At 62.9% G+C, this 57671-nt stretch carries 41 protein-coding genes, 1 tRNA gene and 1 rRNA gene; 19 read left to right on the top strand and 24 right to left on the bottom strand.

Going from position 1 to position 57671, the window contains the following annotated elements; all coding sequences use genetic code 11:
* Positions 1–18 precede the first annotated feature (18 nt).
* From DQG19_RS16370 to DQG19_RS16360, 3 genes are all read right to left on the bottom strand, one after another.
* Positions 19–1260, bottom strand: coding sequence for a hypothetical protein (locus DQG19_RS16370; RefSeq protein WP_116127371.1), 1242 nt, complete (start codon positions 1258–1260; stop codon positions 19–21).
* A gap of 22 nt (positions 1261–1282) precedes the next feature.
* Positions 1283–2335 carry a sugar phosphate isomerase/epimerase family protein gene (locus tag DQG19_RS16365; protein ID WP_116127370.1) on the bottom strand — a complete coding sequence of 351 codons (1053 nt, stop codon included), beginning with the start codon at positions 2333–2335 and terminating at the stop codon, positions 1283–1285.
* A gap of 143 nt (positions 2336–2478) precedes the next feature.
* Positions 2479–7341, bottom strand: coding sequence for a PKD domain-containing protein (locus DQG19_RS16360; protein WP_198661777.1), 4863 nt, complete (start codon positions 7339–7341; stop codon positions 2479–2481).
* 320 nt (positions 7342–7661) lie between these two features.
* Between DQG19_RS16360 and DQG19_RS16355 the strand changes: the two genes are divergently transcribed.
* Both DQG19_RS16355 and DQG19_RS16350 read left to right on the top strand, forming a co-directional pair.
* Positions 7662–8177 (top strand): DinB family protein, encoded by a 516-nt coding sequence (locus DQG19_RS16355; RefSeq protein WP_116127368.1) that lies wholly within the window; start codon positions 7662–7664, stop codon positions 8175–8177.
* 81 nt (positions 8178–8258) lie between these two features.
* Entirely contained in the window at positions 8259–9773 is a 1515-nt protein-coding gene (locus DQG19_RS16350) for a hypothetical protein (protein ID WP_157974562.1), read from the top strand.
* On the opposite strand, the gene DQG19_RS16345 is transcribed toward DQG19_RS16350, so the two are convergent.
* A complete protein-coding gene (locus DQG19_RS16345; RefSeq protein WP_116127366.1) occupies positions 9767–11107 on the bottom strand; it encodes a TlpA disulfide reductase family protein in 1341 nt (446 codons plus the stop codon). The two genes, DQG19_RS16350 and DQG19_RS16345, sit on opposite strands and share 7 nt — an antisense overlap.
* Positions 11108–11219: 112 nt before the next feature.
* On the opposite strand from DQG19_RS16345, the gene DQG19_RS16340 reads away from it, so the two are divergent.
* Positions 11220–11294, top strand: a tRNA-Arg gene (locus DQG19_RS16340).
* A gap of 53 nt (positions 11295–11347) precedes the next feature.
* Here the strand turns inward: DQG19_RS16340 and DQG19_RS16335 are convergent.
* From DQG19_RS16335 to DQG19_RS16315, 5 genes are all read right to left on the bottom strand, one after another.
* Positions 11348–11800, bottom strand: a complete 453-nt coding sequence (locus DQG19_RS16335; RefSeq protein ID WP_116127365.1) for a GNAT family N-acetyltransferase — start codon at positions 11798–11800, stop codon at positions 11348–11350.
* 233 nt (positions 11801–12033) lie between these two features.
* Positions 12034–13053 carry an inorganic phosphate transporter gene (locus DQG19_RS16330; RefSeq protein ID WP_116127364.1) on the bottom strand — a complete coding sequence of 340 codons (1020 nt, stop codon included), beginning with the start codon at positions 13051–13053 and terminating at the stop codon, positions 12034–12036.
* A 41-nt stretch (positions 13054–13094) separates the two neighbouring features.
* Positions 13095–15644, bottom strand: a complete 2550-nt coding sequence (locus tag DQG19_RS16325; RefSeq protein WP_198661776.1) for a TonB-dependent receptor — start codon at positions 15642–15644, stop codon at positions 13095–13097.
* A gap of 99 nt (positions 15645–15743) precedes the next feature.
* Positions 15744–16175, bottom strand: coding sequence for an RrF2 family transcriptional regulator (locus DQG19_RS16320; protein WP_116127363.1), 432 nt, complete (start codon positions 16173–16175; stop codon positions 15744–15746).
* Between the two features lie 78 nt (positions 16176–16253).
* On the bottom strand, positions 16254–16949 hold the full coding sequence (locus tag DQG19_RS16315) for a hypothetical protein (RefSeq protein WP_116127362.1): 696 nt from the start codon (positions 16947–16949) through the stop codon (positions 16254–16256).
* Positions 16950–17129: 180 nt separating this feature from the next.
* Between DQG19_RS16315 and DQG19_RS16310 the strand changes: the two genes are divergently transcribed.
* The 4 genes from DQG19_RS16310 (at position 17130) to DQG19_RS16295 (ending at position 24778) form a co-directional block, all read left to right on the top strand.
* Positions 17130–18269 carry a hypothetical protein gene (locus tag DQG19_RS16310; protein ID WP_116127361.1) on the top strand — a complete coding sequence of 380 codons (1140 nt, stop codon included), beginning with the start codon at positions 17130–17132 and terminating at the stop codon, positions 18267–18269.
* 42 nt (positions 18270–18311) lie between these two features.
* Positions 18312–19931 carry a GMC oxidoreductase gene (locus DQG19_RS16305; protein WP_116127360.1) on the top strand — a complete coding sequence of 540 codons (1620 nt, stop codon included), beginning with the start codon at positions 18312–18314 and terminating at the stop codon, positions 19929–19931.
* A 66-nt stretch (positions 19932–19997) separates the two neighbouring features.
* Positions 19998–23135: a tetratricopeptide repeat protein gene (locus DQG19_RS16300; protein ID WP_116127359.1), complete on the top strand. Its 3138-nt coding sequence runs from the start codon at positions 19998–20000 to the stop codon at positions 23133–23135.
* An 8-nt stretch (positions 23136–23143) separates the two neighbouring features.
* Positions 23144–24778, top strand: coding sequence for a TonB-dependent receptor (locus tag DQG19_RS16295; protein WP_116127358.1), 1635 nt, complete (start codon positions 23144–23146; stop codon positions 24776–24778).
* A gap of 82 nt (positions 24779–24860) precedes the next feature.
* Here the strand turns inward: DQG19_RS16295 and DQG19_RS16290 are convergent, their stop codons facing one another.
* The 5 genes from DQG19_RS16290 to DQG19_RS16270 form a co-directional block, all read right to left on the bottom strand.
* Entirely contained in the window at positions 24861–25439 is a 579-nt protein-coding gene (locus DQG19_RS16290; RefSeq protein WP_116127357.1) for a GNAT family N-acetyltransferase, read from the bottom strand.
* A gap of 34 nt (positions 25440–25473) precedes the next feature.
* Complete coding sequence (locus tag DQG19_RS16285; protein ID WP_116127356.1) at positions 25474–26025, bottom strand: nitroreductase; 552 nt, start codon at positions 26023–26025, stop codon at positions 25474–25476.
* Between the two features lie 103 nt (positions 26026–26128).
* The gene (locus tag DQG19_RS16280; RefSeq protein ID WP_116127355.1) at positions 26129–27625 is read right to left on the bottom strand and encodes a RagB/SusD family nutrient uptake outer membrane protein; all 1497 of its coding nucleotides are present in this window, start codon (positions 27623–27625) and stop codon (positions 26129–26131) included.
* A 12-nt stretch (positions 27626–27637) separates the two neighbouring features.
* The gene (locus DQG19_RS16275) at positions 27638–30802 is read right to left on the bottom strand and encodes a SusC/RagA family TonB-linked outer membrane protein (RefSeq protein WP_157974561.1); all 3165 of its coding nucleotides are present in this window, start codon (positions 30800–30802) and stop codon (positions 27638–27640) included.
* Between the two features lie 225 nt (positions 30803–31027).
* Positions 31028–32419 (bottom strand): NupC/NupG family nucleoside CNT transporter, encoded by a 1392-nt coding sequence (locus DQG19_RS16270; protein ID WP_116127353.1) that lies wholly within the window; start codon positions 32417–32419, stop codon positions 31028–31030.
* 59 nt (positions 32420–32478) lie between these two features.
* Between DQG19_RS16270 and DQG19_RS16265 the strand changes: the two genes are divergently transcribed.
* The gene (locus DQG19_RS16265; protein ID WP_116127352.1) at positions 32479–33099 is read left to right on the top strand and encodes a uridine kinase; all 621 of its coding nucleotides are present in this window, start codon (positions 32479–32481) and stop codon (positions 33097–33099) included.
* Positions 33100–33114: 15 nt separating this feature from the next.
* Here the strand turns inward: DQG19_RS16265 and DQG19_RS16260 are convergent, their stop codons facing one another.
* Positions 33115–33504 (bottom strand): VOC family protein, encoded by a 390-nt coding sequence (locus DQG19_RS16260; protein WP_116127351.1) that lies wholly within the window; start codon positions 33502–33504, stop codon positions 33115–33117.
* Positions 33505–33797: 293 nt separating this feature from the next.
* Between DQG19_RS16260 and rpmI the strand changes: the two genes are divergently transcribed.
* The 4 genes from rpmI (at position 33798) to DQG19_RS16240 (ending at position 36831) form a co-directional block, all read left to right on the top strand.
* Complete coding sequence (rpmI, locus tag DQG19_RS16255; RefSeq protein ID WP_116127350.1) at positions 33798–33992, top strand: 50S ribosomal protein L35; 195 nt, start codon at positions 33798–33800, stop codon at positions 33990–33992.
* Between the two features lie 69 nt (positions 33993–34061).
* Complete coding sequence (gene rplT / locus DQG19_RS16250; RefSeq protein ID WP_116127349.1) at positions 34062–34409, top strand: 50S ribosomal protein L20; 348 nt, start codon at positions 34062–34064, stop codon at positions 34407–34409.
* A 100-nt stretch (positions 34410–34509) separates the two neighbouring features.
* Positions 34510–35715, top strand: coding sequence for a serine hydrolase domain-containing protein (locus DQG19_RS16245; RefSeq protein ID WP_116127348.1), 1206 nt, complete (start codon positions 34510–34512; stop codon positions 35713–35715).
* Between the two features lie 132 nt (positions 35716–35847).
* Positions 35848–36831, top strand: a complete 984-nt coding sequence (locus DQG19_RS16240; RefSeq protein ID WP_157974560.1) for a hypothetical protein — start codon at positions 35848–35850, stop codon at positions 36829–36831.
* Between the two features lie 178 nt (positions 36832–37009).
* Here the strand turns inward: DQG19_RS16240 and DQG19_RS16235 are convergent, their stop codons facing one another.
* Together DQG19_RS16235 and DQG19_RS16230 are read right to left on the bottom strand one after the other, a co-directional pair.
* On the bottom strand, positions 37010–40105 hold the full coding sequence (locus DQG19_RS16235; RefSeq protein WP_116127346.1) for a WD40/YVTN/BNR-like repeat-containing protein: 3096 nt from the start codon (positions 40103–40105) through the stop codon (positions 37010–37012).
* 50 nt (positions 40106–40155) lie between these two features.
* Entirely contained in the window at positions 40156–41118 is a 963-nt protein-coding gene (locus tag DQG19_RS16230) for a plasmid pRiA4b ORF-3 family protein (protein ID WP_116127345.1), read from the bottom strand.
* 35 nt (positions 41119–41153) lie between these two features.
* Between DQG19_RS16230 and fdhD the strand changes: the two genes are divergently transcribed.
* The 3 genes from fdhD to DQG19_RS16215 are packed head-to-tail and all read left to right on the top strand — an operon-like array spanning position 41154 to position 44992.
* The gene (fdhD, locus tag DQG19_RS16225; protein ID WP_116127344.1) at positions 41154–41996 is read left to right on the top strand and encodes a formate dehydrogenase accessory sulfurtransferase FdhD; all 843 of its coding nucleotides are present in this window, start codon (positions 41154–41156) and stop codon (positions 41994–41996) included.
* The gene (locus DQG19_RS16220) at positions 41993–42670 is read left to right on the top strand and encodes a hypothetical protein (protein ID WP_116127343.1); all 678 of its coding nucleotides are present in this window, start codon (positions 41993–41995) and stop codon (positions 42668–42670) included. The genes fdhD and DQG19_RS16220 overlap by 4 nt, the downstream gene beginning before the upstream one ends.
* Positions 42671–42715: 45 nt before the next feature.
* The gene (locus DQG19_RS16215) at positions 42716–44992 is read left to right on the top strand and encodes an FdhF/YdeP family oxidoreductase (protein ID WP_116127342.1); all 2277 of its coding nucleotides are present in this window, start codon (positions 42716–42718) and stop codon (positions 44990–44992) included.
* Positions 44993–45024: 32 nt separating this feature from the next.
* Here the strand turns inward: DQG19_RS16215 and DQG19_RS16210 are convergent, their stop codons facing one another.
* Entirely contained in the window at positions 45025–46341 is a 1317-nt protein-coding gene (locus tag DQG19_RS16210) for a DEAD/DEAH box helicase (RefSeq protein ID WP_116127341.1), read from the bottom strand.
* Positions 46342–46362: 21 nt separating this feature from the next.
* Positions 46363–47265, bottom strand: a complete 903-nt coding sequence (locus tag DQG19_RS16205; protein WP_116127340.1) for a helix-turn-helix domain-containing protein — start codon at positions 47263–47265, stop codon at positions 46363–46365.
* A 302-nt stretch (positions 47266–47567) separates the two neighbouring features.
* Here DQG19_RS16205 and DQG19_RS16200 point away from each other — a divergent pair, with 302 nt between their 5' ends.
* The 3 genes from DQG19_RS16200 (at position 47568) to DQG19_RS16190 (ending at position 51827) form a co-directional block, all read left to right on the top strand.
* Complete coding sequence (locus DQG19_RS16200) at positions 47568–48161, top strand: hypothetical protein (RefSeq protein ID WP_116127339.1); 594 nt, start codon at positions 47568–47570, stop codon at positions 48159–48161.
* Between the two features lie 119 nt (positions 48162–48280).
* Positions 48281–49378 (top strand): DUF4249 domain-containing protein, encoded by a 1098-nt coding sequence (locus DQG19_RS16195; RefSeq protein ID WP_116127338.1) that lies wholly within the window; start codon positions 48281–48283, stop codon positions 49376–49378.
* A gap of 28 nt (positions 49379–49406) precedes the next feature.
* Entirely contained in the window at positions 49407–51827 is a 2421-nt protein-coding gene (locus DQG19_RS16190; RefSeq protein WP_116127337.1) for a TonB-dependent receptor, read from the top strand.
* Here the strand turns inward: DQG19_RS16190 and DQG19_RS16185 are convergent.
* The gene (locus DQG19_RS16185; RefSeq protein WP_116127336.1) at positions 51824–52960 is read right to left on the bottom strand and encodes an aminotransferase class V-fold PLP-dependent enzyme; all 1137 of its coding nucleotides are present in this window, start codon (positions 52958–52960) and stop codon (positions 51824–51826) included. The genes DQG19_RS16190 and DQG19_RS16185 overlap by 4 nt on opposite strands.
* Positions 52961–53076: 116 nt before the next feature.
* Here DQG19_RS16185 and DQG19_RS16180 point away from each other — a divergent pair, with 116 nt between their 5' ends.
* Positions 53077–54348 (top strand): cation:proton antiporter, encoded by a 1272-nt coding sequence (locus DQG19_RS16180; RefSeq protein WP_116127335.1) that lies wholly within the window; start codon positions 53077–53079, stop codon positions 54346–54348.
* On the opposite strand, the gene DQG19_RS16175 is transcribed toward DQG19_RS16180, so the two are convergent.
* The 4 genes from DQG19_RS16175 to rrf all read right to left on the bottom strand — a co-directional run bounded on the left by DQG19_RS16175 (position 54345) and on the right by rrf (position 57497).
* Positions 54345–54899, bottom strand: a complete 555-nt coding sequence (locus DQG19_RS16175; protein WP_116127334.1) for a hypothetical protein — start codon at positions 54897–54899, stop codon at positions 54345–54347. The two genes, DQG19_RS16180 and DQG19_RS16175, sit on opposite strands and share 4 nt — an antisense overlap.
* A 4-nt stretch (positions 54900–54903) precedes the next feature.
* On the bottom strand, positions 54904–55680 hold the full coding sequence (locus DQG19_RS16170) for an SDR family oxidoreductase (protein ID WP_116127333.1): 777 nt from the start codon (positions 55678–55680) through the stop codon (positions 54904–54906).
* A gap of 17 nt (positions 55681–55697) precedes the next feature.
* On the bottom strand, positions 55698–57200 hold the full coding sequence (locus DQG19_RS16165; protein ID WP_116127332.1) for a S8 family peptidase: 1503 nt from the start codon (positions 57198–57200) through the stop codon (positions 55698–55700).
* 184 nt (positions 57201–57384) lie between these two features.
* A 5S ribosomal RNA gene (gene rrf, locus DQG19_RS16160) occupies positions 57385–57497 on the bottom strand.
* Positions 57498–57671 lie beyond the last annotated feature (174 nt).

Here is a 57671-nt window from a genome sequence, read left to right as displayed (position 1 = left end):
TGCGGCCTCCGGCCGCGACTACGAAGCCGACAAAACCCGTACGGAACTCCCCCTATCCGACACCTCGGTATAGGCTACCCAAAGCGTGCCCCCGTGAAGCGCCAGCCGCGGAAAGCCTACCCGCCGCGAGGCCGCCAGCCGGGCCAGCTCCCGTTGTCCCACGGTCCCCGCGGGGGTGATGGTGTATAGCGTCACCGCAGCGGTATCGGCCGAGGAGGTGGAAGCCATACCCAGCAGGTAGGCGGTGCCGTCCGCCGCCAGCTTGAGGTCGACGCGACCCAGCGGGTCGCGGTCGTCTATAATAATTGGGGCCGCAAAAGAAGCGGAATCGGCGGCGTAGCGGGCGAACTGGATGCGCGGTACGCCCCCGGCGGCGGTGTACCAGGCGAGGGCTACCGCGCCGGCGGCGTTGGCGGCCAGGGCCGGACCATTAACGGGGCAGCCGGTGATTTCCCACCCGTCCGGGTGAACGACCCCGGGGGTCTGCCAGGCGTCGGCTCCCGCCGGCAGGATCGCGTAGGCGATGTCCCGGATTTCCTCCGTAGAACGATCGCGGTAGGCGACCATGGTGAGATCCGCGGTGGCCACCGTGGTGGTATTGCAGCAGTCGCATACGCGGTGGTCCAGTTCCGTGCGCTCGTGTACGCCGCCGTCGGGCGACACCCGCGCGGTACGCAAGGTCATGGCCCCGCTACCCCCGTGATGGGCGTGATCGACCGCGGAGCCCCCGGTATTCCGCCCGTCCAGCCAGGACACCCGCAGGCTCCCGTCGGCGAGGGGGGCGGCGGACAGGAACCCATGTTCCGACGATACCCCGTCGGAGTGCAGCACCTGCGGGCGCGCCCCGTTGGCAGAGAAGTTGATGTCGTAGTCGTAGGTGCCCGCGCCGGAATAGGCCAGAAAGTGGTAGAACAAGCCTTCACCAAGGGGCCGCACCGACGGGAAGTCGGCCCAGTTGACAAACCAGTCGTCGCCCCCGATGACCAGGCTGTCCGGCCCCCAGCTGCCGTCCCGGTACTCCCGCACGTAGAGCCGGTCACCGGCCACCGTATCGGAGATGACGTAGGAAAGCAGCAGCCGGCCCTGCCCCACCCCGAAGCGCGGGAGGCGGCTGCCGGCGGGAAGCGTATCCCCGACGGGCGCCGCAATCCGCGGCGACTCCGGTGGTGGCGTACTTCCCTCCCCGGCGCAGCCGGTCAGTAGCAGGAAAAGCAGCAGTACCGGAGCGGCGCTACCGGCAAGTCTTCGACCGTTGATCATCGTATTTCGGCTTTCGTGCTTCCTAAAGTCCCAAGATCGACCGGTTGCCGGCCTCGTCGGTACCTGCGTCGGCGAAGTCGTCGAAGGCCTTGTCGGTCACCTGGATGATGTGCTCGGCGATGAAGGGCGCCCCTTCCGCGGCACCCTGCGCGCTGCTTTTGATGGCGCACTCCCATTCCAGCACGGCCCAGCTGTCGTAGCCGTACTTGCTCAGCTTGGAGAAGATGCCCTTGAAGTCCACCTGCCCGTCGCCCAGGCTGCGGAAGCGTCCGGCGCGGTCGGCCCAGCCCTGGTAGCCGCCGTAGACCCCCTGCTTGCCGGTGGGGTTGAACTCGGCGTCCTTCACGTGGAAGGCACAGATGCGCTCGTGGTAATGGTCGATGAAGCTCAGATAGTCGAGCTGCTGCAGCACGAAGTGGCTGGGGTCGTAGTTGATCTGCGCCCGCTCGTGGCCGTCGAGGGCCTCCACGAACATTTCAAAGCTGATGCCGTCGTGCAGGTCCTCGCCCGGGTGCAGCTCGTAGCCCACGTCGACCCCCACCTCGTCGAAGGCGTTGAGGATGGGGCGCCAGCGATCGGCCAGTTCCTTGAAGGCCATGTCGACCAGGCCGGCGGGGCGCTGCGGCCAGGGGTACACGAAGGGCCAGAGCAGGGCCCCGGAGAAGGTGGGGTGCGCCTTCAGCCCCATGTTGGCGCTGGCCTTGGCGTTGAGGAGCAACTGATTGGTGCCCCACTCCATCTTGGCCTTGCGGTTGTTGTTGGCCTCCTTGGGGGCGAAGGCATTGTACATGGTGTCGTAGGCGGGGTGGACGGCCACCATCTGTCCCTGCAGGTGACTGGCCAGCTCGGTGATCTCGAGGCCGTGCTCGCCTACGCGCCCCTTAATCTCGTCGCAGTAGTCCTTGCTGTCGGCGGCCCGCTCCAGGTCGATCAGGCGGCTCTCCCAGGTCGGGATCTGCACGCCCTTGTACCCCAGCCCGGCCATGTAGCGGCAGATGTCGTCCAGGTTATTGAAGGGGGGCTCGTCGCCCATGAATTGCGCGAGAAAAATGGCGGGGCCTTTGATGGTAGTCATAGTTGGTTGCGATTTGCGGGTGGTAGTTGCGGGGGCGCGGGTGCGGAGTTCGCTCCGGAGTCGCCACGCCCGGCCGGTTTCCGGTGGCGGCTAACTTACTAAGATTTGGGGGGATGCCCGGCCGGGTTGCCGGTTGGCCCTGCCTAGCGAAGTAACAGGAGCTCCCCCGACTGCTGGCCGGTTCGGCCGCTGACGTCGCGGTAGGTCAGGGCATATACGTACACCGCTGAGGTGAGCGGTGCCCCGCGGTGACGGCCGTCCCAGTTCAATTCGCTGCCGGCAATGCCAAAGCCATCGGTCTGCCGGTGGACGCGGACGCCCCACCGGTTGTATACGTCGAAGCGCAACACCTCGGCCACCCCCACCCGCGGAAAGACGGCCAGCCGGTCGTTGTTGCCATCGCCGTTGGGGGAAAAGGCGGTGGGTACGTAGACCAGGCTGGCCGGTCGCTGTACGCCCACCCGTACGCTGTCGCGTACGCTGCACAGGCTGTCGTAGGCCGTCACGGTGAATTCCGTATCGTCCAGGGGGCGCGCCCACGGTTCGGCCAGGGTATCTCCGGAGAGGTACTCGGGCCAGGTCCAGGTGAAGCGCAGCCCGGCGGTGTTGGTCTGGGTGAAGAGCCGTACGGAATCTCCGTACTCGACGATCGTGTCCGCGATGGTTTCCAGGGTCAGCGGAATGACGGAATCGAGCCGGTAGGTCAGGGTCGTGTCGCAACCGTCGGGGCTCACCACCTCGATCTCGTAGTCGCCCGGGCGGTCCAGTTCGAAGCGGTTGCGTCCGTCCAGGAAAATGCCGTCGCCGAACAGGGCAATGTTGTCGTCGGCATTGTCGGTCAGTACCTCCAATGCGGCATATTCGTCGGGGAAGCAACGCGTGTCGCTCACCTCCAGGCGCGCCACGGGAAATTCGGCCAGCTTAACCGTGGTGGAAGCGGTATCGAAACATACCCCGTCGAAGCCCACCCGCAGCCGGGCGGTAAAGCTCCCCCCACTGCCGTAGGTGTAGACGGGGTCGCGCTCCGTCAGGGGTCCGCCGCCGTCACCGGGCCACAATTGGTAGCTGCTGACCGGCCCCCCGGGATCACCGAAGGCAAACCGCACCGAAGTCGGACCACACTGGTCACGGGGGTAATCCGCCAGCAGTTCGGCCCGTGGGGTAGGTCGCACAAAGACCGCCAGCGTAGCCGTATCGGTGCATCCCCGGTCCGTCGCGCCGATCAGGGTCACGTACTGCGTTCCACTGGCCGGAAAGACGTACTCGGGGCTACAGTCGTCGGTGATTTCCCCGTCGCCGAAGTCCCAGCGACACGTTTCGCTCCCCGCACTGCCAAAGGCCACCGGCTGTCCGGCGCAGAGTGAGTCCACCGCCGAGATGGTCACGGCGGGTCGGGTAGCTACCTCGACGATCGCGTTGCCCACCGTGGTACAGCCCTCCAGGTCGGTGACCCGGTAACCGATAGACAGGGTCGTATCCGCCAGTGGGTAGCGGTGGCTGCCCACGTTGGTTTCCGTAACGGTACCGTCACCAAAATCCAGGCGGTACCCCACCCCACTTCCGGTGAGCCGGTAATCAAATACCTCGTCCGGACAAACGATCGCCGGCACCTCCAGCGCGGCCTCCGGCAGCGGGCGTACCCGTACCCGCCATTCGCTGCTGTCGTAGCCGCAGCCGAAGGCATACACCGTAAAGGGGTACGACCCCGGCTCCGCAAACGTCCGCCGCAGGGTATCGCCGGCGAAGCGGTTGCCGTCGGCGAATTCATAGGTCACGAGGGCAGAGGGCGTCGAGATATTTACGGCCTCGAACGCTTCGCCGACACAAACCACCGTATCCCGGTACGCGATCCGGGCCTTTACGTCCGTGGGGTTGACCGTGACTACGGTCGAGGTGGTGTCGATCCCGCACCGGTTGGCCACGCGCAGGGAGTAGGTTATTTGCCGGGGAAGTGTACCCGTGAGCGGTTGCAGCACCGGAGGGTCGAAGGTGGTGAAGCGGTCCCCGTCGGAACTCGTCCAGAGCAGCTCGTCCAGCGTACCGGTAGAAACGTTGGCCAGCCGGAGTTCCGCTCCACTGCAGGGCTGGGCGTACACCACGCCGATGGCCGCGCGCGGGGCCGCCCTGACCTCGAGCAGTAGGGTGTCGGTCGCCGTCCCGCAGTAGCCCTCGGTATGCAGGGTGATGCGGTACAGCGTATCCTCCACGGGAGCGGGCAACGACAGGTCGCGCAGGGTGGCTCCCCGGTAGGTGGCGTTGCCAACCTCCCAACGGTAGGAAAGGGGTTGCTGAAGGTTGCTGCCGGGATCGGCGGCGGAAAGGGTCACCACTTCCCCGGGGCAGAGGGATCGGGTCGAGGCCTGGATACGGGCGGGAAGCGGGGCCTCGAATACGCTCACCTCGCGGCTGCGGACGGGGGAAGCGCAGAGGTCCGCTCCGGTCTCCGGGTGGGTCCGGTAACCGAGCAGGTTGACGGTGTACCGGCCGGCGGACGCAAAAGCGTGGCAGAGCGTATCGCCGCTGCCCTCCACGCCGCCCGTACCGTACCAATGGTAGCGGTCGGCGTCCCCCGCGCTGAGCGTAAGCGTGGCGCAGTCGCCGCCCGCGCAGGCCAGGGAATCGCCCGCCAGCTCGACCCGGGGCCGCGGCAGAATGTTGACGGTCGCCTCGGCGGCGTTGCAACCCTCCGGCAGCGACGCTACCCGGTACGTCATGGTGTAGGTATCGGGTGCGGCGCCCGCCACCCGGGCTACCCCTTCGACCACCTCCAGCGGGCCGCTCCAACTGCCGCCGGTGGCGGGGGTAGCGGCGGGCAGCTTAATGGTGGCCGCGGTGTCACAGAGGAACAGGCGGTCCGTGGCGAGGCGAACTCCATTGCCCGGGGCCACCGTCACCCGGCGGGTATCGGTCGTCTGGCAAATGCCGTTGCCGACGGTCAGGGTATAGGTGTAGGTATCCGGTGCCAGGGTGCTCAGGTCGACGGTACCGTCGGGGGAGGCACCGGGACCGGTCCAGCTACCGCCCCCCGTCCCCAGTTGGAAAGGTCCGGTTCCACTACACAGCACGGTGTCCGGTCCCGCTTCCGCGACCGCCACGCTCACGATAGCTACCAGCAAAAAATCTTCCGCGTAGCAGCTACCCGGCAACCGGGGGTCCGCGTAGCGCACCGTCACGGTATCCAGATCGCCTACGGCAAGCAAGCCGGGGTTGTAGCTGCCGGTGGGATTAGTGACCCCGCGGCCCGCGTAGGTGATCACGGCGTCCGCCGGAGTGGCGGTCTGCCCGGGCAGGAAATCGGCGAGCCGTACCGACTGGTCGGCATTGCAGAGTTCGATGGCCGGACCGGCCTCTCCCGTGGGTTCGGCGACGACGGCTACCGAAAACGCCCCGGTCTCCCGGCACTGGGTCTCGGGGTTCTGGTAGGTGTAGGTCAGCGTGTAGGACCCCGGTGGCTGCCCCGCGGGGTCGAAAACGTAGCTACCGGGCACGACGCCCGTTCCCGTCAGGTTTCCCCCGGCCGGAGAAACGTTCAGGGTGACCCGCTCGCCCCCCTCACAGACCAGGACGTCCTCGCCGGGAAGCTCGATAACCTGTGCGTTGATCGACAGGTTGACGGTCAGCGTCCGCTCGCAGGCACCGCTGCCGGTGACGTAGTCGAACCGGTAGGCACCGGGGCCGGCGGCGCGGTCGAAGTACGCCCGGCCGTTCTCCAGTACGAGCCCCCGGGCGGGTACCCAGGTACCGCCGGACGCGCTCACTTCCAGCTCCACGCGCGAGGTGTCAGGGCAGTAGTCCGCACCATTATCGGGCGAAAGCAGCCTGGCCTCTACGGGGACGTCGACGAAGAAGGTATCCCGTTCCACGAGATTGCCACACAGGGTTTTCTTTTCCGCGCGGATGATATAGGGCTCGGCCCGGCCCGACAGGTTGACCGGGAAGGAAGCCACGGCCTGGCCGTCGATGTAGTAGGTGGCGTCCGGATCGACGGAGGGCCGGGGGGTATACGTGAGGCTCGGACAGGCGTCGGGTTCCGGTTCGAGCCGCAGGTCGGAGCTCTCGATCACCTCGACGACGAAACTCTCCTGGTCGAACTCGCCGCAATTCCGGTTTTCGGCGAGCAGGGTGAACGTATAGGTACCGGGGACGGTAAAGCGTGCCCGGGCGATGCTCTTGCCGGGATCATCGAAGGTGATGCCGGTGGCGGGAAACACCGACCAGCTGGTGTGGGTGGTGGATTTGGTGCCGGTAGCGTTGAGGCGGATGCGCGCACTGCCGTAGAGGCACACGCGGTAGGGTTCGGTGTACCCCTCCACCAGGTTGGAATCGGGTACCGCCACCGCCACGGGCGAGTCGACGACCCGGATCTTCTGGTTCGTGGTGACCGACCCGCAGTCGTTAGTCGCCTTAAGACGAAAGTTAAACTCACCGAGTTGGGTAAAGGTGTAACGAACGTCCGAGCCGCTGACCACCGTTCCGTCGGGCAAGGTCCACTCGTACACCATCGAGGGATCGTTGCCCGGGCAGGTGCCGCTGCGAAGGATGGCCTCCTGGCCGATGCAGTAGGTGGTTTCGGCCCCGTCGATCTCCGGGTCCGGCCGCTTGCGGAAAATGATGTCCCGGTTGATGTTTTCGGGCTCGGGGCTGTCGGTGTACAGGGCGCGCAACTTGATGTTGTAGCAAAGGCCCGGATCGAAGCAGGTGACGGGCAGGTCGCACATGCGCAGCAGCGAGCTGGTCGGGTAGCGGTGTTGCTGGACGAGCTTGCCGGGGTCGGTGATGTTGACGATATCGCCGGAGTTGCCGTCCCACGATAGTTGGATCGACTCAAACTGGCGGTCCGGGTTGGGTTTGATCTCGATCCGGACGAGGCTGTCCTCGGCACAGAGGAAGAAATCGCCCTCCACGAAGTCGAAGGAGATATTGTTCTGCCCGGGAAGCAGGGTGGCAACCAAAACAAGCAGTGCGGTGGCCAGCAGGCGGGCGGGGCAACGGAGAGAACGCGTCATGGTAGCGTTCATGGGCGGGGGCGGATAAATGTTACCCCCGTCGGGGGGCAATTTTTGGCGATTCGGCGCGATGGCCGCCGGGATACGCCGACGGCGGAGATGCGAATAAGCGGAAGACATGACGGGTGTTGTTCGGGGTGGGTGTGGGGCGGAAATACCGGGCGGTACGGGGAAACAGCGGGCCTGCGGTAAGCTAATTTACTTCAAGCCCCGCTGAACTGCACCGCCGGTTCCGTGATTTCTCCGCACCCGCGCGCCGCCGCCCCGGCTACCGCACGCGGGTCCCGAACGCTATATTGCCCCGGCAAACGTACCCCGCCATGACCGCCGCCGACCTTACTCCCGACGAATACGCTACCTTCTACCACGGCTACGTATCCCTGGTACCGCCGGCCATCACCCTGCGCTCCGCCCTGGACGACAGCGCCGCCGGCCTGAGCGAGTACCTCAACGAACTGGCCGACGGCCGCGAGGAATACGCCTACGCCCCCGGCAAGTGGACGATCAAGCAGGCCGTGCAGCACCTTATCGACACCGAGCGCATCATGGCTGCGCGGGCCCTGCGGCTGGGACGCCACGACGCCACCCCGCTGCCCGGATTCGACCAGGACAGCTACGCCGCAGTGGCGGACCTGCGTCACCGCGAGTTTCCGCGCATGGTGGCCGAGCTGGAAACGATCCGCAAAACCACCGTCTCACTCTTCAACGGATTCACCGACGAGGATCTGCGCTTCCGCGGTACGGTGAGCGGCGGGCCGATGAGCTGCCGGGCCCTGGGGTTCATCATCTGCGGCCACGGCTACCATCACCTCAACGTCTTCCGCGAGCGATACTGAACCGCTCCGTACATACGCGCGGCCCGGCCGTCGCGTTAGTAGCTTGCGGAAGCCCGCGTTTTCTGATACCTGAAATTACCCATGTTGTCCGTCCCGGTCCGTACTCTCCTGCCGCTGCTGGTGCTCCTGCTCACCGGTTACTCCCTTGCCGCCGAAGACCTTGCCGGCCGGCTACGCCTGCTGTACCCCGGCGACACGCCGGCGGTCGTGCAAGACCGGGAGACGGTAGAACGGGGGCTGGAGAACGTATTCCGCCAGCTGCGCTACACGGACCGGGCCGCCCGGAAATCGCGCCGCCGGCAGCTTCACCTTATCGTCGACCGCCTCGACCGGCAACTGCTGCGGCAGTACGACCCCGCGGCCAATCTGGCCGATGCCTTCCGGACCGGTACCTACAACGACGCGACTGCGGCCGTCCTCCTGGCCCTGAGCCTGGAGGCCTTCGGCATCCCCTACACGGGCCACGTGGACCACTGGGAGGCCTATCTGGTGGCCGATCCCGACGGCCGCCGCCGGCTGCTGCGGCACCCCGCCGCCCGCCCCCACGATCCGGCCGACGAGCGCCGCTTCCGCCGGGAGTACCTGGCGGTGGTCCGGCAAACGACCGCCGACGACCTGACCGACCTGACCGAATCGCAGGCCGACAGTGTATTCTACCAGTACTACTACCGCCCCGGCCGCCGGCTGAGTTTCGTGCAGCTGAGTGCCTACCAGGAGCTCCGGTCGGCCCAGTCCGCCTACGCCAGCGGCCGGTACGCAGCGGCCAACGAGCACCTGCGGGAAGCCGCGCTGCGGGAAAATCGCCGCGCCTTCGGCGTACTGGAGGCGGCCGGCCGGCTGCAGGCTACCTCACTCGACGAGCCCGACGCGGAGGAATACATCACGTCCCTCTTCATGCTCTGGCGGGAGGACCCCACCAACGGCTACCTGCCCGCCGCCCTCCTGCGCCATTTCGACCGGCGTCAGCAACGGATACTGGCCGCCGACCGGCCCGATGCCGCGCGTACCTTCCTGGAAACCTACGCCGCGCGCGGTCCCGCCGGGGCCGACGGCTGGCGCCGGGAACTCCATCTGCTGCAGAGCCTGCGCCTGCTGGATTACTATCAATCGCGCGGACAGCTCGTGGCCGCCCTGCACCTGGCCGAAGCACTCTACACGCAGGACCCGGAGGACCGTCGGTTCCGTGCCTACCTGGCGGAGCTCACCCTCGTCAGCCTGCGGCGGCAGTACACTGACCCGGACGAGCTCGTTCGCCAAGTCGAGGTGGCCGCCGTCCGCTACCCCTTCCTGCGAGAGCACGACCGCTACGCCGACGTGGTACTGCGGCAGCGCGCGCTGCGTATCCGGGATCTCTTCGCCGCGGGGCGGGAGCCGGATGCCATAAGGGAAGTGGAGGCCTTCCGCCGGTTGCTCACCGACGTCCCCCACGGCAACGACCGGCCCCTGTGGACCCTCACCGCCTTCGTGGCCGCCAGCAACTACTACTTCGCCGCGGGCGAGTATGCCCCGGCGCGCGCCTACGTAGCGGAGGCCCTGAGTTACGACCCCGAAAACGATTTCCTGCTGCACCAGCAGGAACTGCTCGGTCGCTACTGAATCAACTCCTGTACGGTATTGTCGAAGCTTTCGGTGAATTCCGCGTACTTGGAGGTGGCGGGCCCGTTGAAGCCGGTGTGAATACGCACCACGCGGTTGTCGCGGTTTACGAAGAGCATGGTGGGGTAGCTGATCACGCGGTTGAGCATGGGCAGGGCCCGGCCGGCCTCGCGCTTGTCGTTGCTGCCGGCCAGGAGGACCGGCCACTCGATGTCCATCGTTTCGGCGTAGCGGCGCACGGCGGCGCGACTCCGCTCGTCGTCGGCGCCGTATTGCTCGAAGGCCAGGGCCACTACCTGCAGGTCACCCGTGTCGTGGGTATCCAGGTAGTCCTGCAGGAAATTGGTTTCGTCGCGGCAGTTGGGGCACCAGGTGCCGAAGAGCTGCACGATCTTGGGGCCGTCGATATCGTCGAGGCTCAGGGTATCGCCGGTCGCGTCGGGGAAGGAGAACGCGAGGGGTACGTCCTCGCGGAGCCGGGTAAGTTCGTCGGGACTGGTCAGCTCGGCGGCATCGTCGCGGGTGGCGGTCCAGTCGGTGATATAGTGGCGACCGCTGCGGAAGGTGCCGGTGAGGCTGCCGTCGTCGCGGACAAGGGCCTCGAACAGGAAGGCGTGGCTGCCGTCGAAGACGCTCAGGTAGGCCTTATTTCCCTGCACGGTGCCTTCCAGGTAGCGGTAGTCGCCCGTCTCGGTGCGGAAGGTACCGGTCAGGGTGTTGCCCGATTGTTGGAACTCCGCCACGCCCGGATAGGGGTCCTCGGTAGCGTCGCCGGCAAAGGTGACCGCCCAGCTGCCGGTCAGGTCCGTGGCGGGTTTCTTGTTCAGGGCAGTAAAGCGGTGGTCCTTACCGAAGTAGGCCTTGAAGGGGATCCGGTAGTTGTCGCGGTAGTGAACCACCCATACCCCCTCGATCACGTTCTCCTCGTGGTAGGCGCTGATGTGGGAATCGTAGACCGGGAAATCGATGCGCAGCGTATCGCGGCCCACAGAGCGGTCGCGCCCCGCCCGGATATCCGAGGCGGGCACCAGGATATCCTCCTCGCCGTTGTGGATCACCAGGTGAAAGGTGGTATCATCCTCGTAGACCACGTCGAAGTTGAACGGCAGCTGCCCACCGGTGACTTCGTCGAACTCGAGGTCCACCTTTTCGGCCAGCGGTTCGCCCTTGGGGTTGGGAATGATCGGGTTGTATTCCAGCTCCAGTACGCCGCGCCAGGGACCGGGGGGCAGGTAGGCGTAGCGGTTCTGCACGAAGACGCAGGAGGTGGCCGCCAGCAGCAGGAGTGAAAGGGCGACGAGCGCGGGGGCGGTGCGGTGCGGGTGAGCAGACATAGGCAGGTTCGGAAGTTTAGGCGGGATATGCGCCTATGAATACGCTTTTCGTGCGCGGTAGTTGGTCAAGTGAACGTAAGGGCTTACTTTTGCGTCCGCTTCGCGCGCATCCGGTCTCGTAGTACAACGGATAGTATACAGGTTTCCGAAGCCTGCGATGATGGTTCGATTCCATCCGAGACCACCACCCTGCTAAAAGCCCCGTCCGCTCCGTGCCGTCGGGGCTTTTGCGTTCTCCCTCTAGCCGGTGACCCGCTGCGCCCGGAAGCCCCCCAGGTCGTCGATTTCATCCGTCAGCAAAAAGCCGATCCGCCGGTACCAGGGGATGGGCGACAGGTAGTACTCTCCGTTGGATTTAAGGTGGTCATCGTCCATGATCACCCAACCGTTAAGGGGGGTGTCCCGCGTGAGCATCCGCTCCATCAGGACTTTACCGTAGCCCTGCGACTTGAAGTCCGCCCCCACGACGAGAACGAACCACCGCTCGCCACCGCGCAGGTAAGACATGGACCACGCCACGAGGTGGCCATCGATGTGGGCGAACACGAAGTAGGGATCAACCTGGTTAGCGAGGTAACGATCAAACTCGTCCGGGCCGTCGAAAGCCATGAGCAGGGGGAACTCACGGTTCCAGATCCGCATCCCCTCCTGCCGGAATTCCGGCGGAAACTCGTATCCATCCTGCAACTGCATCTGCATAAACTTGTGTCGGGCCAACCCCCACCGCGGGGGCGCTGCGCGTAAAACTTGCAACAGTCGCATTATACAAATTATTATGTATAAAGATTACTAATGTGTTGTTGTGACATCTATCCCGCCCCGCTAGGAGGGGTAAGCGTGTACAGTTACGGTAATGATGGTCGAATGGTCCCTGTAAGCTTATGCGGAAAGCACGCGTCGCCACCGCGCGGCCGGGTTACGGCCCCTCACCCCGCGACGCGCAGAATCAGGTAGGAGAGTAGAAAGGCCGCCGCGGGCGCTACGGCCCACACCGAGAAGAACTTGCGCACGGTGGGATTGGTGAAGGTGGCGCGGTAGCCCTTCTTGCTAACACTTAGGGCAATGAAGGCCGCCCCGTTGAGCTGTACGAGCGAAGTGGGTATCCCCTTGGTCACCGAGGCCAGCAACAGCAGGCTGGCCACCAACAGGCCGATTACCGACGCGTACAGCGGAGTGACGGCTACGATGTCCCTGCCGGTAGTGGCCGTAACCTTGTGCCCCAGTAGCGAACTGCCGATCGCAAAACAGGGGGCCACGATAAGCACCGAAAGGATCAGGATGGGCAGAAAGTTGGTGAGCGACACCTCCCCCATCTCGTTGGCGGTCAGCGAGGCGATGGGTGCCGCCGCGTTGGCGACGTTATTCGCACCGATCGAAAAAGCCACGTACAGGGCCGATCCGATCAGTAGGGTCCGCACGCCCGCGTGCTGCTGCAAGTACGCGGTATCGGTGGGTAGCAGGCGGTCGCGCAGGGGCGGCAGGATCCACTTGGCCAGCGCCAGCATGATCACGAAAGAGATGACCGGCAGGACGAACCACGTGGGCAGGATCTCATAAAACAGGGTGTGGGTATTGAGGCCGTTTACCGCCAGGGCCGCCCCGGCGATCGACATGACCGTGGACTGGCTGGTCGACTGGGGGACGCCCAGCAGGTTGGCCAGCAACAGCGTGGCCCCCACCGAGAACAGGATTACCGATGTCGTGAACGGCGTGAAGAATTCCTGCTCCAGCAACCCCTCACCCAGGGTAAGCGACACCTGCCGCCCCGCCAGCAGCGCTCCGGCCAGGACCGTAATACCAAACAGCCCGGGAATTATACTTTGTCGGATCGCCTTTGCCCCGTAGGCCGCCGCGAAGGCGGGCGCCGTACCGCTGCCGCCCATGTTTACGGCCACGAACATGGCCAGGAGGAAAGGGATGGTGAGGACGTGAAAGGATTCGGACATAAGTGGGGGTTCGTATAAATGATCGGGTAGCGGGCCGCTCCCTAAAATGAGCCATAGCGCAGCGTGATCCCGAAGGTGGCGGGGTCACCCAATACGGCGGCGTAGTAGCCGGCGTTGCCGGCGGCGGGCAGCAACTGTTCGTAGTAGTTGGTGTCCGTTAGGTTTCGCGCCCAGGCAAACAGGGTGATGCCATCCACCATCCGGAAGCCGAGGCGCGCGTTGACTAAGACGTACCCTTCCACGTTGAGGTAACGCGATGCCGAGGGGTTGGAGGAAAATTCGGAGCGCGCGTACGCATCCAGGCCGGCGAAGTACTGCCCGGTCTGCCCGATGAGGTGGCCCGGCAGGTAGTACTCTCCCCCACCCGACCCCGTCCACCGCGATATACCAGGCAGCCGCTCTCCGCTGATGTCCTTGAATTCGGCGCCGCCCACTTCCTCCGGCGGTACCGGCGCGTCGGGAAAGCTGACGTACACCCCGTCGGTGTAACTGACCGATGCCGTCAGGCGGTAACGGTCGGCCCGCCGGTAGCCCGACTCCACCTCCACGCCCCGCACGCGCACCCGCTCCGCGTTGGCCAGGTACCCGCGCACTACACCCAGCTGGGAGGAGCTCACGTTCGTCTGGTAATCGTCGATGCGGGTCACGTAGGCCGTCACGTTCAGCGTGGCGCGCGGCAGGGGCTCGGATTTGATGCCCGCCTCGAAGTGATTCACCCGCTCGGGGGCCACCACGGCGAGTTCCGACCGCGGCCGGCCCTCCACGACGGGTATACCGCCGAGGTTTAGGCCCACCGGCTTGAAGCCCAGGGAATAGATGCCGTAGGTCCGCATCCGCTCGTTCCAGCGATACTGCAGGCTGAGTTGTCCCGAAACGTTCCAGTCGTCGGTGTTGACCGCGAAGGCCAGCGGCCGGAATACCTGCCCCTGCAACGCCAGCAGGGCGGGGTCCTCCGTTGACAGGCCACCACGGACGGTCTGGGCGAAGTCGATCCGTTTTTGGTCGTAATTAAGGCGCAGGCCGGGAAGCAGGCTCAGGCGGTCTGTTACCTGCCAGGTGAGCTGGGAAAAGAGGGCTCCGCTCAAATTGCGGTAGTGGGGGCGCGTCTCCTGTGTTAGCCCGTCAAGCAGGCCCGGCGTCTGCCAGAGGGGGTTGTTGTCGCGCTGCACAAAGCGCCACTGGTCCGCCCCGGCCTCCAGGACGTGTGCGCCCTTCGGGTCTAGCCGCTGGTAGAAGACGAATGCCCCAATAAGACCCTCCACCCGCTCGGTGAGCGGGCCGGCGTAGTGTACCTCCTGTGACCACTGCTGGTGGACGGAGGGCGCCTGCGAGCGGGCGATGGCCGACAGCCCCGTAAAATCCCGGTCGTTCGAGGGGTTCCAGTGCCAGGTACGCCAGGCCGAGGTTGCGGTTAGTACCCCGTTCCCCCGGTCCAGTTCGGCGGTCAGGCTCACGCCTCCCATGTCCTGGTCCGAACGCCACGGGGTATCGTGATCGATCACGCGGTCGAAGGGGTCCAGACTGGGCGGGGCGTAGCCCAGGTCGGCGGCGATGGCCGCGAACTGCCGGTCGGCGGGTTGCCGAGTGGGAAAGGTGCCGGCAAACACCTGGGCGTAGCCGTCGGGGCGCTGCCGCGAGACGTCTGCGTACAGCCGCAGCCGCAGGCCCTCCCGGGGGGTGTAGAGCAGCTGCGCCCGTGCACCCTGGTTGCTGAGGGTGTTGGTGTACGCGTGCGTCCGTGCGTTGTAGAGGGTGCCCTCCCGGTGCGTTCCCGTGAACGAGAGCCGGGCCGCCAACCGGTCGGGGACCAGGGGGCCGGAGACGGAGCCCTTGGTCTGGATGAAACCCAGGTTGCCGAAGCTCTGCTCGAAGATCGCCGTCGTCGTGAAGGAGGGGGCCCGGCTGGTGACGTTGAAGGTACCCGCGGTGGTATTCTTGCCAAAGAGCGTTCCCTGGGGGCCCCGGAGCACCTCGATTTGCTGCACGTCGATGAAGTCCAGTGTAGCCGCGGCTGGCCGGGCGTAGTAGACGCCGTCGACGTAGAAGCCGACACCGGGGTCGATACCGTCGTTGGTCAGCCCGTAGGTGGACCCCAGCCCCCGGATGTTCAGGGTGGTATTGCGGGGGTTGGAAGAGTACAACTGGACGGAAGGGACCAGCTCCTTCACCCTGTTTACGTTGAAGGATACCGAATTGTCGAGCTCGGCGGCCCCCAGTACTGCTACCGGCAGCGGAATGTCCTGCGCCTCTTCGTTTCGCCGGCGGGCGGAAACCACGACCTGGTCCAGGGCGGCGGGCGCGGGTGCCAGGGAAATCTCCAGCGGCTGCCCCGTGGGTACGGCCACTTCCAGGTTGGCGTACCCGATGTAGGTCACCACGACCGACGCCGGGAAGGTACCGGCCACTTCCAGCACGAAGGAGCCATCGACATCGGTAGTTGTACCGGCCAGCGATCCAAGACCCAGCACGGTGGCGCCGATGAGCGGTTCACCGGTGCCGGCATCCACGATGCGGCCGGTCACCGTTACCTGTCCGATAAGCCCACCGACGATCAAAAAGGCAAGAAGGGAGAAAAGTAGCCGGTTACCCATAGCGAGAAATTTATTGCCTACAAGTCCTACCTTTTTTATAGGATTAAGGCAAAGGTATATCTCCTACTAATCCTACCAAATAGGTAGGAAAAATAATTCTTACGTATTCGCTTGTCGTTCGCGCTCGATCAGGTTGGCGAGCGTGGCGTCCTTGAGTCGGGCCACGGTGGCATTACGGATCTCCAAGGCCACCTGCCGGATGCCGCAGGTGGTTTCGTCTACGCACTCCTCGCAGGGCTGGTAGTAATCGTGGGTGACGCAGGGCAGTAGCGCGATGGCCCCGTCGAATAGCCTGACCACCTGGGCGAGGTCAATATCCGCGGGGGTGCCGTTGAGGGAGTAGCCGCCGTACTTGCCCTTTTTGCTTTTGACGATCCGGGCGTTCCGCAGCTCGGTCAGGATCGCCTCCAGGAACTTGAGCGGTATGTGTCGCTCCTCGGCGATCCGGCTGACCGGAATGGGCTGTTCGGCCTCGTGTTTGGCGATGTAAAGCAGCGCGTTTATCGCGTACTTGGACTTCTTAGATAGCAAGGCAGTGGCATTTTCCGACCCCGCGCGCGGCCGGGCATGCGGTAAACGCCCCGCCCCCCGCAGCGGTTGGGCACCCTCTTATTCCAGAAAGGCCTGCAGGCTGTCCGCCAGCCCCTTCAGGCAGGAATCGATCACCGCGGCCCGTTGCAGGCGTGCGGCGTACTGCTTGGGCGTACCGTCCACCACGGGGAGGAAGTCCCCCATCTGGTGGCGGCCCTCCCGCACAAAATACTGTAGATCGTAGCCGAAGCCGGGGTGGTAAGTCGCGACGTACTGCTCGGTGAGTACCGGGTCGGACAGGATCAGCTCCAGGCCGCCCCCCCCTACGCGCACCTCCAGTACGCAGCCGACGGATACCGGGTCGCCGCTGCTCCACAGTCCGGCAAGCAGCCGGCGGTGCTGGCCCGTAAATTGGTAGGGCGTGACCAGGTAGCGTACGAAACTGCTGTCAGAGGTCCAGGCGTATTGCTCCCCACCACCAAAACCGCCCAGCGCCAGCCACCGCTCTACAGGACGGCGAATAGCCTCGAAGTTCCCGTTGAAGGTCAGTAACCGGGTCAGCCGGTACCGGCCGAGGCTATCGACCGGCATAGTTGGGTAGCCCCCCGCCTGCTTGACCGCGGCGCGCAGGTCTGCGGAGCGCCGGGCGTAATCGTCGGGGGTGAGCGCGCCCGCCGCTACGCGGCGGCGAAGTTCGGTGTCTTCGGCCTCCAGATGCTGGGCCGTAAGCGGGCTCAGAAATAGCAGGCAAAACAGGCAAGCGGCACTACGCATCGTACGTGGGTTTGCGATAAGGTAGGCTGCCTCACCCTCCGCCATGCGTTCCACGGGCGGAAATAGGGTAACCTTAACCATCGTTAATGAAGGCTTATCCCGAAAGCAGCGTCGGCCGGTTACCTTTGCCGCCAGCCCCATTTTCTCCCCCGCATGTCGTTCACCGGAATATTACCGCCTTTGCTGTTCAGCCTGGCCTTCGTCCTGCCGGCCTGGTACCTGTACCGCAACGGGCGCCCCCTGCTTGCCCTTGCACCCGCGTTTACCGCCCTTATCCTGACGGCCGCCACGCTGGCGATCTTCTGGCAGGACCGGCAAGATATCCAGGCGCAATACGACCTGGGCACCCTGATGACCGAGCTGCAGCGCAGCGACCTGTACGGCAACAGCGACCTACGGGAACCCGAGGAAACCCTCTTTCTCTTTTCCACGGCCAGCCAGGCTCTCGCGCGTGGCCTGGAGTACGACACCCTGCGCCGCGATACCCTCCGCGGCGTGATGAAGCGGATGGCCGACTGGACGATCCGCTACCGCAACCTGCCGCAGTGGGCCCCCGGCAGCGACTGGGACCGGGAGGTGTACTTCCTGGCCCACGCGGGTATCGTACTGGGGCACTACCAGCTGGCCACCAACGACGAAACGTACGCTCCCTACTTTCAGCGCATCGGGCGCTACCTCGGCACCCGGCTGATGAAGGGGCACTACAAGCACCTGATCAGCCACGCCGACGAAAGCCTGCTGCGCCCCGCAGACAATGCCGCGGCCATCTACGCCCTCACGCTGTTCGACGCCTACTACGGAGAGACCTACGCCCGGGATACGCGGGCGGAGTGGACGGCCTACATCGACAAGGAGCTCCACTACGCCGAAAGCCGCCTGCCCTGCGCGGCCTTCACGACCACTAACCGCTGCAGCATCGAGCCGAGCGCGGCGGCTACCGGGCTGTACATCTGCTACCGCGCCGCCTCCGCGGTGCACGCTTCGGCCGACGATATTCCCTACCGGGAATGGCTGCACTACTTCAAGCGCTTCAGTGGCAATCCGTTCAGCCTGTCGGTCCGGCCGAATATGCGCGACGGAGAGGTCGCCCGGCTCTGCAATGCGGGGCTTTCGCCCCTCGAATGCGACCAGTACGAGGACGCTATCGGGCTGTGGGCGGCGGCCGAGTACGCGGGAGGCTATACCTACTTCCGCCTGTTCGCCGGCTACGTGTTCGACCGCTGGTTCGGCACGCCGCCGGCCTACGCGGTCATGCGGCCCGCCCGCCGCGTCCGCGCGCTCACCGAAGTGGCGCTGCGGACGATTGGCGAAGCGCATTGAACCAATCCCGGCGGGGTCCATTACCTAGGGAAACCAAGCATAATGCCCCAAGATTTTGACGTCATCATCATCGGCTCCGGAGCCGGCGGGGGGACGGTAGCTTACACACTGGCCGACACCGGTAAGAAAATTCTTATCCTGGAGCAGGGCAGCTTCCTGCCCCGGGAAACCCGCAACTGGGAACCCTCCTTCATCTTCGGCGAGGACGGCTACAAAGCGGATACGACCTGGGAAGGCCCGGACGGAGAGACCATAAAACCCATCGTCTACTATAACGTAGGCGGCAACACCAAGATGTACGGCGCCCTGCTGCACCGACAGCGGCCCGAGGACTTCGAGGAGCAGCAGCACAAGGGCGGCGTGAGCCCGGCCTGGCCCGTGGGCTACGACGAATTCGAGCCGTACTACATGATGGCCGAGCACGTGATGAAGATCCACGGCACCCGCGGTGAGGACCCTACGGCGGGCTGGTCGAGCGGCCCCTTCCCCTTCAAAGCCTTCCCGCACGAGCGGCGCATCCAGGAGGTAGCCGACCGGCTTACCGAAATGGGCCTACACCCCCACCACTCCAACCTCGCCCTAAACCGCGACATCGACGAGCCATGGCGGCGCCCCTGTATCGCCTGCAACACCTGCGATCCCTTCCCCTGCATGGTCCACGCCAAATCCGACGCGGAAACCGCGCTGGTACGCCCCGCCCTCAAGCACCCCAACGTGACGCTTTGGACGGGCGCGCGGGTGGAGAAACTCATCGAGGAGAACGGCAAGATTGTCCGCATCGAGGGTACCCGCGACGGGGAACCAATGTCGCTGAGCAGCGACCTGGTGGTGGTGAGCTGCGGTGCCATACAGACGGCCGCGCTGCTGCTGCGCTCGCGGGTGGCTAACTCTTCCGACCAAGTGGGGCGCAACTTTACGAAGCACAACCAGAGTGGAATTTCCGCCATGGATTACAGCAACCCCAACGACACTATCTTCCAGAAGACCCTGGGCGTGCACGACTTTTACCACGGCAGCCCGGAGCACCCCTACCCCCTCGGCACCATCCAGCTGACCGGCAAGGCCCACTGGACGCGCATCATGGGCGACTACGCCTTCATGGACATCAAGGAGGAGCGGGCGCGGGAGGTACAGAAGTACGCCGTCGACTTCTGGTTCACCAGCGAGGACCTGCCCGACGCCAACAACCGGATCGAGTGGACCGACAAGGGCATCAAGTTCAACTACCGGCCCAATAACCGGGAGAGCCACTTCGAGTTCCTGGATCACTTCCAGGAGAAATACCTCCGCCCGCAGGGCTTCACGGATTTCATGCGGTCGACCAAGGAGCTGGAATTTACCTGGCACCAGGCCGGCACGGCCCAGTTCGGTACCGACCCGAAAAAGAGCGTGCTGGACACCAACTGCAAAGCCTGGGACCTGGATAACCTGTACGTAGTCGACGCCAGCTTCCAGCCCAGCCAGGGCGCCACCAACCCCACGCTGACCATCGTGGCCAACGCCATCCGCGTAGCGGAGCACCTGCGCAAGGACTGGTTTGCCAGCGACGGCGTCAGCCTGGAGGACTATCCGCTCAGCGACGGCTACATGGCCGACAGCGCAGCCGCGAACATCGAGGTGCCCGTTTTCCGTTCGGGCGACGACGACTCCTGGGGCGCGTAATTCTTACCCTCCCGCCTTCGTTATACTTGGGCAAGCCTATCTTGCCCCCTAATTGACGTAGCCACTATGAACCAAGCAAGAATCTATCTCCTGACCACCCTGTTGTGCCTCCTTACGGCCGCGGTGGGGGCTCAGGCTACGACCGTATATACCGAGGCCTGGCGCACCTTCAAGCAGGCAGAGGACCACCGGCAGAAGAACCTCCTCGATAAGGCCCAGCGTGAGTACGAGGAGGTGGCGACCATGCTGCTGCCCGTTCATCAGCCCGAAGCCGAACTCCTCCGCGTCCAGGCCGAACTAAACGTGGCCAAGCTGGCCGTTCGCCTCGGCAAGAGCGACGGTGAGAAGCTGATCCTGGACTTCGTGCGCCGGTACCGTCCCGACCCCATCGCCAACCAGGCACTGCTGGAAATCGCTACCTACTATTTCGACGAGAACCAGCTCGACAAGGCCATCGAATACTACCAGATGGTGCCCCGCGACCTGCTCAGCGCGGCCGAGCAGTCGGAGGTGAACTTCCGGCTGGGCTATGCCTACTTCGTGCAGAAAGACTTTGCCGAGGCCAAGCGCTACTTTCAGTTCAGCCGCAACGTCCAGGGGGAATACTACTACCCCACCAATTATTACCTGGGCATCATCCAGTTCTTTGAAGGCAACTACGACGTGGCCGTCGAGCAGTTCCGTATCGCGGAAAAGTCGCCGGAATACGCCAGCTACATTCCCTACTACCTAGCCCAGATCTACTTCGCCCAGCGCCGCTACGACGAGCTGATCGCCTACGCCCAGCCGCTGGTGGAGTCGGGCGGAGCCGGCCTGCGCAACCGCAAGGAGATGGAGCAGCTCCTCGGGCAGGCCTACTTCGAACGGGGCGAATACGCCCTGGCCCGCCCCCTGCTGGAAAGCTACGCCAAGGGTAACCGACGGCTGCGGGAAGAGGAACTTTTCCAGCTCGCCTTCGCTCAGTACCAGACGCAGGACTACGTCGAGGCCAGCAAGACCTTCCGCGAGGTGTCCGGACAGGACACCGAGGTCGGCCAGAGCGCTAACTTTTACCTGGGCGACATTGCCCTGCGGCAGGGCGACGGTGTCGGTGCCCGCACGGCCTTCGCCGCCGCCGGACGACAGTCGTTTGACCCCCAGCTGCAGCAGGAAGCCCTGTACAACTACGCCAAATTGAGCTACGAGCTCGGGTACCCCGCCGACGCCATTACGGCCATCGAGCAGATCCCCACCGAGTCGCCCTTCTACACCCAGAGCCAGACGCTCCTGGGCGACGTATTTACCACTACCCAGGATTACCAGCGGGCCCTCACCATCCTGGAGGGAATGCCGAGCCGGTCTCCGCAGCTCGACGAAGCCTACCAGCGCGTCGCCTTCCTGCGCGGCCTGGAACTGCTCGGACAGGGAGAGCTGATCCAGTCGAAGGAACTGCTGGAAAAGAGCCTGCAGCGTCCCGTCAACGCCAGCTACCGGGCCCAGGCCCTGTACTGGCTGGCGGACCTGGCCAACCGCCAGGGCGATTACACCAGCTCGGTCACCCTGACGAACCAGTTCCTGACGCTGGCCAAGACCGTCCAGAACCTGCCCCCCCAGTCGTCGGTGTACACCGGCAACTACCTGCAGGGCTACAACTACCTCAAGCAGGACAACTACGCCTCGGCCCTCAACTACTTTACCGCCGCGGTGGAGGGCATCGAACGCAACCTGCCCTACATCACCGACAGCGACGTACGCGAACGCGTTCTCGGCGATGCCGTTCTCCGGGCCGGTGATGCCTACTTCTCCCGCAACCAGTACGACCTGGCCGCGCGCTTCTACGACGACGCCATCCAGCGCCGCACCGTAGGCTTCGTATACGCCCTCTACCAGAAAGCCCTCATCGAGGGGCTGCGGGGCCGTAGCGCCGACAAGGTGCTCGCCCTGGAGCAACTGGTGCAGAATTACCCCAACAGCCAGTACGCCGATGACGCCCTTTACCAGCTGGCGCTCACCTACCAGGAGCTGAACCGGCCCCAGCAGGCCCTTGATCCCCTGCGCACGATTATTCAGCAGTACAAGGTCAATAGCCCGCTCGTCAACCAATCGCTGCTGCAACTAGGCTTGATCAGCTACAACCTCGGTAACAGCGAGGCCGCGGTCAACTACTACAAACAGGTCTTTACGTCCAACCCCACCCCCGGGGAAGCGACGCGGGCCCGCGAGGCGCTGCGGGAGATCTACGTGGACGATATGGGAAGGGCCGATCTCTTCTTCCAGTTCTTCGAAACCCTCCCCGGACAGGAGATCGCCACCGATGCGCGCGACAGCATCACCTTCCGCGCGGCGGTGAGCCAGTACGAGAACGGGAACTACGAACGCGCCGTGAGTGCGCTCACGGATTACCTGCGGCAGTACCCCCAGAGCCCTAATACCCTTCCGGGGGTCTTCTACCGGGGCGACAGCTACGTGGCCCTCCGCCGCTACAACGACGCCCTGCCCGACTACGAGGCGGTCATCAACGCCGGGCCGAGCCGCTTCTACCTGCAAGCCCTGAAGAAGGCCAGCCTCATCGCCTACAACAGCGTACAGGACTTCCAGCGTTCCTACCGCCTCTACACCCTGCTGGAAACCGCCGCGGACAACGAGACTACCCGCTACGACGCCCAGGTCGGGGCCCTGCAGTCGGCCTACCGCCTCAATGACGTGCGGGCCACCGAAGAGTACGCGGCCAAGGTCGCCAACAACGCCAACGCCACCGCCGCCCAGCAGACGATCGCCAATTTCTACCTCGGCAAGATCGCCTACGACCGTAAGGACTTCGTCCGTGCCCTGCCCTACTTCGAGCAGGTGATCTCCCGCAGCGACGACGAACGAACGGCCGAGGCACGCTACCTCCGCGCCAACGCCATTTACCAGCAGGGCAACCTCGACCGCGCCCAGCAGCTCGCCCTGGAGGCCAACCGCGAGAGCTCCGGCTACCCATACTGGGTCGCCAAGACGGTGATCCTCCTCTCCGACGTGCTGCGGGACAAACGCGATTTCTACAACGCCCGCGCGGCCCTCGAAGCCCTCCTGGAGAATTACACCGAAGACGCCACCCTGGTGGCGGAAGCGCGGCAAAAACTCGCGCAGGTGGAAGCCGATATCCAGGCCAGCAGCCGTCTTAACACCCAGCCTACCGATCCTTCCCGTCTCGAACTCGACAACGGCGGCAACCAAAAGTAATCCTGCACATGCTACGCTACATCCTCCTCGGCATCTGCCTGCTCGCCGGACTGAGCACTTACGCCCAAAACGACCTTGAAGACAACAGCGTGACCGTGGTCACCAACTTCGAGGCCAGCCTGACCGACGCCGAGCGCGTACGGGTCAATCCCGTACCCCCGCCCGCCGACACCAGCAGCCGGCGACAGACCTACACGATTGTCCCCCGCCCGCTCGCGATCGACTACCCCGCACCCACCATTCGTCCGCGCGCCCTGCAGCGCGCCGAGCTGCCCCCCATCAACAATGCCTGGGTCAAACTCGGACTGGGCGTCCCCAATGCCCTCTACGCCGACGCCAGCTACGACCTGACCGGCCAGGACAACCTCGATCTGGGCTTCTACGGGAACCACTACAGCTTCAATAACAACAACCAGGTAGAGAACCAGCGTGCGAGCGATACCCGTCTCGGTGCCGCCGGAGACTACCTGTTCGACCAGGGCTTCGCCGTCGGAGGGAACATCGAGTACGACACCCGCAGCCGCTACTACTACGGCTATAACTTCTCGGACGTCGAGAGCGATTCCGCCCTCACCTTCACCAACGACGAGGTGCGGCAGCGCTTCAATACCTTCAGCCTCAGTACCGAGCTCTATAATGGTACCCGTACCCAGGGCAACATCGATTACCGCGCCGGCCTCTCCCTGTACCTGATGAGCGCCGACCCTTCGGTGCGGGAGTCCAACCTTGATGTCGACCTTTCCGGTACCAAGTGGATCGACGACAGCAACCCGTTGGACGTGGACTTCAAGGCCAGCTTCACCTCCTTCAAGGACACGGCCTCTCAAAGCCTCAACGTAGTTAGCCTCAGCCCTAGCTATACCCTGCTGGTGGCCGACCGTGTAAAGCTCAAGGCGGGTGCCCGGTTGGTGGCCCAACGCAACGACTTCGACGTCTTCCCTAACTTCACCGCCTCGGCGGTCGTGATCGACGGGCTACTGAGTGCCTTCGCCGGCGTGGAGGGTAACGTGCAGAAGAATACCCTGCGTACCCTTTCCGACTACAACCCCTGGATCAATACCCGCATGCGGATCCGTAACTCCGAAGCCACACGCTTCTACGGCGGGGTCGAGGGTACCTTCCGTTCCATCGCCTACCGCGCCGAAGCCGGCTACAAATACCTGGACAACCTGGCGCTGTTCCTCACGGAGCGCGACCTCCGCGGCGTACCCAAGTTCCGGGTGCTGTACGACGACGGTAGCCAGATCTACTTCCAGGGTACCGCTACCCTTCCGCTCGTGGAGGGGCTGGACCTCAACGCCAGCTTCACCCAACGCTTCTACAGTATGGAAGACGAGGAGAAGCCCTGGCACCTGCCCAGCCTCAGCCTCAACGCCGCGGGCATCTATACCCTCCGCAACCTGCCCCTCCAACTGCGCGCAGACCTTTTCGTAGAGAACGGTCTCCCCTACCGCACGCCGGAAGGGCAAGTCGACCACCTCAACGCCCTGCTGGACCTGAGCCTGAACGCGGAGTACACCATCACCGACACCTTCGGTGCCTGGGTGCGCGTCAACAACCTGCTCAACAACAAGCGGGAACGCTTCTACCAGTACCCTACGATCGGGACGAACTTCATGGTCGGGGGATCGGCGAGGTTTTAGCGGGTAGCGGGTAGCTAGTAGTATGTAGCTCGTAGCGTATAGTCAGTGTGTAGTGCACTACAAGCTATCCGCTACATGCTACCTACTCCCCATACGTCTCCCGGGAGAAGCCGAACCGCATCAGGTCCACCAGCGCGCCCCCCGGCAGACGGTATTCCCCCCGCAGGTCCCCTTCGCGGCTAAAGCCCACGCGGCGGGCGAGGCGCTGACTGGCGTAGTTATCGGCCAGGGTCTTGATGATGAGTTTGTCCAGTTCGAGCTGAAGGAAGCAGAAGCGCACCGTACGGGCGAGCACCTCCGTCATGATGCCCTGCCGGATCAGCTCCCGGTCGATGAAGTAGGCCAGTTCCCCGGCGGGCACCCCCCAGTCGATGTTGAAGACCTGAATGAAGCCCACGAGCTCGGTGGTCTCATTGTGCCAGATGCCCATGGCGTACCGTTTCTGGAGCAGCCATTCGGCGATACACTCGCGCACGAAGATCTCGCTGTCCTTACGCGACTGTCCCGGCTCCGCCATCAGGTACGGAAAGTGGTCGAGCAGGTAGTCGCGGTTGTTATCCAGGAGCTTATATACGGCCTTCCCGTCGTGCTCCCGGAAGCGGCGCACCACGCAGCGCTGGGTGATGAGGGCGGTATCGATGTCGAAGAGCTCGTGGCGCATAAAATTTTAAATTTAAAATCCTGAATTTAAAATTTTACTCCACCCAGGTCACCTTCTCCTGCCAGTCGCCGCGGGGCCGCATTAGTTCGGGCATGTCGGGATGTCCAAGGTAGAACATGCCGAGGCAGCGCTCGTTCTCCGCGCTGCCCGGCCAGGCCCCGTAGTCTCCGCAGACGAAGCCGGGGCTCGACCAGTAGCCGCCAAGTCCGTGGGTAGCTAAGCTAAGCCACAGGTTTTCGACGGCCGCGCCCACCGCGGCAATCTCTTCCCACTCCGGTACGGATTCCCGCGGGTCGCGGTGCAGGAAGATCAGCAGCACCGCGGCCGACTGCTCGATCTTGGTACCGAATTTTTTTGCGATGGCCGCCGCGTCGTCCCGGTCGCGTCCGTACACGTCGAGCAGTTCCTCCCGCAGCTGGTCGCGACCCGCCCCCCGGTACACCCGGAAGCGCCAAGGTTCGGTCTTGCGGTGGCTGGGGGCGGCGTTGGCCGCTTCGATGAGCTGGCCGAGCGTAGCGCGGTCAATGTCCGTACCGGTGAAGAACTGGGGAAAGACGGATTTGCGATTAGCGATTTCCGGAAGCATAGGGGTATTTTTTGCGCGGACGCGGGTGCAAGGATACAAAAGCAGACGCGGGCGACGGGCAAAATGCCCGCCGCCCGCGCCGTCGTCTTTTCCGGATATCGAATTAGTACTGTACCTGGGAAATATTGGGGTTGGCGTTGATTTCGTCCTGGGGGATGAGCCAGACCCAGCGCGGATCGTCGGCAGGTACGAACATTAGGCCGTTGAGCAGGGCCGAGTTGTGGTTCGTTTCGATGCCGTTCTGGCTGGTACGGTCAAGTTCCATATTCAGTCGCTTGAGGTCGAGGAAGCGGAAGCCTTCGCCCCACAGCTCCCACCGCCGCTGCAGCAGGATCTCGTCGATCAGGTCCTCTCCCTCGTTCTCGGAAAGTTCGTAGGCCGGGTCACGGGCAATGGCCAGCGGGTAGAGTGCCTCGGCACCCCCCTCACCCAGGCGGGCCAGTGCTTCGGCCTCAATCAGGTACATTTCGGCGGCCCGCATGTAGGGCACGTCGCCGCGGCTGTCGCCCGTACTGATCGACAGGAACTTCTGGCTGGTGTAGGGGTAACGACGGTGGGCCGAGCTGATCTCGTAGCCTGCGGGCAGGTTGTTGTGCTCACCCGATTCGCTGAATACGGCGGCGCGCACGTCGGTCTGCGGGATTGTCTCGTAGAGCACGCTGAAGATCGACTTCGGATTGCCCCGGATATTAGACGAGCTGAAGTTGCGCGACATCCAGGCACCGAAATTGGTGAAGGCGGAGCCCTGCTCCTCGTTGTAGTAACCACCCCACAACCATTCGTCGTTGTTGTAGTCGTTAAAGCCGGAGGTGTAAGCTACGCTGTCCATCAGGGGGTACCCGTCACGGGCCAGGACCGCGTACTCGGCGGCAGTTTCCCAGTTGCCCTGCGTCAGGTTGACGCGGGCCTTTAGTCCTTCGGCAACCGACTGGTTGATGTGGGACTTGGTGGGGCGATTAAAGCCATCCAGCAGTGTGATCGCCTGGTCCAGGTCGCTGTTGATCTGGGTGTAAACTTCCTCAACCGTAGAGGGAGCGATACCCTCGGTGGTCGGTTCCAGGATCAGGGGGATGCCCTGCTGGCCGTTACCGCCGTTCCAGTCGTAGCGGGCGGCGTGGCGCTGTACGAGGAAGTAGTGGGCAAAGGCCCGGTAGGCGTAGGCTTCTCCCAGGGCTGCATCGCGGTCGGCGGCGGGGCCAGCCGCCTCCTCGGCACCGTTGATGACGATGTTGGCGTTGTTGATGACCTGGTACATCACCCGCCAGCCGTGGCGCAGGTCGCCGTCGGTAGCGTTGGTGTGGTCGTTCCAACTGGCCATGCTGATCCACCAGCCGTTGGCCTGGGCGTTCATGACGAGGTCCTCCCCCAGGGCGTCGTGCTGGATCATCATCGCGGAGTATCCGCCGCGACCGTTTGACCCCTGGCGCTCGTACATGAGGCGGTGGATACCATTGATGACGGCAAACAGGTTATCGGTACTCGAGGTGGCCGCGTCGGCCGCCACCGAGTCGGTGGGTTGTTCATCGAGCCAGTCTTTTCCACAACCGCTGAGCGAGAGGAGGAGCACCGGCAGGACGAGTAGTAGCAATTGCTTTTTCATCGGGGGGCTGATTTAGAATCCGGCGTTGACGCCAAAGGTGATGGTCCGCGAAGGCGTGAAGGCGTTCTGCGTGGTCCCGTTAAAGTTTTGGTTGATGTACATGCCCTGCCGCTCGGTGTTGAAGAACAGGTTTTCGGCGTTCACGAATACGCGGAGCGTGGACATGTTGATCCGGTCGAGGACCGGAGCGGGCAGATCGTACGAAATGTTGGCCTGCCGCAGGGCGAGGTAGTCGGAATCCACGAGCCAGCGGCTCGATCCGGCGTCGAAGTTGTTGGACTGCGCCGCATCCAGACGGGGAATGTTGGTCACGTCGCCAGGCTGCTGCCAGCGACCAGCAATTTCGGTCGAGAGCGCCGAGCCGTAGTCGCCGTTGCTCATCAGGCCGGCGTAGCTGGAGTCGTAGGTCTTACCACCGATCTGGTAGGTCACCAGGAAGCCGAAGCGCAGGTTACCGATCCGGAACTTATTGGTGAAACTACCGAACACGTCCGGCACGGCCGTACCCACGAAGGCGTACTGTGCGTTGTTGATGTTGGTCGTTACCTCGGTTCCATTGATGGTGCGGATGTCCGCATCGGCGGCTCCGGATTCGGGGTCGAGGATGTAGAGGGCGGCGCCATCGGCGGGGTCTACGCCGTAGTACTCGCGCAGCCAGTAGTCGTAGATGGACCGGCCGACGACCAGCTTCTTGGTACCGGTGATGATCTCATCCTGCGGCAGTTCGGTGAACTCATTGTGGATCGTCGAGGCGTTTACGTCAAGCGTCCAGTTAAAATTCGGCGTGTTGATGAGGCTACCCGACAGATTGACCTCCAGACCGCGGTTGTACATCGAACCGATATTGGCGAAGCGGCTGTCGTTGCCGGTAGAGAGCGGCAGGGGAACCGAAAAGAGGAGGTTGTCGGTCACCCGGCTGTAGAACTCGATACCGCCCGAAAGCCGGTAGTCAAACAGACCGAATTCTACGGCCACGTCCGTCTGTGCGTTGGTCTCCCAGGCCAGGGTGGGCGACCCCAGGGAGCTGAACAGGATGCCGGGCTCGCTGGCGTTATTGTAGTTCAGCGCGAACTGCGGCTGGCTGGCGTAGAAGCTCAGGGCGCCGTTGTCCAGGTTGGAGTCGTTGCCGACCTCGCCGTAGGAAGCCCGCAGCTTAAGCAGGTTGATCCAGCCGACGTTGGATATGAAGTTCTCCTGGTCGATACGCCAGGCACCCCCCACGGAGTAGAACTGCCCCCAGCGTACGTCCTCGTCGAAGCGCGAGGAGCCGTCCGCCCGGAAGCTGGCCGAAAGGAAGTAGCGGTCGTTGAAGTCGTACTCGGCACGGGCCAGCCACCCTTCGGTGGTGTAGCGACGGGAGAAGCTGTTAAGACTGGAGGTGGTCGTGAAGTTGATCAGCTCGGTATTCCCGGAGGCGATCTGCTGGGTACGGAAGCCATACAGGTAATTGTACTCGTACTCAAAGCTTTCGTGACCGGCCAGCAGGTTGATGTTGTGGCGTCCGAAACCGCGGGCGTACTTCAGCAGCTGGTTGAAGCTGATGGAGGAGGTGACCGTATTGGTGCGGAATGCCCGGCCGTTGGGGGCCGCGTCGCCTACGATGGGGTTGCCGTAGCCTACGTTGTTGTAGTTCTGCCGGTCGAGGCCGCCGTTGAGCGTTAGCGTGAAGTCCTGCAGGAAGTACAGGTCTACAAACGCCCGCGCACCGAGTACACTGCGCTTGTCCTGATCGATGTTCAGAATGGTTTCCTGAATTACGTTCCGGCCGTTCGTACTGCCTACGCGGTCCTCGCCCAGGTTGTACTGCCGCTCGCCGTTATCGTCCAGCAGGAACTCACCCGTTGCCGGATCGTGGTAGTAAAGGGGGTAGATCGGCGCGATGTACCGCGTCGCGAAGAAGGGGTTGACGAAGCTCGTGCTACCCCCGTCGGCCGCCTGGTTGCTTGTCGAGGAGGCCAGGTTGGCGTTCAGTCCGGTGCGGATCCAATCGCGAGGCTGAGTGGTCACGTTCATACGACCGGACACCCGCTCGAAGTCGGAGGCCAGGATCCAGCCGGTATCGTCGATGTAGCCCAGCGAAGTAAAGAAGGTAGTATTTTCCGTTCCACCCTGGTACGATACGTTTGCCTCGCTGCGGTTGCCCAAACGGCTGAGGGCGTCCTGCCAGTCAAGGTCGCCGGGGTAGAGCAGCTCGGCATTGGGGTTGAGCCGGCCGTCGGTGCCTACCAGCATGCTGTCGGCAACATTGTAGGGGTTGGTGCCCAACAGGCCTACGATCCGGTCCGAGGCGCGTTGGTTAGCGACCGCCGGATCTACGCCGTTGCTGTATACCAGGCTGTTGCGGTAGCCCTCCCACTGCAGTTCGTAGTACTCCCCGGGACCTACCCGGTCGTATTCCGGGATGGCGCGGCCGCTGAAGCCTTGGCTGAGGTTGACGTTGAAGCGGTTTTGTCCGCTCTTGCCGCTCTTGGTGGTAATGAGGACAACGCCGTTGGCCGCCTTGGCGCCGTACAGGGCGGTGGAAGAGGCGTCTTTGAGAACGGTGAGGCTCTCAATGTCGGCCGGGTTGATACTGCTGAGGCTACCGGAGAAAATGATGCCGTCCACGACGTAGAGGGGGTCGCTGGAGGCGTTCACGGAACCAAAGCCACGCACCCGGATCGACGAGCCGGCACCCGGCTGGCCGCTGCCCGGCGAGAACTGAATACCCGAGGCGCCGTCAAGGGCGCTGGCGATGTTGGTCACCGCCCGGCCCTGGATGTCTTCAGAGTTGATCTGAGTAGCCGAACCGGTAAAGGCACCCTGCTTGGTGGCGCCGCCATAGGCGGTCACGATTACCTGGTCAAGGGCGATGCTCGAGGCACCCATCTCCACGTCGATTACGGTTTGCGTTCCCACGGGGATGCGCAGCGTCTCCATGCCGGTGTAGGTGAAGATAAGCACGTCGTCGCCATTTGCCGTCACGCTGTACCCACCGTCGAGATCGGTTACGGTGCCGGTGCCGGTATTCTCCACCTGCACGGTCACGCCGATCAGCGGTTCGCTGCTCTCGGCGTCGATGACGGTGCCGGTTATTTGGTTGCTCCCGGTAGCCTGCGCACCCACTACGGTCCCCCAAAGGAGCAGCAGCAGGAGGAGCGGCAGCCCCGGGTACTTGAATCGGTAAAAGGAGTTCATACTACTAGGTTTGGTAGGAATGGAAAGGATATAATTGTCGCAAGTGCAGAGACTGCACGCGGTCGGAGGCAATAGCAAAAGAGGTGGAAGTGTGTGTCGATCGACAACCGTTCGCGGGGGAAATTGAGTAAACATTGCGCGAAGGGCACGCAATATTACTAACAAACAGGTGTCCACCAACCCTTTGCGGGTCATAATTTACCCAGAGTTCGAACAAATTTGTCCTTACTGGTAAAATAATCCCGCAATCGTACCCGTCATCAGGCAGGCTACCGTCCCCCCCAGTAGCGCAACAAGGCCCAGTTCGGTGAGGTTTTTGCGCTGGCCGGGTGCGATAGCGCTGATGCCCCCCACCTGGATCCCGATACTTGCGAAGTTGGCAAACCCGCACAGTGCGTAGGCCGCGATCAGCACGCTCTTCGGACTGAGGGTATCGCCCGCGGCGCGTACCGTTCGGAAGGTATCGTACGCCACGAACTCGTTGATCACGGTCTTGAGGCCGAGCAGCTGCCCGACGATCGTGATGTCCTCGAACGGCACCCCGATCACCCACGCCACCGGGGCAAACAGCAGGGCCAGCAGGTAAGTAAAACTGAATCCGTCGAAGCGGCCCTCCGTCGCCGCAGCGATGGCCGCGTTCCAGTCGGCGTCGGTGAGCCCCAGTGCGGTGGCCAGGTCGTTGACCAGATCGGTACCGCCGACGAACAGGACGTTGAGCATGTAGATCAGGGCCGTGAACACGAGCAGCATCGCGCCCACGTTGACGGCCAGCCGCAGCCCGTCGGTAGTGCCCCGGCTGATGGCGTCGAGCAAATTGTTGCTGTCGTCGGCGGCCATCTCCAACCGCCGGTCGCGGACGGGCGTGAGGGCCTCGTGGGGATCGGTTGTGGCGGCACCGGTGGCGACCGTCAGTTCGGCGCGATCTTCGGGCAGCAGCATTTTCGCGCAGACGATGGCCGCCGGGGCCGAGATGATGCTGGCCGTCAGTAGGTGGCGGGCGAAGAATTGCTGGGATGCTTCGTCGGTCCCGCCCAGGAACCCGATGTAGGAGACGAATACACTACCGGCAATGGTCGCCATACCGCCGACCATCACGCACAGCAGCTCCGAGCGGGTCATTTGCTCGAGGTAGGGCTTCACCACCAGAGGGGCTTCGGTTTGCCCGATAAAGACGTTGGCCGCGGCGGCCAGACTTTCCGGACCGCTAAGACCCATCGCCTTACTGAGCAGCCAGGCCAGGCCGTAGACCACCTTCTGCAGAATGCCCAGGTAATAGAGGATGGCCGAAAGTGCCGAGAAGAATACGATAGTGGGCAGTACCTGGAAGGCAAAAATGTAGCCGAAGCTGTCGAGGTTGGTCACAATGCTGCCGAAGAGGAATTCGGCTCCCGCGGCGGTGAACTCCAGCGTCTTGCGGAAACCCGCCGCGATGTAGTCGAAGACGGTACTTACCCCCTGTACCTTTAGGATCAGGATCGCCAGCACGAACTGCATCGCGATACCGATGCCCACCAGTTTCCAGTCGATGGCCCGCCGGTTGGCGCTAAAGGCGTAGCACACCCCCAGCATTACACTCATGCCGAGGACGGTGCGAAAAAGATCGTAAGCAAAGGTCATAGCTGCGGTTCGGTCGGGTGCAAGGTAGCTAGAAAGGATGTGATTACCTTTGCCGCGGTATGGCACAACCCTTCATTATCGGCATTACCGGCGGCAGCGGATCCGGCAAGACTACTTTCATCCGGCAACTCCGCGAGGGTATTCCGGCAGACAAGGTCTGCCTGCTCAGCATGGACGATTATTACGTTCCCCGCGAGCGGCAGGAAGTAGACGACCGCGGCATTTACAATTTCGATCGTCCCGCCTCCATCCACCGCAAGGAGTTCGTTCGCGACCTGAAGTTGCTGATGGCCGGCGAAACGGTGCACCGCCGCGAGTACGTCTTCAACAATGAGCTCGCCGAAGCCCGAATGCTCACCTTCCGGCCCGCTCCCGTGATCATCGTGGAGGGGCTCTTTGTATTCCACTATAAGGAACTGCGCAAACTGCTCGACCTCAAGATATTCCTCCACGCCAAAGACAATCTCAAGGTGGTGCGCCGCATCAAGCGCGACCGCGTGGAGCGCAACTACCCCCTCGACGACGTACTCTACCGCTACGAGCACCACGTGCTTCCGGCCTACGAGAAGTACGTGCAGCCCCACAAGGAGCGCGCCGACCTGATCGTCAACAACAATACCGATTTCAATATGGGCCTCGCCGTGGTGCACGCCTTCGTCGAGAAGATGATCGAGCGATAGCGCCCGCCCCTTGCCTCAACGGCGCTGGATCAGGTCCCAAAGGTTGCCGTAGAGGTCGGCGAACACGGCTACGGTACCGTACTCCTCTTCCGAGCGCTCACGTACGATCGATACCCCCGCCGACTGGAGCCGCGCGTAGTAGCCGGCAAAGTCGTCGGTTTCCAGAAACAGAAAAACCCGCCCCCCGGTCTGTCGCCCCACCACGGCCTCCTGCTCCGCGGTGGCGGCACGGGCCAGCAACAGCGCGCAGCCTATATCGCCGGCGGGCCGGACCCGCACCCACCGCTTGGTCTCCGAAAGGCGCGTATCCTCCAGCAACTCGAAGCCGAGCACCTCAGTATAGTAAGCAATGGCCTCGTCGTAGTCGCGGACGAGCAGGCTGATTTGGGCAATTTGCTGTGTCATGGCGCGAAAGGTATCAGCTTTGCCCCGTACAACGCTGCCTCCGGCAGCGCAGTACAACGCTGCCTCCGGCAGCGAGAGTAAGATGCTGCCTCCGGCAGCGAAGAAGAGACCAGCCACCATAGCCGCACCCGGCACAAAATGCCCTACCCAAACCCCAATACCCCACCCCAACCTCATACCCACCCGACCGGGCAAGCCACCCCCATTCCAACAACCGGTAATTTCTGCCGCCTAAATTGTAAAATGTAACCGGATCCCCTTACCTTTGCGCTCCATTTGTAAAAAACGGTGCCATGCCTAAGATGAAGACGCACAGCAGTGCAAAGAAGCGTTTCAAGATTACCGGAACCGGTAAGGTGAAGCGGTTCCAGGCTTACACCTCGCACATGATGCGCAACAAGTCGAACAAAGCCAAGCTCCGTCTCCGCGACGCAGCCCTGGTTTCCACCGCCGACGAGAAGCGAATCAAGCGCCTGCTCTGTAAGTAACCTCCTATTTTTTAACGAGAGTACGGGTAAAGTACCCCTGGGTCCCCGTGCTGTACTAAAACCAGTTTTATGCCACGTTCAGTTAATGCGGTTGCCCGCCGCGCCCGCCGCAAGCGGATCCTCAAGGCCGCCAAAGGATACTTCGGTGCCCGCTCCAAGGTCTACACCGTAGCCAAAAACGCCGTCGATAAAGGTATGGCGTACGCCTATCGCGACCGCCGCAACAAAAAGCGCGTATTCCGCCGCCTCTGGATTGCCCGTATCAACGCGGCCGCCCGGCAGAACGGCACCACTTACAGCCGCCTCATGCACGGTCTCAAGACCTCCGAGGTAGGCCTCAACCGGAAGGTGCTCGCCGACCTGGCCATGCACCACCCCACGGCCTTCACCGCCGTCGTCAACAGCATCAACAAGTAAGTCCGGAATTTCCCGAACCTGCTTCTTGAAGCCCCCGCAGCCCCGCTGCGGGGGCTTTCTGTTTTTTAGGTACTTTCCCTTCTCATTTACCCGCCTCATCATGCGCCCTACTCTACTTGCCCTGTTGTTTCTGCTTGTCACCGCACCCGCGTCCGCGCAGGATGCCGCCGCCGCCGGCCTGACCGAAGCGGGACTGCAACGCTACACCGACTGGATAACCGGGGAGATAGAAGCGGGCCGCCTGCCCATGGCCGAGACGATGATCTTCCGCCACGGCGCTTTAGGCTACCACGACGTGCAGGGCGTAAGCGACCTCTCGACCGGTCGCGCGCTGGAGGAAAAGCAGCTCTACCACCTGATGTCGATGACCAAGCCCATCGTCACGGTAGCCTTCATGATGCTCTACGAGGAGGGCCACTTTCAGTTGACCGATAAGGTCGCCGATTACCTGCCCGAGTTTGCCGAACTGAAGGTAGCCCGCAACTCGGACGAAGGAGTACAGGTAGCCACCGATCCCGCTACCTCCGCCATCACGGTAGAACAGGTGCTGTCCCATACCGCGGGGTTCTCCCACGGCCTGCAGGGCACGAAGCTGGACAATGAGATTGCCGCGGCACTGTACTACCGGCCCCACGCGGACATCGCCTCCCGGGTCCGGACCCTCGCCACCTTACCCCTGCTGGGCCAACCCGGGCAACAGTGGATCTACAGCACCTCGCCCGATATCCTGGCGCGACTGATCGAGGTGTTCTCGGGGCAAACGGTCATTGAGTTTCTGGAGGAGCGCCTGCTCGGCCCGCTCGGTATGTCCGATACCAATTACAATATTCCCGCGGAGAACTCCGGACGCCTGGTAGCCAATCACCAGGTAGCCGAAGGCACGCTGACGAAGGCGGCCATGCAGTTGCCCGGCAGCGGCAACAAGGTCTACGGGGGATCCTTCGGCCTGTACTCGACCGCCGCCGATTACCTTACGTTCTGCCGCATGCTCCTGAACAAGGGCGAACTGGACGGCACCCGGTACCTGAGTCCCAAAACCGTGGAACTGATGACCATGAACCACGTCGGGGAGATGCGCGGCAACGGTGAGGGTTTCGGCCTGGGCTTCGGGATCATCACCGACGTGGCGGCGAACGGCGTACTGGGCAGTAAGGGTCAGTACTTCTGGAACGGAGCGTACTCCACCTTCTTCTTTATCGACCCGGTGGAGGACATGATCGTGATCATGATGTCGCAGCGGTCGCCGTATTCCGGCTACCACGAAAAGATGGTGCGGCAGATGACCTACCAGGCCCTGGGAGACTGAGCAAGTGGGGGCACTTATGCCTCTTCTGTTGAATGATCGCCCGGGCTGGATAAGAGCAGGTCCGGGCCAAATGCCTTATCTTATTTGTGCATACTTGGATTCAGGTATGCTGGTAAGCGAAATCCAACTCCCATGAAACTCTCTCCTCCTGGACTGAAGCATATTCCCAGCCTGCCGCTCCCATTGGCTTTCGTCCTGCTGTTAGCGTGGTCGGTACCATTGGCGGGAGAGGCCGCTAATGACTCCGTCCGTACGGGGGAGAAGCCCTCCCCGTGGGATCCGTCCTATTCGGCCCTGCTTGCCGGCGAACGTTGGCTGGAAGCCGAATGCGGGCGGCAGGGGGAGGAATGGCAACCCGATAGTACCGACGCCGCGTCCAACCGCTTGTTCGTCTATTTCCCGGGCAACAACCGGCATCCCCGGCCCGAAACCTTTGGCGGACCCTCCCAACTTACCTATACGGTCGACCTCTCCGTAACCGCAGCCTACACCCTGTATCTCCGGCTTAACGCTTCCGGGCAGCACCGAAACTCGATCTGGGTGTCGATCGACGACGGCCCCTGGGCGAAGTTCTCGAAGCAGCGTGACCAGCAACGGCTGATGACGGAGGGGTTCGAATGGCGTGAGGTAGTCGACGACGGGGTACCCCTCGATCTTACGCTGAGCGAGGGCGAGCACACCATCCGGGTGGCGGCGCACGAAACGGGGATGCAATTGGATAAGCTCTTTCTTTCCCCTTCCGGGCGTCACCCCGCCGGTACCGGGCCGATCGTACCGGCCTGCTCCCGGGGCCCCGCTTCGACCCTCATCGGTGACAATGCCCCCTTCGACGCAGCAGCCAACCTGGTCATTTACCCCGATTTCTTCAGTAATGTCCTCCGCGTACGGCTGCTGAATACTACCATTATCCCCTCCAATTTTCGCGACGTCTGCATCACCGGATCCGACGGCCGCGAATACCCCGTACGGCCGATCGGCCCGGTGACCCGCACAGAAACCCACAACGAATTGCTGCTCAATTTCCGGGGCCTGCAGCCGGGAGTGTACACCCTGCGGTTCAGAGAGCACCGCTTATCATCGGACTACTTGGAGTACACCTTCATCAAGACGAACTAGGAGCCGGACGCCACGGCAAGCTGACCTCCTCCCGTACGCTACCTCCTTAACCGGCCCGACGGTGGGATAGCCGTGGTCCTGTTATTCCCGTGACCGACTGGTCGCAGCCACTAACAAAGCAGCCCCACTCGGAATCCGGGTGGGGCTGCTCAGCTAACAGGAAACCGTGCGGTTCGGGCTATTTCCGGGAGACCTTATTGGAAGTCGGCGCCGCGATCACCTTCACCTCGTGCTCGAGGATCATGCGGTTGTAGGCGGGGATGCGCTCCTGGACGATGGCGCGGTACTTGTCGAGCTCGGCGTCGATGGCGGCACTGAGCTCATCCTTCACGGCGTAGGCCGCGGCGGTGGGCCGGTACGTTCCAACACCGGTGAGGCTGTTCAGGTGGGCCAGCTTGTTGGTCAGCCGGATCGGGTAATTGAGGGGGTCCTGTCCGCTGCGGTTCTTCGTTTGGTACAGGGTCTCCTCGATCGCCGTAAGGCTGTCGATGATGCCTTTTCCGTAGGAGATCACCTCCTCGTCGTCGATGCGGTCCTGGAAGTCCTGGATCTGCCCGCGCACCTTCCGCAGGTCGATGATGACCTGGTGGGCCTCGCTGGTCTTGTCCTGGACCTCCTTCATGAAGGTGAACTGCGCCTGCCGGTCTTCCTCGGAAGCCTGTACCCGGGGGTCGGGCTTAACGGTGAAGGAACGCTTCTGCTCGCGCTCGCCGTAGGTGAAGGCCACTTCGTAGTCGCCGGGTAGGGCCATGGGGCCACCGGTGCCGGCCCACCAGAGAATCATGCCCTTGACTTCGGTGCCTTCGGGGTAGTTCATGTCCCAGTTGATGGTCTGGCCGCCGGCCTTCAGCTCTAGCTGATCGGCCTTGTCGGTGGCCGCGGTGCTCCAACTGCGGATGGTGTCGCCGTCCTGCAGGATCGTCAGCGTCTTTTCCAGGCTGTCCTTGGCGGCTTCCTCGCTCAGGTAAAGCTGGAAGTTGACGCCCCCGGGGTGGTTGGTACCGGCGGTACGGCTCTTGCGGCCGCCGCCGCCCATGCGCCAGGCGTCGGCGGGCTTGTAGAGGTGGAAGTCCGCATTAGCGGCCACCTCGTCGAGCTGCTGCAGGGGGCTGACGTCGTCGATCATCCAGAAGCTGCGCCCCTGGGTGGCGACGATAAGGTCGTCGTCCTTGAAGGTGATGTCCGTGACGGGTACGATGGGCAGGTTCTGCTGGAATTTGCGCCAGCTGTTGCCGTCGTCGAGGCTCATGTACAGGGCACTCTCGGTACCGGCGAACAGTACGTCCGGGTTGTTGGGGTACTGCCGCACGACGCGCGTGAAGTCGCCGCGGGGAATGCCGGCGTCAATGCGCCGCCAGGTCTTTCCGTAGTTGGCGCTGTGGAAGAGGTAGGGGGTGTAGTCGCCGCTCTTGTAGGCGGTACCGGCCAGGTAGACGCCACCGTCCTGCCGGCGGTCGATATCGACGCTGTTCCACATGATGTATTTGGGCGCTGCGGCGGGGGTGACATCGGTCCAGTTGTCCCCGTTGTCGCGGGTCACGTAAACAAGGCCGTCGTCGCTGCCGGTCCAGATCACCCCGGGCTCGCGGGGGCTCTCGGCGGCGGCGAAGATGGTGGCGTAGTACTCCACGCCGGTGTTATCCTGGGTGATGGGTCCGCCACTGCTCTTCAGTTTCTCGGCCTCGCTGCGGGTGAGGTCGGGGCTGATCACCTCCCAGGTTTCGCCCTCGTCGGTGCTGCGGTGTACGTGCTGGCTGGTGGTGTAGAGCACGTCGGGGTCATTGGGGCTGAACAGGATCGGGAAGTTCCACTGGAAGCGGTACTTCATGCCCTCGGCGCCGTAGCCCATCGGGTTGTCCGGCCACACGTTGATGGCCCGCACCTGGTTGTTTTCGTGGTCGTAGCGGGTGAGGAAGCCGCCGTAGCTGCCGCCGTATACGATGTCGGGATTCTCCGGGTCCACGGCGATGTGGGCCGATTCGCCGCCGGCGGTGGCTTCCCAGTCGGACTCGCCGATGCTGCCGCCGTCCGTGCGGTGGGCAATGCGGATGGTGGAGTTATCCTGCTGCGCCCCGTAGATGCGGTACGGGAAGGCGTTATCGGTGACGACGCGGTAGAACTGGGCGGTGGGCTGGTTGTGGTAGGTGCTCCAGTTCTCGCCCTGGTCGAAGGACACCTGGGCGCCGCCGTCGTCGGCGATGATCATCCGCTCGTTGTTTTCCGGAGCGATCCAGAGGTCGTGGTGGTCGCCGTGGGGGGCGTTGTTCGACTCGAAGGTGCGGCCGCCGTCGGTACTGTGGTGGTAACTCACGTTCATTACGTACACGCCGTCGATGTCCTGCGGGTCGGCGTAGATGCGGGTATAGTACCAGGCGCGCTGCCGCAGGGCGCGGTCGTCGCTGCGGGGCTGCCAGGTTTCGCCGGCATCGTTGCTGACGTATACGCCACCCGCTTTTTCGTTCTCGATCAGCGCGTATACCCGGCTGCCGTCGACGGGGCTCACGGCCACCCCGTTGATGCCCCAGGTGCCCTTGGGCAGGCCTTTGTTACCGGTGATCTCGGTCCAGTTGTCGCCCCCGTCGGTGGTTTTCCAGAGGCCGCTGCCCTCGCCGCCGCTTTCCAGGCTGTAGGGGGTACGGCGGATCCGCCAGGTGCTGGCGAACAAAACGCGGGGGTTGGCGGGGTCCATACTGAGGTCAACGGCACCCGCGCCGGCGTTGGCGAAGAGCACGCGCTCCCAGCTTTCTCCGCCGTCGGTGGTGCGGTACACGCCGCGCTCCTCGGTGTCCTTGTACAGGTCGCCCATCACGGCCACGTAAACCACGTTCGGGTCACGGGGGTGGATGCGGATACGACCGACGTGCCGGCTCTCCGGCAGGCCGATCTGCTCCCAGGTCTTACCGGCGTCGATGGACTTCCACATGCCGGAGCCGTAGCTCACGTTGCCGCGTACGGTTTCCTCGCCGCCACCGACGTAAATAACGTTGGGGTTGCTTTCGGCTACCGCCACGGCGCCGATACTGCCGCCAAAGTAGCCGTCGGAGATATTGGTCCAGGTTTGTCCCCCGTCCTTCGTCTGCCATACGCCACCCCCGGTAGCACCGAAGTAGTAGAGATTGGGCTGGTTGGCCACGCCCGTCACGGTAGCCGATCGGCCGCCGCGGTAAGGTCCGATCTCGCGGAACTGAAGGGAGGAATAATACTTCTCGTCAAGATCCTGGGCCGTACCGGCCAGTCCGCACAGGACCAGAATAAGGGTAGTGAGTAGTCGCATAAATCAGGGTTGGTTTAAGCGCTTAAGATAACCAATCCCCCCTTCGTAGCCTACTTCACCGCCTGAAAACCTACGTCGCCGACCTTTCCCAGCCGTACGTTGGCCTGGTCGATGTTAAAGGCGCCGGGGTTAAAATCCTGGGTGATCCAGCCGGCGATCTCCCGGTGGTCCGGGTGTGACGAATCGTTCAGCGCTTCCAGCATTTCGTTGTATTCCTTCATCCCGCTGACCTCATCCTGCGGAGGGCAGGCCCGTTCGCCGGCGGTGCAGACCGGGTAGCGCCGGTTGCCCCGCGCGGGTTCGATGGCCTCCAGTTTGAGATCGTGGTACCAGGTGTCGAATTCGTAACCACAGTGCTCACCAACCGTGGGAAACAGGTCCTGCAGCGTAGGTTCTCCGGTTCCCTTCGGCACGCTGGTTGCGGGGGGAAAGAACTGGTAATTCTCCGACCCGCGCCAGCCCATCACCGCCTGGATGTAGTGGTGCAGCTGGCCCTGCCGGACGTGGTGGGGCACTAAGATACGGCGCCAGATTTCCGGCTGGCTCCCGTCAAGCAGGATATACAAGCGGTAGATGCCGCCGTCGGGCTCCGACATTTCTCCCTCGATATTGCTGGCGGGGAGGCCGTCCTCCCCGGGCGTCGGGGCTACTTCGGCGGGCGTAGCGTCAGAATCGTTCAACTCCTCCGTGAAAGCGATCGGCTCGTCGTCGCGGACGAGGGTCGGTTCCTCGCCGAGGAGGGCCGTAAAGGCCAGTACATAGTAGTCCTCGAGGTCACCGGGTACGTCGTCAACGTGCTCCGTTTCGCGGTCCACGATCACGTCCCAGAGCGCGAGCAACAACTCGTCCATCGCGGGGCGATCCGAGACGGGGGGATCGTCCTCCCGTTCTGCGAAGTGGCGGCGGAACCTTTCGTAGGCGAATTCAAGATCGCTTGCCCCGAGTTCGGGGTGAACGGAACGCACGGCCGCGGCGGCGTTTGCCAGGGCTTGTTGTAGATTGTCGGTTGACATAGTTAGTAACTTCCCGCAAAGATACACCGCGCAAAATGCGTCCCTTACCCACCGGAACAAAGGAACGGTCCATCACCCGTTTCACTGCCACCGCCGCTACCGGTGCCCGGGACGTGCTGGCCGAGGAGGAGCCCCTGGAGATCGCCCTGCTGGTGAGGGGACGCCGCCGCGTAGCGGCCGTCACCATGCGGACCCCCGGCAACGACCTCGACCTGGCCCTGGGCTTCCTCTTTTCGGAGGGGCTTTTACCGCCGGAGGCTACCACCGGGGCGGGGGCGCAGGTCCAGGGGAATGTCCTGGAACTGCCGTGGCCACCGGCCCTGCCCCTCGAGCTGCGGGGCCTGGACCGCAACAGCTACACCTCCAGCAGCTGCGGGGTGTGCGGCAAGACGTCCCTGGACCTCATCCACCAGGCCCTTCCCTTCCCGGAAGACCCTACTCCGCGCGCCTACCCCGTCAACTTGCTCTGCAGCCTGCCCGATCGCCTGCGCGCCGCCCAGCAACTCTTCGACCGTACCGGCGGCATCCACGCCGCGGGCCTCTTTGCGGACGACGGCACCCTGCTCCACTACGCCGAGGACGTCGGCCGCCACAACGCCCTGGATAAGGTACTCGGTCACGCCTACCGAACCGATGCCCTGCCCCTGTACGGCCGGCTGCTGGTCCTGAGCGGCCGCGCCAGCTTCGAACTGCTGCAGAAGGCCGCCATGGCCGGCATCACCACGGTGCTGAGCGTGGGTGCCCCCTCCACCCTGGCCGCCGAGCTGGCGGAGGACCAGGGCATCACCCTGTGCGGTTTCGTCCGGCCGGGAGGGCTGAATTGCTATAGCCATCCCCACCGTATCACTGCGGCAGTAGGCCAAACTCCGGACGCTTGAAACATTGCCCGAGTACCCTACTGCTGCTGGCGCTACTGTCCCCGCCGCTACTCTCCCAGCAGAGCCGCTTTGCCTTTTCCGTCGACCTGCCGCTGTACTTCAGCGCCGGCGAGGCCGCTAGCTCCCAAACCCAGGTTGCCGACCTTCCGGGCGTCACGTTGTACCACCCCCGCCGACTGCGGTACCACGGGCCAACCCTGGGCGTGGAGGTACGGGCGGAATACGCGGTATTTCCGGGCTTATTTCTCGGCCTTGGGGCGGGAATCAACGTCGACCCCCGCGAACGCTCAAACCTCGGCGACGGTGGCACGTACCAGCGTAAGCTGCTGCCCCTGTTCGTGAGTCTCCGTAAGGAGTGGCTGCGTGAGCGGGCATGGCCGTTGAGCTTGACGGTGCGCGGCGGGCACCAGGTTTACCACCGCCGGGACGCCTTCCGCCGCACCACCGCCCTGTACACCGAGCGGGGCGCCGCCTTCGCGGGTACCGACCTTGGCGTTACCGCGGGCCGCTGGGCCTTGCGGCCCACGCTATCCGTTGGCGCGTCCGTCCAATCCTTCTTTCACACCAACCGGCTACTTGGTCAGCTACTTCCCCCTGGAGTTACGGCACCCACCGAAGTACGGTACCGACCCTATCTGGTCGCGGTACGGACCTCTCTGGGCTTTCGGTTCTGACCCTTTTGTACAAATTTGCGTTTCACTCTTGCCCAACCCACGATCATGTCCAACGAACTCACCCCCGAGCGGCTTACCGGCCTCGAACTCAAGGAGCCCACCCACATCGCCGCCGGCATCCCCGCCCTGCGCTACTCCCTCAAGCACGTCAGTGAGTACATGCACGTGGGGGAGGGCCTGGAAACCCTCGCCAAGCTGAACCAGAAGGGCGGCTTCGACTGCCCCGGCTGCGCCTGGCCGGACCCGGACGGATCCCGTACTCCCATGGCAGAGTACTGCGAGAACGGCGTCAAAGCCATCGCCGAGGAAGCTACCAAGCGCCGCATCGGTGCCGACTTTTTCGCGGCCCACGCCGTCGACGAACTGGGGCAGTGGACCGACTACGAACTGGGCAAGAGCGGCCGCATCGCGCAGCCCCTGCACCTGCGCCCCGGCGCCACCCATTATACGCCCATCACCTGGGCGGAGGCCTTCGACCAGCTCGCCGGCAACCTGCGGTCCATCGACCCGGACGAAGCGGTTTTTTACACCTCAGGGCGTACCAGCAACGAGGCGGCCTTCGTCTACCAGCTTTTCGCCCGGCAATACGGCACCAACAACCTGCCCGACTGCTCTAACATGTGCCACGAGAGCACCAGCAAGGCGCTGGCGGAAGTACTCGGACTGGGAAAGGGCAGCGTGACCCTGGAGGACATCCACAACGCCGACCTCATCATCTGTATGGGCCAGAACCCGGGGACCAACCACCCCCGCATGCTCACCGCCCTGGAGAAGATGAAGGAGAACGGCGGCCGCATGATCAGCGTCAACCCGCTGCCCGAAACCGGACTGATGCGCTTCGTGAACCCCCAGCGGCCGCTGAAGATTGCCACCCGCGGCACTACCCTCTCCGACCTGTTCCTGCAGGTTAAGGTCAACGAGGACCAGTCGCTCATCCGCGCCTGGCTGAAAATCCTGTACGACCGCGAGAAGCGGTCGCCGGGTACCTACTTCGACCAGGAATTTATCCGCGACCACACCTCCGGCTACGATGAACTGGCCGAAATGCTGGAGAATACCGACCTCGATGCCTGCATCGCCAACACCGGCCTGACGCGCGACGAGATCGAGGAAACCGCCGGCCTCATCCACGGCTCGGAACGCATCATTATCTGCTACGCGATGGGCCTGACCCAGCACGAGAACAGCGTGGACACGATCAAGGAGGTGGTCAACCTGCTGCTGGTCAAGGGCAGCATCGGCAAGGACGGGGCCGGCATTTGCCCGGTACGGGGCCACAGCAACGTACAGGGCGACCGTACCGTGGGCGTCTGGGACAAGCTCAAGCCCGAGCTGGCCGAGGCGCTCCGCAACTACTACAACTTCGAGCCGCCGACCGAGGACGGCTACGACGTGGTGAAAACGATGGAGGCCATGGAGGCCGGCAAGGTGAAGGTCTTCTTCGCCATGGGCGGCAACTTCGTCAGCGCCACCCCGGATACCGAGCGTACGGCCCGGGGCCTGCGCAAGTGCGACCTGACCGTACACGTCTCCACCAAGCTGAACCGCAGCCACCTGGTGCATGGCCGGGAGGCCCTGATCCTACCCTGTCACGGACGGACGGAGATCGATCTCCAGGCCGGTGGCGAGCAATTCGTAAGCTGCGAAAACAGCATGGGCGTGGTGCAGATGAGCAAGGGCATACTGGAAGCCGAAGACATGAACCTGATGAGCGAGGTGGCCATCGTATGCGAACTGGCGCGGCTGACGCTGCCGGAATCCAATGTTCCCTGGGTCGAGTACCGCAAGGACTACGACACCGTCCGCGACGCCATCGCGGCCTGCATCCCCGGCTTCGAGCGCTACAACGAAAAGGTGCGGCAACCGGCCGGTTTCTACCTGCCCAACGGCCCCCGCAACCGCCGCTTCGAAACCTCTACGGGCAAGGCTCAGTTCTCAAGCACCGAACTGACGCCGAACCAACTGGCGGAGGGGGAATTTCTGATGACCACCGTACGGAGCCACGACCAATACAACACTACGATCTACGGCCTCCACGATCGCTACCGCGGCATCCACAACGAACGCCGGGTAGTCATGATGCACGCCGACGATATCGCCGCCCTCGGCGCGGTATCCGGAACCGTAGTGGACGTAACGAGCGAATACGGCGACGAGAAGCGGCGGGCGCGGAAGTTCCAGCTGGTCCCCTACTCCATCCCGCGCGGTTGTGTAGCCATGTACTTTCCCGAGGCTAACGTCCTGGTGCCCAGCGGCGTGACGGCCAGGGGCAGTAACTGCCCGATCAGCAAGTCGGTGCGGGTGAGGTTTGAAGTAATTTAAAATTTTACATTTTAAATTTTAAATGTAAAATTTCACCGCTTCTTCCGCCCCCTGGCCTTTTTCCGCCGCCGGTATTCCTGCAGTTCCTGCCGGGTCATGGGCCGCTTCTTGTTGGTTTCCTTTTTCTCGTGGAAGGCCCCCTTGTCGCTGACGTCGAGGCGCACTTCCGGAATCGGCTGGGACGACTGCGGCATCTCCTCGGGGATCAGCTCGGTACTGACTTCCACCGACTCCGGCACCGGTAGTACGTCTACGCGCTGGTCCATAAGGGCCTCGATCGCCTCTAGTTGCTTCTCCTCCGCCTCGGTCATGAAGGTGAGCGATACCCCGTGGCGGTCGGCCCGGCCGGTACGGCCGATGCGGTGCATGTAGTTTTCGGGCTGGTCCGGGGTATCGATGTTGATCACGTGGGAAACGCCGCTGAGGTCGAGTCCCCGGCTTACGAGGTCCGTGGCGATAAGGATGCGGTGCTCGCCGGATTCGAATTTTCCGAGGCTGTTGAAGCGGTAGTTCTGGCTCTTGTTGCCGTGAATGATGCCGATCTCTTCCGGGAATTCGGGATCGAGCCGGTCGAACAGCACGTCGGCCAGTTTCTTGTTGGGAGCGAACACCAGGACCCGGTGGTAGCGATCGGTATCCCGCAGCAGGTGCAGCAGCAGGTTAGCCTTCGTATTGAAGTTGGGCACGTGGTACACGTACTGTTCGATGTTCTCCAGTGGGGTGCCGGTGGGGGCGGCCTCCACGGTAACGGGGAAGTCGAAAGTGTCAGCGATAATGGTGGCCACCTCGGGGATCATGGTGGCGGAAAAGAGCAGGTTTTGCCGCTTTTCCGGCAGCAGCTCCAGGATCTTGGTGAGCTGAGGGAGAAACCCCAGTTCGAGGAGCTCATCGACCTCGTCGATGACCAGGTGCTGCAGGGCGCGGAACTTCAGGCTGCCGGTGACGATCAGGTCGTACAGGCGGCCCGGCGTACCGACCACGAAATCGCATCCCTGCTCGACGGCCGCCGCGTTCGCCTTCAGGTTGACGCCGCCGAAGACCCCGACCACCACTACACTTTGGTAAGCGGAGAGCTTTTCAATCTCCTCCACTACCTGGGCTACCAGCTCCCGGGTGGGTACGATGATTAGGTTCTGGGGATAGGGGTGCTTCTGGAAGGTCCACTTACGCAGTAGCGGCAGCAGGTAGGCCAGCGTCTTGCCGGTGCCGGTCTGGGCGATGCCGACGACGTCGCGGCCGGACATCACTACGGGAAAGGCACGTTCCTGGATGGGCGTGGGATGTTGCAGTCCGAGGTCGTCGAGGGCCCGGAGCTGGACCTTGCTCAGGTTCAGGTCTTCAAAGGTCATGCCGGCAAGATACGCCCGCCACTACTCGTAGCCGGGGAACTGGCCGCTCACGTTGATCCGGTAGTTGCTGCGGTATTCCGTGGCGGTCATGCCGGTATGCTTCTTAAAGGCCCGGTTGAACTGGCTGACGGAGTTGAAGCCGCTGTCGAAGGCCACGTTCTGAACCGTCGAGTGATCGTCGGCCAACAGCTTGCAGGCGTAGACGATCCGGAAATCGTTCAGGTAGGTGACGAAGGTCTTGCCAGTAGTCTTTTTGAAGTAGCGGCAGAAGGCCGGAACGGTCATGGAGGCCACGCCGGCGATCTCGTCGAGGGTGATGTCCCGATCGAAGTTTTCTCCGATATGTTCCTGGATACGGTTGAAGCGCTCGAAGCCGTGGGTCTCTACTTCCAGGTGGAAGCCTTCGGCGTTGAGGCTCTCGTACTCGGTGCTGAGGGCCAGCTCGTTCAGAATATCGACGAGCAGCAGCAGCCGGCCGAGGGGCGGCAGGGTGATGAGGCGTTCGAGGCGACTGCCCTGAACGGTCCGGGTGGCGCCGTGAAAGCTGATGCCGTTGCGGCAGCGGGTGATGAGCTCGCGCACCTTGTGCATCTCGGGCAGGCCGAGAAACTCCGGATTGGGGAAGTCCGGGGCGAATTGCACAACGGTTTCCTTTTCATTCTTGGTCATGCGATCGGTGAAGCCGAGGTGGGGCAGGTTGGAACCGATCAGAATAAGGTCGCCCTGCTGGTAGTGGCTGATGTGGCTACCGACGTGGCGCCGCCCGTGCCCGCCCCGCACGTAGACCAACTCCAGCTCCGGGTGGTAATGCCACTTGGGTAGTTTATTGACGCGGACTTTGGGTTCGGCGTAGTGCTTGACGAGAAACGAGGTTCCCGGAGCCGGCGTCACCCGTTCGCGTACGGGTTGGGAGATGGTCTCCATAGGGTTGGATTGGTGGAATGATAACGCACCGGCCGGACCGTAATGCATGGCCGATTTAGTGCGAAAACGTTTGGGAGCAGGCATTAGTTATCTCGTTGACTGTGCATCGTTTACCCGGCAATGCGCGCATTTTGCGAGCCCGCCGGTGGATGGTCAAAATGTGCGTCAGGGTCGACAATATATGCACCGGAAGGAAAGGTTCATAGGCGCACCTTTGTAGTATCAGGAGTTGATCATGGGTGGCAACCTAACCAAAGGGCCCACCATACCCACAACATTTTTCAACCCCAAATTTACGACCCATGAAATTTTTCCTCTTCACCCTTCTGTCTGTTTTTTCATTCTCCGCCTTTGCTTCCATTGATCCCGCAGATCTGCTGGTCCAGGCGGACCCGATGAATCACTCCGTGACCCTGCGTACCACTACCAGCGTACCCGCAGCGTCCACCCTGCAGATCGTCGATGATCTGGGCCGCGTGCTGCACACCGCCCGGCTGGATTCGGGTGAGTACCTCAACCTGCGCTTTCAGCTTTCGGCCCTGCCGACCGGCAAGTACAACGTAGTACTTAAGGACGAGATCGGCGAAACCGTACAGCCCCTGCTGGTGGACCGCGCCGGGATCATCGCCGACCCCGCCCTGGCAAGCCGCACCTTCTACCCCCGCGTCGACCTGAAGGAAAGCATGCTGACGATCAATTACCTCAACACCGATGGAAAGAACGTCAACATCCGCATCTCCGACAAGACCGGCACCCAGCTCATCAGCGACAAGGTGGCCAACCAGCCGACCATCCAGAAGGCATACAACCTACAAAACCTGCCCGCGGGCGACTACTACGTGACCGTCAATCGTTCCGATGCCCCCGCCTACCACACGACCCTGCGGCTGCAGTAAGATTTTTTTTGCATGATCGACTTTAAGTTTCGCTCCTTCGCCTCTGGCGAAGGGGCTTTTTTTTGCCCGGAGCCATCGGAGGGGGATTTTGTACCTTCCCTACCCCCCGACCCCGGCCAATGATCAAGCTGCTCCCCTTCGCGTTTCTGTTGTTCCTGTTGCAGTCCTGCGTAGAACCGGTGGTTCCGGAGTACGATTACACCACGGGCTTCCTGCTCGTTGAGGGCGATATCGTCGACCAGCCCGGTTATTCCCGGGTAGCGTTGCGGCGCAGCACCCGGGAATTTGGCAACTACCGGCTGGATCCGGTAACGGGAGCGGCGGTCAGCAGTATCGACGGCGACGGCCGGGAAGTACCGTGGCGGGAAACCGAAGCCGGTACCTACGTGCCGCCGGAGGATTTCGTGGCCCAGGCCGGGCAGACCTACCACCTCGAGGCGAGTTTGCTTTCCGGAGAGCACGTTATTTCCGAGGACGAACGCCTGCCGACGGCCGTGGACCTCCCCGCCCTGCGGATGCGCTTCGAGCAGGAAGCGTACTACAGCTCCGAAGCGGAGCGGTTCGTGCCGGCCTTTACGCTGCTGGCCGACGTGGCCGATCCTGCGGGCGAGGATAACTTTTACCGGTATACCCACCGCTCCTGGTCGCAGCTCGCCATATGCGCGACCTGCTACAACAGCGTATACCGTAACGGCTCGTGCGTGCAAACGCCGGCGAGCCGAAACGTGCCGCGTTATGACTACAGCTGCGACGGTACCTGCTGGGCGATCACCCGCGGCCGCTCGGTAAGGCTGCTCTCCGACGCCCTCAATCCCGACGGGATCTTTCGCGACGTACCCGTCGCCCGCCTAGATTATGTCGGCTCCGGCGGGCTTCTGGTGGAGGTAGAGCAGTACGCGATCACCCGCGCGGCCTTTGCCTACTATGAGGTGCTGCAGGACCTGACCGAGGGCAGCTCCGGGCTCAACGCCCCCCTGCCGGCCCCCCTCTATGGCAACCTGCGGGCAACCGACGACGCGGCGCCCGCCGTGCTGGGGTACGTAGCCGTCAGCTCCCTGGCTACGCGACGCCTCTACTGGAACCGCGACGCCGTCGACGGCGAGCCGCTTTCCCGCCCGCCGCCGCCGGTCTTCGAGCCGGTAAGCCCGAGTCCGCCCAGTGCCCCCTGCGCGGGCCCCAACCGTACCGCTACCGAGCCGGAAGGCTGGCAACAATAACTCCCCGCACCCGCGTACCCGCCCCCCTATGCTTCGTCCTTCCTTCAGCTTCTGCCTGGTACTACTGCTCTTCTCTCCGGTACTTTTGATCGGCCAGCAGTCCTTTCCCGTGGAGGTTTACGTGCTGGACAGCCTCACCCGCGATCCGCTACCCTACGTGAACGTGCAGGTAGCCAATACCAGCGAGGGAGGAATGACCGACGAGGATGGCCGGTACGCTTTCCGCACGACCGACATCCGTCCTACCCTGCTCGTTTCCTCGGTAGGCTACGCCCCCCTGCGCCGGCGCCTGGAGCTTTCGGGGCCGCTCCGCATCGACATCGCGCTCTTCCCCGAGGCCACGTCCCTGGAAACCGTGACCGTCAGCAGCCGCAATGCCCGCGAGCGATTGCAGCGGCCGATAATGGGCGTCGAACAACTCAACATCAGCGAGATCGAACAGCTCCCCGTAGCCCTCGGGGAAGTAGATGTATTCCGCGGACTTCAGCTCGTAAGTGGCGTCAACTCCGCCGGGGAGGCCAGCAACGGACTGAGTGTACGCGGAGGCACCATCGACCAGAACCTGGTACTGCAGGACGGCGCCCCGATCTTCACGCCCACCCACCTGTTTGGCCTGTTTTCGGTCTTCACGCCGGACGCGGTCGGTAGCGTGGACCTGTACCGCGCCAACGTGCCGGCCCGCTTCGGGGGCCGGGTGGCCAGCGTCATGGAGATCAAGACCCGCACGCCCACCGCCGACAACCTGCACGTGCAGGGCGGTGTCGGGCTCGTTTCCAGCCGCCTGAGCGTAGAGACGCCGCTGACGACCGACAAACGCCTAAAGCTGCTGGCCGCCGGCCGGGCGGGCCTGAATGACTTCGTCTTCGGTGCCTTCGAACGGCTTAAGAATACCCGTAGCCGCTTCGGCGACGCCACTGTAAAGCTGCGCTATACCGCCGATCCGCAAAATATCTTCACGCTGACGGGATTTTACAGCACGGACATGTACCAGCTGGATCTCATCAATTCCTTCCGCGGCATCACCGCGGAGACGAACCAGTACCGCTACACGACCCGCAACCTCACGCTGGAGTGGTTACGACTCCTGAACGAGCGCACGGAAATCAATTTTCGGGTCGTCGATAGCGACCACGCTCCACGGGTACTGTTTCCCCAGGTGGCCGGTCCCGCCGAAATCGAGTACCGCTCCCGTATCCGCTACCAAAGCCTGGAAAGCCTGCTGACGCATCGCACCGGCGGCGACCACCGCCTCAGCGGGGGATTGCAGCTCACGCGGTATCGCCTCGATCCGGGTCGGTTGGACCCCGATGGCTCTCCCAACGTCGTGGCCGTGGACCTGGCCGACGAGCAGGCCGCTGAGGTCAGTGTATTCGTCGAAGACGAATGGTCGGCAACCGACGCCCTTACCCTTTCCGCGGGATTGCGCTACAGTCGCTACCTCCAGCTGGGCCCGGGAGAGGTCCGACAGTATCCGGCGGGCGAACGGCTTCCCGACGGCGCCGAGAGCGTCACGACGTACGAAAGCGGAGGTGTCCTGCAGGGCTACGGGGGCATCGAGCCCCGCCTGGGACTGAGCCTCCAACTCGGGCCGAATACAAGCACCAAGGCAGCATACGCCCTGAATCGTCAGTACCTGCAGAACATCTTCAATTCTACCACGCCCCTGCCGAGCAGCCGGTGGAAGGTATCGGACAACAACTTACTGCCGCAGGTGAGCCAGCTATACAGCGCGGGCCTGTACCAACTGTTGAACGGGGGCTACGAACTGAGCCTGGAGGGCTATTTCCGGCGGGTGAACAACCTGCTTGAATACAAGCCGGGGGCGGATTTTTTCCTGGCCGAGCAGGTAGAAACCGACCTGCTGCAGGGGGAGGGCCGGGCCTACGGCGCCGAAGTGGGCTTGCGGAAGTCCGGCGGCAACTTTACCGGTCAACTCAACTACGCCTACGCGCGGGCCTTCAACCGCGTAGCCGGTCCTACCCTCCGCACCCGCATCAACGGCGGGGAATGGTACCGCGGCTACTTCGACCAACCCCATACGGTCAACGGCAGCTTCACCTACGACGACGGGCGGACGCACCGCTTCAGCCTTAACCTGGTAGTGCAAAGCAACCGGCCGTACAGTATCCCTAATGGTTACCTGACGCTGGACCAGCTGATCGTTCCCATCTTTCTCGAGCGGAACAACGCCCGCCTGCCGCTGTACCACCGCCTGGACTTCAGTTGGACGATCCACAACGCCACCATGAGCCAGCGCCGCTGGGTTGGCGACTGGACGGTCACCGTGTACAACCTCTACGGCCGGAAGAACGCCTACAATGTCTATTATCAGCCCCGGAGCGGCGGCGGCAACGCGGATGTATTCGGGGCCAGCCCGCTGGCCAGCTACCGCCTCATCATTTTCGGTGCCCCGATCTTCAGCATCTCCTACAGCTTCAAGTTCCGTTAGCCTACTACGGCCCTGATCGCGTCCGCAAAGCGCAGCATGCCTTCCGGTACGTTGTACCAGCTCGGCGACACCCGCACCAGGTCTCCTCGGTAGCTGACCTGTACGCCGCGGCGGTCGAGTTCCGTCCGCAAAGCGTCCATGTCCGCCCCCCGGGGCAGACGTATCCCGACCAAGTGGTGCGCCCGTACGGCGGGCAAGCGTATGCCCAGCTCGGCCAATTCGTCGGCCACGGAATCCCACAGACCGCCGGTATAGGATTGTAAGGCATCCGGGCCGTGCGTATTCAAGAGATCGAGCCCGGCCTGCTGCATCGGGATCGCCAGAAAGTTGCTGTGCTCCCCTACCGAATAGCGTGCGGCAAGGGGGCGATAGGTATGGCTGTAGCGGGCCAGGCGGCTGAAGTCCTCGCTGCCGGAGCGGTTGATCCAGTTCTCCTCCAGCGGGATGCCATCGTCCATCCGTGGCCCGTAGTAGGCATAGCCGCAGCCGTAGGGGCCGAGCAGCCATTTGTATCCTCCGCACACGAGAGCATCGGGGCGGACGGTGCGCACGTCAAAGGGGTAGGCACCCACCGACTGGGTCCCGTCAATTACTAACCAGGCGCCCACTTCGTCCGTACGCCGCCGCACGGCTTCCAGGTCGAAGAGCGTGCCGTCCGACCAGTGCACCTGGGCAATAGCTACCGCGGCCGTATCGGGGGTGATGGCTTCCAGGACGCGGTCGGACCAGGACTCCCCGTCCGTGGGGCGGGCCACGGTCCGCAACTCCGCCCCCGTCTCCGCGCAGCGGCGGTGCCAGGCGTAGTAGTTGCTCGGAAACTGGTCCTCGACCACCAGCAGGTGGCGGCCCGGCGCCAGGGGGAGGTTGCGGGCCACGGTAGCGATGCCGTAGCTGGCGGCGGGAATGAGGGCTACTCTACCGGGTTCCGCGGCGTGGATCAGCTGTGCGAAAGCGGCACGTAGGCGGGCTACCGGCGCGAAGAAAGCGTCGATGGGCATTCCACTGTTCTCTTCCCGCCAGCGCAGGGCGGCGCGGGCGGCGTCGGCGGCGGCGTGCAGCTGCGGGGAACGGCTGGCCCCGTTGAGGTAGGTTTCGTTCGGCTGCAGGGCGAACAGGTCGGTGAGGGGATTCATAGGCGACGGATAGGCGGGGAAACGCAGGTGCGGAGTTGCGCCCAAGGTAGCCCGGACGGCGGCTAATGAACCGGAAACCATTACCCGGGGTTGCACCTTAAATCCCCGCATCCCCATTGACGATACACATTCTATTCCTTCTGCTCACCGGGCTCGCGCTGCTGGGGACCTTCATACTGCCCAGCCTGATCCGGAACCAGATGGTAAGCCTGCCCATCATCTACGTGGCGTTCGGCTTCGCGGTCTTTAACCTGCCGATTGACCTGCCCCTTATGAACCCAGACGACGCCCGCCTGGACCGGCGGCTGATGGAGTACATCACAGAGTTTATCGTCATCATCAGCCTGGCCGCGACGGGCCTGAAGCTCGACCGTACCCCCTCCTTCGTCAATTGGCGGGCCGCTTTCTACCTGCTCGGTATCGCCATGCCCCTCACGATTGCCCTCGTAGCCTTCCTGGGCTGGTGGTGGGCAGGGCTGGCGCCGGCGACGGCTATCCTGCTCGGCGCCGTCCTCTCCCCTACCGATCCGGTACTTGCGGCGAACGTACAGGTAGGCCCCCCGAACGAGGACGAACCCGAAGACGAAGTGCGCTTCGGGCTCACCCTGGAGGCTGGCCTGAACGACGGGCTTGCCTTCCCCTTCGTGTACCTAGCCATTGCGCTGGTCGACGCTACCTCCGTTGGCGATGCCCTGTTTACCTGGCTATGGTGGGACGTGGGCTACCGGCTTACGGTCGGCACGCTGATGGGCCTGGCCATCGGCAAGGGCCTCTCCTGGATCTTCTTCAGATTTAAAAAGAAGATGGCGGAGATCCGGGAAACCGAGATCGAGGAAGGATTCTTCGTGCTGGCCGCCGTACTCCTGACCTATTCGCTGACCGAGATCGCGGAAGGCTACGGTTTCCTTGCGGTATTCGTAGCTGCGGTAGTGAGCCGGCAACGCGAGAGCGACGAAGAAACCAAGAGCTCGGAAAAGGAGAGCTACCAGGCGGCGGACCAGGTCGAACAGGCGGTCCTGGGTATCTTCCTGATCGCCTTCGGCGGAATTATCGGCACCGGCGGTCTAAATGACCTGACGGTACCGGGGGCATTACTCGGGTTGGCCTTGCTGCTGGTCATCCGCCCGCTGGCCGGTATGATCAGCTTTCTTCCCTCCAAGTTGCCCTGGGAGGAAAAGCTGGCGATCAGCTACTTCGGCATCCGGGGCGTCGGCTCCCTATACTACCTGGCCTACGCGCACAACAGTGAATACTTCCCCACGATAGATCGTATCTGGGCCATCGTGAACTTTACCATTCTGGTGTCCATCTTTCTACACGGGATCAGCGTGATGCCGGTCCTCAGTTGGGTTGACCGCCGCATGGGCCGGCCCGCCGCGGACGACTAGTACGAGCAGCTTTCCGCGGCCGCCACTCCGCCGAGTGCTACGATACGGTCCAAACGGAGGTAGCAATTGTCTTCCATCCGCAAAAACTCTTCCGACCGGTGGGTCTTGGTATTTTTCAACACGGCATCGGAGACTACGGTTTCACCGTCGTACCGCCGGTAGGTAATGGCTACCGGTTCCCCAGACAGGATGGCCGATTCCATCCGATCGTAGAAGGTGCAGGCTATCGGCCGATAATTCGTGCGGGGACGGCTCAGGATCCAGTCCTCGTAGACCTTTGCGTCTCCTATTACGTACTCCCGCAGCAGAAGCAGGTTGCTCATGGCGGGGCGATACAGCGGGACGTCTACCGCACCGATACGGATGACCGGCCGGCCGCTCCGCTCGATCAACTGGCAGGCCGCCCGCTCGCGGGCAGATAGTGCGCTACCGGCAAATACAAAGAGCGTATCGACTTCAAACAGGTGGGGCTCCACGTACGCCACGGGTACGTCTTCCCAATCATCGGACAGGAAGCCCGGGGGCGGATCGCCGAGGTAAAAGAGACGCATGGATTTATCCGGTTGTATAGCGGACCATGCCGCCGTCGATGGTGATGGTTTGCCCGTTGATGTACCGGGCAAAGGGTGAAAGGAGGAAGGCGGCTACCCCGGCGAAATCCTCCGGCTGGCCCAGGACGTGCAGAGGAACCTCGGATAGGAATTCGTCTTCAATCTGTCGGCGGTCGACGTGCTTGAGGTCTGCCGCTTTCTGAAGTACACTGCCGATCCGCTCGGTATCGTGGTAGCCGGGGGCAATGATGTTCACGGTGATCCCCTGCGGCCCCGCTTCCCGACTCAGTGTCTTTACGAATCCGGCCACTCCGGCACGGAAGGCATTACTGAGAACCAGATTGTCGATGGGTTGCTTGATGGAAACACTTTCCAAAAACAGCAGCTTCCCGCTCTTTCGCTCCCGCATCATGGGAAGCACGGCCTGTATGAGCTGCACTTTCCACCGCAGGGTGCTGTAGTAAGCGGAGTCCCAGTCTTCCATGGTTAGTTCGTCCACCTGCCCCAGCGGTGGCCCGCCGGCGTTGAATACGCAGCCGGCAACACCTCGCCGCACCAACTCATCCCCGGCGCGGGAAACGGCAGCGGGGTCCGTGAAATCGGTGGGAAAGGAAATAAACCGCTCGCCGTACTGGTCCGCCAGTTCCTGAAGCGTATCCCGGCTGCGGGCCAATCCCACAACCTTCCCGCCTTCGGCAATGATGCGTTCCGCAATAGCGCGACCCAGTCCGCTTGACGCACCGCCGACGGCGTACGCACTACCTGCTAGTCCAAGTTCCATGCGATAAAGTTATAACATTATCTTAGGAGCGCTTCCACTGCGGCAGCCGGCTGCACGATGCGGCCGGTGATTCGGGTTTCGGTGGATTCACGACCGGTAGCGTGCAGCAAGGCATAGGCTTGCTGGTAGTCGAGATCGGGACGCAATGACTTCATCACGCCCAGCAGACCCGCGACGAACGGACATGCCATGCTGGTCCCGCTGTATGCCTTGTACTGGTTCCCGGGGATGGTACTATAGATGCCTACCCCCGGTGCTGCGATGGCCCGCTGCACGTTTTCGGTACGGTTGCTGAACGGGGCACGGAGCAGCAACTGGTCGATAGCTGCGACGGTGATGATGCCTTCGGCGTTGGCAGGAGCGAAGTCCTTGGCGTCCCGGTTGGAATTACCCGCCGCGGCTACCACGATGGCATTATTACGCTGCGCATACTTTACGGCGGCGCTGTAGGCGCGCTGACTACTCTGGGTGCTACGCCCGCCCAGGCTGAGGGAAATGACGTCGGCTCCCTCGTCCACGGCTTCAATGATCCCCGCGATGATGGTCTTCTGGGTTCCCATGCCCCCTCCGTTGAGGACCTTCACCGAACTCACTTCCACGAAGGGTTGCTCTCCCGTACCGGCCAGACTGGCGATGCCTACGCCGTTATTGGTCACACCGGCGGCAATGCCCGCACAGTGGGTCCCGTGGCCGTGGGGGTCGTTGTCGTACTTCGATTCGATGGAAAAGTAGTTGTCGGTAAGGTCTTCATGCTTACCGTCCACCCCCGTATCAAGGATAACCACCTTGGCCGTCCGCTCGGGACGCAGGTCGTGCAACAGGCGGTAATAGGCATCCATATGCAGCACTTCCATAACCCACTGCTCGCTGGTGAACGGATCGTTGATGCTGAGCGACTTATTACTAGCGGGGACATTCGTGGCATCGTCCACGATAAAGGGCTCGACGAGAATAGTCTCATTTGGCTCGAGGTAATTCACGGTAGACAGGACGGCCAAACCGTTTTCCATCCCCCGCGATCCGGTCTCATCCGTTACGACGTAATAATTGTCAAGTAAGGTCTCCGATGCAGCCTCGGGGAAGAACGCACGGTCGATGGTAAGTCCGTTATCCTCCGCAAACTCGAGCAGTTGCTCGTCGGATGCCCCCTCCCGTAACTCCACCAGGAAGCTCTCCGGGCCTTCGGTCACGGCCAGCTCCTGGGGAGCGACCTGCTCGTCGGCTTCAATTAATTCCTCCAGGTAATGCACCGCGGCAAACATGGCGAAGATGAGGATGACCGCGCTCCACACCGAGATCTGCTTCTTGACCGCCATCGACTGTACGAAGCCCACCATGCCCAGCATGATGAAGTCTTTCAGGATCTTGGGAAAGGCATTGGCCGCGATGGAGACCGAGGAAAAATCGGTCCAGGCGATGAGTCCGACGCCCGCATACGTGAGGACCATCCAGAGGGAGGCGTCCTTGAGATTACGGCGCCAGAACCAGAGGGACAGCGCGAGGGCGGTGAGCAATAACATGGTCGATAGATTTTCCTAAATATAAGGTTCGACCCGCGTCGGACGGTCAATTATTCGACGTAGGTCATCTATCCAACGTTGGGGATTGTGCCGGAGTTGCACGGCGGGCGGCACACGCGTCCGCACGGGGTTGTCATAAACGGAGAAAGCCCCACCGCCGGGTAGGCGATGAGGCTTTCAGTAAAATTGGCGGCGACCTACTCTCCCGGGGTCAAGCCCAAGTACCATCGGCGCTGGGCAGCTTAACTTCTCTGTTCGGAATGGTAAGAGGTGATCCTGCCCGCAGTAGCCACCAAAGTCTTTGTGTAACCCCCACTCGGGGGGGACACGTTTCTTTGATAACAATCAACAAGTTCGATAAGAGAGCTTCAGGCCTTTTTACCAGACCGATCCGGACTTCAGGATCAACCAAAGACCGTATGCTAATTAATTTCCACAACAAGCGTGCTGCCGTCTTTTTCACTACTCATA

Source organism: Lewinella sp. IMCC34183, assembly GCF_003390915.1.
Taxonomy (GTDB): Bacteria; Bacteroidota; Bacteroidia; order Chitinophagales; family Saprospiraceae; genus Neolewinella.
The sequence above is the reverse complement of the archived record's forward strand: the minus strand, read 5'-3'. Positions and strand labels throughout refer to the sequence as shown.

Bases quoted from the DNA above. Each gene is read 5' to 3' on its own strand.
- DQG19_RS16370 (WP_116127371.1), bottom strand. From the start codon at position 1,260: ATGATCAACGGTCGAAGACTTGCCGGTAGCGCCGCTCCGGTACTGCTG.
- DQG19_RS16365 (WP_116127370.1), bottom strand. From the start codon at position 2,335: ATGACTACCATCAAAGGCCCCGCCATTTTTCTCGCGCAATTCATGGGC.
- DQG19_RS16360 (WP_198661777.1), bottom strand. From the start codon at position 7,341: ATGACGCGTTCTCTCCGTTGCCCCGCCCGCCTGCTGGCCACCGCACTG.
- DQG19_RS16355 (WP_116127368.1), top strand. From the start codon at position 7,662: ATGACCGCCGCCGACCTTACTCCCGACGAATACGCTACCTTCTACCAC.
- DQG19_RS16350 (WP_157974562.1), top strand. From the start codon at position 8,259: ATGTTGTCCGTCCCGGTCCGTACTCTCCTGCCGCTGCTGGTGCTCCTG.
- DQG19_RS16345 (WP_116127366.1), bottom strand. From the start codon at position 11,107: ATGTCTGCTCACCCGCACCGCACCGCCCCCGCGCTCGTCGCCCTTTCA.
- DQG19_RS16335 (WP_116127365.1), bottom strand. From the start codon at position 11,800: ATGCAGTTGCAGGATGGATACGAGTTTCCGCCGGAATTCCGGCAGGAG.
- DQG19_RS16330 (WP_116127364.1), bottom strand. From the start codon at position 13,053: ATGTCCGAATCCTTTCACGTCCTCACCATCCCTTTCCTCCTGGCCATG.
- DQG19_RS16325 (WP_198661776.1), bottom strand. From the start codon at position 15,644: ATGGGTAACCGGCTACTTTTCTCCCTTCTTGCCTTTTTGATCGTCGGT.
- DQG19_RS16315 (WP_116127362.1), bottom strand. From the start codon at position 16,949: ATGCGTAGTGCCGCTTGCCTGTTTTGCCTGCTATTTCTGAGCCCGCTT.
- DQG19_RS16305 (WP_116127360.1), top strand. From the start codon at position 18,312: ATGCCCCAAGATTTTGACGTCATCATCATCGGCTCCGGAGCCGGCGGG.
- DQG19_RS16300 (WP_116127359.1), top strand. From the start codon at position 19,998: ATGAACCAAGCAAGAATCTATCTCCTGACCACCCTGTTGTGCCTCCTT.
- DQG19_RS16295 (WP_116127358.1), top strand. From the start codon at position 23,144: ATGCTACGCTACATCCTCCTCGGCATCTGCCTGCTCGCCGGACTGAGC.
- DQG19_RS16290 (WP_116127357.1), bottom strand. From the start codon at position 25,439: ATGCGCCACGAGCTCTTCGACATCGATACCGCCCTCATCACCCAGCGC.
- DQG19_RS16285 (WP_116127356.1), bottom strand. From the start codon at position 26,025: ATGCTTCCGGAAATCGCTAATCGCAAATCCGTCTTTCCCCAGTTCTTC.
- DQG19_RS16280 (WP_116127355.1), bottom strand. From the start codon at position 27,625: ATGAAAAAGCAATTGCTACTACTCGTCCTGCCGGTGCTCCTCCTCTCG.
- DQG19_RS16275 (WP_157974561.1), bottom strand. From the start codon at position 30,802: ATGAACTCCTTTTACCGATTCAAGTACCCGGGGCTGCCGCTCCTCCTG.
- DQG19_RS16270 (WP_116127353.1), bottom strand. From the start codon at position 32,419: ATGACCTTTGCTTACGATCTTTTTCGCACCGTCCTCGGCATGAGTGTA.
- DQG19_RS16265 (WP_116127352.1), top strand. From the start codon at position 32,479: ATGGCACAACCCTTCATTATCGGCATTACCGGCGGCAGCGGATCCGGC.
- DQG19_RS16260 (WP_116127351.1), bottom strand. From the start codon at position 33,504: ATGACACAGCAAATTGCCCAAATCAGCCTGCTCGTCCGCGACTACGAC.
- rpmI (WP_116127350.1), top strand. From the start codon at position 33,798: ATGCCTAAGATGAAGACGCACAGCAGTGCAAAGAAGCGTTTCAAGATT.
- rplT (WP_116127349.1), top strand. From the start codon at position 34,062: ATGCCACGTTCAGTTAATGCGGTTGCCCGCCGCGCCCGCCGCAAGCGG.
- DQG19_RS16245 (WP_116127348.1), top strand. From the start codon at position 34,510: ATGCGCCCTACTCTACTTGCCCTGTTGTTTCTGCTTGTCACCGCACCC.
- DQG19_RS16240 (WP_157974560.1), top strand. From the start codon at position 35,848: ATGAAACTCTCTCCTCCTGGACTGAAGCATATTCCCAGCCTGCCGCTC.
- DQG19_RS16235 (WP_116127346.1), bottom strand. From the start codon at position 40,105: ATGCGACTACTCACTACCCTTATTCTGGTCCTGTGCGGACTGGCCGGT.
- DQG19_RS16230 (WP_116127345.1), bottom strand. From the start codon at position 41,118: ATGTCAACCGACAATCTACAACAAGCCCTGGCAAACGCCGCCGCGGCC.
- fdhD (WP_116127344.1), top strand. From the start codon at position 41,154: ATGCGTCCCTTACCCACCGGAACAAAGGAACGGTCCATCACCCGTTTC.
- DQG19_RS16215 (WP_116127342.1), top strand. From the start codon at position 42,716: ATGTCCAACGAACTCACCCCCGAGCGGCTTACCGGCCTCGAACTCAAG.
- DQG19_RS16210 (WP_116127341.1), bottom strand. From the start codon at position 46,341: ATGACCTTTGAAGACCTGAACCTGAGCAAGGTCCAGCTCCGGGCCCTC.
- DQG19_RS16205 (WP_116127340.1), bottom strand. From the start codon at position 47,265: ATGGAGACCATCTCCCAACCCGTACGCGAACGGGTGACGCCGGCTCCG.
- DQG19_RS16200 (WP_116127339.1), top strand. From the start codon at position 47,568: ATGAAATTTTTCCTCTTCACCCTTCTGTCTGTTTTTTCATTCTCCGCC.
- DQG19_RS16195 (WP_116127338.1), top strand. From the start codon at position 48,281: ATGATCAAGCTGCTCCCCTTCGCGTTTCTGTTGTTCCTGTTGCAGTCC.
- DQG19_RS16190 (WP_116127337.1), top strand. From the start codon at position 49,407: ATGCTTCGTCCTTCCTTCAGCTTCTGCCTGGTACTACTGCTCTTCTCT.
- DQG19_RS16185 (WP_116127336.1), bottom strand. From the start codon at position 52,960: ATGAATCCCCTCACCGACCTGTTCGCCCTGCAGCCGAACGAAACCTAC.
- DQG19_RS16175 (WP_116127334.1), bottom strand. From the start codon at position 54,899: ATGCGTCTCTTTTACCTCGGCGATCCGCCCCCGGGCTTCCTGTCCGAT.
- DQG19_RS16170 (WP_116127333.1), bottom strand. From the start codon at position 55,680: ATGGAACTTGGACTAGCAGGTAGTGCGTACGCCGTCGGCGGTGCGTCA.
- DQG19_RS16165 (WP_116127332.1), bottom strand. From the start codon at position 57,200: ATGTTATTGCTCACCGCCCTCGCGCTGTCCCTCTGGTTCTGGCGCCGT.